This is a genomic window from Haloarcula sp. H-hyl6 (assembly GCF_056934455.1).
This window is the reverse complement of sequence record NZ_JBRIIK010000005.1, coordinates 115,343-173,013: the sequence shown is the minus strand read 5'-3', so window position 1 is coordinate 173,013 and position 57,671 is coordinate 115,343. Positions and strand designations below refer to the sequence as shown.

The window sequence follows — 57,671 nt, the reverse complement described above, 5'->3', positions numbered from 1 at the left end:
TGTAAGTTGTAACTCCTTCTAAATCTTCTTTTCACAGCCATTCTATATTATTACTATCTTCTACGAGTTATATTCATGGATAGTGACTAATAACGCGGCGAGCTCTTCGCTTATAACCGATAGTATCTGTTCCCCCTTCTCAGCGCTAGCCTTTTTTGTTACACCGATTGCACCCGATTCAGAATAAAAATCAAACGAGCGGTACACACCAATAGATCCACCATCAAGCAAATCTTGGCTAGCCCACTGATATGGATCATCGAGGGGCTCACTGTCACACTCTCCGAGTTCAGTGACAAGATCTGGCCGGAGTGCAAGCATAAGTGATGTTTCAAACTCTCCGCCGTGTGCCATACTACCAGTATCACTATCTCGAAGTGCGTCAATTTGATCCGATGCTAATTCGAAATATGTCGTCCCCAAGATCTCAGCATTGGTATCAGTACCGACTGTACTAACGACTGACGAAATCAGTGGTCCGTTACCTCCGTGTCCATTGACAAACAACACAGCATCGAATCCATTTTCGAGACCAGTACTGGCGATATCTTCTAGCATCTTTCGCAACTTCTCGAACCCGAGTGACAACGTCCCACCAAACACGAGGTGATGTGGCGAGAAACCGCTCCAAACTGGCGGTGTCACTACAGCTGGGACGTCATCAAGCCGATTAACCGCAGCATCGACGATAGCCTCAGCGAGAATCGTATCTGTGGCGACTGGCAGATGGTTTCCATGTTGTTCAACACTCCCAACAGGGATTACTAGAATCGATCCGGATTTTTTGCCAACGTTTCGAATTTCACTGGCGGTCATCCCTGCAAATTCTTTCGTATTCTGACCGATAGTTTCGTATATCATGGTGAGTTACATCCTCATTGAGAACCTCTACACATTTGTTGACAGTGTCGGAGAGGTCCACATCTCGATATTGAACTCAAACATAATATTCTCATCGAATACTCCGTGTTGTCGACTTCGATCTCGTGGTCAAGACCCGTGTATTTGCCTCTACCGTCTGCAAAGGTCGATAACCAGTTAACTAATACCATCGGAGCTTATTTATGGGTGCAATATCTCGGCTTCGCCTGATGACAGACCAACCCAATAGGAGGGGGCCCTGTCTAGTTGAGGGATTGAAATCTGAGCAGACTATAGCGAGAGGTGTTTATGACACTCGCAGAACTGCTCAAAGAAACGTTGAAAACGGACAGCCAAGACGTTTGGGAGAACGAACGCATCCCGATACCCGCCGGCGATTTGGTGTGCGTCTCCATACGGCGGGGCTATCGATCAGGGAGACGGTTTCGATCTTAGACTAGCTGGGTATCGATCGCTCTACGGTGCGGTCTGGAACTGGGTTCATACGTTGTCTGAGGCACAGAGTGACCCGCCGACGGCGTCGCCGCCGTGGGCCGCAGTCAGTAAGAAACAGACCGAGGTTGACGGCGAGAAAAAGTGGCTGTACGCGGCGGTCGATACAGAATCAAAAATTTTGATATTACTGCTTGAAATCGACGTGTTCAGCCGCGTCGGGACTGACCCCATGGTGGCGTTCCTATCTCGGCTCACCGAGAAACTCCATTCGTCTTTAGCTAAGACTCACACCTCGGTTGCATAGCGGTAGCGAGCGTCTCTTGTAGTATCGGCCGTTGCTGGTGAATCTTCTGAGCATCTTCGATCAACCGCTCCAGCAACGGCGGTGGCGAGTAGCCGAGGTACTCACCGAGTTCGTGGAGGATGAGCTGGGCGTGCGACCGGAAGGTCGCCGCTCAGCGTTCCGGCGGAAACACGATCTCATCGTCAGCCTGCTCGGTGACCAGATCCAACAGATCACGACTTACCACCAGTGACAGCAACGCCGCGTACAGCAAGATTTCCACGACAGCTGGGTTGCTTGTGTCGAACTCGTCCAGTTCGTACTGCGTCTTCAGCTCACGAAACAACGTCTCTACCTCCCATCGGCACCGATACAGCGTCCCTAGATCTGCTGGGAGAAACTCTTCTCTCGGGAGATTCGTGATATAGAGATGGTAGTCGTCGGCGTCCGCAACGAGGACGCCGACGACGCGGAATCGCTTCGTATCGAGTGAACGCGTCCCTTCGTACTGACCGCGTTTGAACTCCGCTTCGACCTCAATATCGATGTACTTCCGCGAGAGATCACCGACCACATCGTGGATCTGCTTACCCTCCAAGGGAATGGCGCGGCCGCGCCATTCCCGTAATTCCTCCGTTATCACTGGATTTGCGCACTTCTTCAACCGACTTACGAAGTAGCCGTCGTTCTCGTCGATCAACGCAAAGCGGCGGTACTTGAAATACGCTAGATCGAGCAAAACCAGCCGTCCTTGCAACCATGAACCCGTGTTAAACAACGAGCTGTCGTGCGTTTTCTCATCAGTCACGTCGATCCGTTCAATCGTCTCCTCAGTGGCATTGTGGAGCAGGTGGAGCTTCGCTCCAGCCTGCTCCTCGTGACGGGCTTGGAACTCATCAGAGAGGAACTCGTGCAACCGCAGCACCGTTCCATCAGCGATCATCACGTCTCTGAGTCGGTCGATATCAGCGTCAACAGCGTCTGGAACAGCGACCTCGTCGAGGCCGCGCTCGACGAGGTCGCGGAGGTACTCTGCGAGTGACGGTGTCAACCGGTGATAGAAACCGCCGGGAGAGATCGGTTCGTCGGCTGTGGCGTTGTAGCAGCGTCTGAACCCAGCGAGTGTTCGGCTCTCGCCTGCGGCGAAGCCGAACACGAGCGCCCACACGAGGACAGGAATCTGAAGCTTCCCCTCTCGCTCGACCACGCCGAGTTCCTCGGCGTGCTCTTCGAGGAACTCGGAGGGAAACAGTGTAGTGAGCCGACGCATAATTCTTGATGAGGAGCGAGGGTTGTGCACAGACTTCTCCACCTCATTCCTCTCGAAAAGTAGCCTCGATAAGCCGTCACTGTCACGCGGTTCTCGTCTTAGCTAAAGACAGATGACCGAGAAACTCAATATCCCCGAAACAGTGTTTCTCGTCGATACTGGTGGCTATCCGACTGCCCTCCCTCGTCACGATTTAAGCGGTCGGCTTGAGTACCGAATACAGAACCACATCGAAAAGTGGTTCTAGACTGAGACCATGCGAATCGACCGCTTCCACCAGTTTTGGCAGGGCAGTCAATCAAGCGCGAAACAGTGGCTCCGACGTTTTAGACACCACTACAACCACGAAAGACCAAACTAGGAACTTGACGGGCGAACGCCAGTTGAGGAGGTTCAGAACTAGACAGTGCCGATTTACAGTATGTTATGGGCCGCTTGGAGAGAATCCGATTTACCTTCTCTGTTTCCTCTTGATAGCTGGAATAGTACAACCAGTCAAATCAAGTGTGATTTAGTAATCTTAGAACCACATCTACCATCACTCAAGTAGTCTCCTTACTTCTTCCTCAAGTGCCCCCATATTCAATATAAGCTAAAAGATAGGCATTGTATTCGATTCTCACCCATATATTTATTTAATTTTATTATTTAGAAGGAAGATTCCTATTCTCATCCTAATGCTGCAAATAAAACCAGTATCAAGTGATCTCGGGAGAACTAGCGATGAGGGGGCACCCATAATAACACATGTACAGTAGTTATTTACAACATTTTTATTTAGTTGATCAAACTTGAGAAGCAAGCAAACCAAATCGAGATGTACCTATGTGGCTTTTATATCTGCACAAAGAGACGATAGATGTGGACAGCTAAGACATTTGGTAGAATGCGAAGACCAAACCCTCCCCCACTGATTTGAGTGCACCTCTACACACTGAGACTGGCGATCAAAGCGAAATTTAGTGTTTAGATTTGCTGAGCATAGATAACTACGGGAAAGGAAAGCAAGTGCTAGGCACGCTAAAAATTCTTGATACTGAAGATCATCTTCTGGTAGACAGGATACAGTTCTCATTCATTAACGTTCCTCTCATCCTGACAGTGGACAGCTCCACCTATAGAATGATACTAAATCCCCTTGCAGGAGACACCAGGTTTCTGGTGAAATTCACTACGATAACGAACCTACCTATGGATTATACCGTTTCATTCACCCATTAGACCCATCTCCTGAGTGATACTGAATCATCGTAGAGAGGACACCAAGTTTCCGATGAAATCCACCACAACACCAACTGTCCCTGCTGATTATACGGCTTCGCGTTCCGACAATTCGTCCCCTGAGCGATACTGAATCATCAGAGAAGACACCAAGTTTCCGGTAAAATGAATAAAAGTTGCCAAATTGACCCGAACAGTTGAAACAGGTCTACCCCTCAGATCGTCAGTTAATTGTATCTTCAAGCACGTCCTTCACGACTTCAGGATCTTCAAGCAGTTCGTGCTCGGTATAACTACCTTCTGCGCTACCGCCACTATGACGAGACTGTTCGATAACGTCTAAGAAAGCGTGTTCCTTAAGCAGGTCGCGGACCCGCCGAAGTGAAAGAGCATCGGCCCCTAGTTGTCGACATATCTTTTCGTATACCTCATAGATACTGGTCGTCCGATGTCCAACGGTTTCTTCACCAGCAACTCTCTCGTTCAGAGATAGGATCGTCAACGCTTGGAGAACATATCGAGAGTGAGGTGTTGACCCGCTAATGAGTTCCCGAAACCGATCTGTCTCAGCTCTTTCTCTAGCCTGTACAACAAAGTCTTCAGAAACCGTTTCAGTATTCGTTGATTGGGCAATCTCGCCGGCATATCTGAGGATATCGATTGCCTTCCGTGCATCACCGTGTTCCCTCGCGGCTACCGCGGCAGCCCGGGGAATGACGCCTTCTTCAAGGACGCCGTCGTGGAAGGCATCACTACGTGCACGCATAATATTATTCAATTGTGTCGCGTCATAGGGTGGGAAGACAAATTCACGTTCACAGAGACTTGATTTGACGCGCTCATCCATTCGTTCTTTGTATTTGATCTTGTTGCTGATTCCGATCACACCAATCTTACACTTCTGAATTTTCCCAGCTTCTCCCGCACGGGAGAGTTGCATGAGAATAGAGTCGTCGCCCAACTTATCGATCTCATCAAGGATTATAAGCGCAACATCGTGATATTCATCAAGAATCTCCCAGAGACGCTTGTAGTAAGTTGCCGTACTGATTCCTTTGTCTGGAATATAAATGTCCGATTTCGGGGGGTTCACAGTGTCACCGATGGTCTGAACTGTCCGGGTTTCTGTGGAGTCCTGCGCACAGTCGACATAGACAAATACAGCGTCAATCCCTCCGTCTTCGGCAGTGTTGACGAGCTGATTTGAGATATACTTGGCACAGAGAGACTTGCCTGTCCCCGTCTTCCCGTAGATGAGGACGTTGCTCGGACTCTGTCCGAAGATAGCTGGATTGACGGCGTTCGCAAGTTGGCTAATCTCTTCGTCTCGACCGACGATGCGGTCCTCACCAGGAAGATGACTAATTTCAAGGAGCTCCTTGTTGACAAAGATTGGATCTTTACGAATAAACAAGTCGTCGGATTCGGACATCCCTTACACACCGGGTTTCTGGTGAAACGTATTGATACTTTCCCCTAGCCCGGGACTGCCTCGTTGAGTGTTTGAGAAATGGACAGGTCATAGTGAGAAGTTCCTATTCAACTCGTAGACCTGCTCAAAGAGATGATAGTTGTTAGATAGCCAGGGGCTTTGGGGCAAAGAGCGCAGCCCAACGTCAATGCGACGCTTGGCGGCCCGAGTGCATTCGATGGAACTGCCGTTACGTGAAGTCGAGGTTGCCTTGGACTGGCTGGATGTTGATCGGTGCCATCAAACGAACTGGTACTGGAAAGATGCTTGCTGAGACACAGAGTTAGCCGTCAACGGCAGCGATATCACGAATCGTGGTCAATGAGAAAGAAAGCGAGATAGACGGCAAGACAATTGGTTCTACGGCACGATTGACGGTGGGTGGAATACCTTGTTCAAAGTAGACGTTTACAACTACTACTGGACAAACCTCCGCGACTGCGTTCCTCCATTGCCTCACCATACAACACGGCATCGACGACAGCGACTGTCTCCTCGGTGGTGGCTAGCTGACTTCCCTCTTGCATTACAACTTGAGTGAGCACCTCGACTACTGAGATAATCACATCGAAGGGTGTTCCAGAACGTCACCAGGCGTCTCGACCGCTTCCAACTCTTCTAATAGGGAAGTCAACCAAGTGCAAGCTGCGGTTGCGATGGCTCAGCCACGATTACAATAGACATTGACCGAATCAAGCGTTAGATGGGGTGACTCCTGCTGAGAAGGTACTGAACTAGATAGTGGCTCCGAGACACACACCGGGTTTCCGGTGAAACATGAACAAACACCGCTATAGCCCATATGAAATAGAGGTTCAGATATCTCGGGATTACGTTCTAAAGCAAAAATGTCAAAGAGTTAGTCCAAAATCAAAGTCGGCTGATGGTATCTACGTCGTGATGACAATCGAGATGTTAGAGGTGATAAGTATGTCAGATGTCAAAAGGCTAGTTTCAAATCGACTAATAGCGTATTATTGCGAACATATGTTCGCAGACTTTAGATGCGAATGCAGTACGGACTGGTTGGATCTTCCTGTACTTAAAACCTTCTGAATATGGCATGAGTATTGAAGTAAGAGTGAAATCGTCATTCGTGGCTTGAGTACCATGTGATAATTCTCAAAGCGACCTCTACATCCTCTGCCGGAGCGTCCGATAATCGTGAATTCAACGGCAGTATCCCAAAAATACGAAGGTCCTTATTTATTCTTATGAGTGTAGAGATATTGGGATTTCACCGGAAACCCGGTGTGTGTGAGGCCAGACCGAACTTCTTCTCGTTCGGCACAAACGGCTCACGTAGTACATGCTTGCTATCAACTACAACGGGATCGTTGCTGACCGCTACAATGAACTCCACACGGCAGTGATGTGATCGCTCCACGACGTGTCGACGAGTATCGCTAGGCAGTCTGGAAGCCCCGCATGATTCAGGTAGTGGTACTACGTCTGTCAGCATACATCGACGCTGTCATAACCCCAACGGGGAGCCAAGCGCGTTGAACAGCGCCACATTCCAGGGATCGCCTGTGCCTGTCCAGTAGGCTATGAGACTTGGAAGTAATACATCTAACTAAGCACTTCCCAATACAGGATTTTAATAGATAGGGCTATTCTGTTGATGTATGCCTACCTCAGACCAAGTTTCTCGTACAGCAGAATTCACTGTCGAAAACATTGGCGGTATCGACAATACCCAGGTTTCGATTCCACCGGGCGTAACGATCCTGACCGGCAAGAATGCAACTAATCGGACGTCGTTCCTGCAATCGATTATGGCTGCCTTGGGAAGCACTCAGGCGACACTCAAAGGCGATGCTGACGAGGGACGTGTCCAGCTTGACCTCGACGGTAGAACCTATGAACGGACACTCACCCAAGCGGGTGACTCGGTTGTGTTCGATGGCGACGGCTATCTCGACGACCCTGCAGTTGCTGATCTCTTCGCGTTCCTACTCGAAACCAACGAAGCACGCCAGTCTGTCGCCCGTGGTGATGACTTACGTGAGATTATCATGCGCCCTGTCGATACCGACGACATTAAAAATAGAATTCGCGAATTAGAGTCACAGAAAAACAAAATAAATAACCAGATAGACACTATTAAAGATAGAAAATCGGACTTACCCAAACTCGAACAACGGCGAAAACAGATACAGGAAGAGATTCAGGACAAACAGGATGGACTTGCAGACAAAGAAGCAGAGATAGATGAAAGTAATCGAGGGATAGAGACGAGTCGGCAAGAGCAGAAAGAGCTGGAAGCGAAACTTGACGAGCTTCGCTCGACGCGCTCAGAGCTCGAATCGACGCGTCGCCAAATCGAGACACAAAATGAGAGTATCACGTCACTCAAACAGGAGCGAAGCGAGCTCGAATCCGAGCTCGAGGAGCTGCCCGAGACGCCGATGGGCGATCACCAGCACCTCGACACCGAAATCGAACGGCTCCGCGAGAAACGCCAAACGCTGAACAGTCAGATTTCAGACCTCCAGAGCCTTATCCAGTACAACGAAGAACGACTAGAGGATGAGGACTACAAGGTCCTCGAGACGCTCGATGCGGCCGAGCAGTCTGAATCAAGCGGCTCGCCGACCGACGAACTACTTGCTGACGGCGATGACGAAATCACCTGCTGGACGTGTGGATCGCTGGTCGAGCGTGACCAGATCAAGGACACTGTCGCGCGACTCCAAGAACGTCGGCAAGACCTAATACAGAACCTGAATGACGTCAAGTCCAAGCTGGAAGACTTGAAAGCTGAGCGGCGCGAGGCCAAACAGCAACAAAATCGGCGTGAAGAGATCGAGCGCAAACTCGCGGACATCAATGACGAGCTTGAGAATCGCGATGCGCAACTCGACTCACTCAAAACCCAACGTGAAGAGTTAACCGACGACGTCGAAGCGCTCGAAACCAACGTCGACGACCTCGAATCCGAAGACTTCGAGGAAGTGCTCTCGCTCCACAAAAAAGCTAACCAACTCGAGTTCGAGATCGACAGTCTCGAGTCGGATCTCGAGGACGTCACCGAGGAAATTGATGAGATCGAGAGTATGCTTGACCGTGCCGATGACCTCCGAGAAGAACGCGAGGAGTTGGTCGAGCAACTGACTGAGGAACGGACAAAGATCGACCGGATCGAAGCCGACGCCGTCGATGAGTTCAACGAGCACATGGACGCCATGCTCGGAATTCTGGGGTACGAGAACCTCGAACGTATCTGGATTGAACGTGTCGAACAGACGGTGCGTGAGGGACGACAGAAGGTCGACCAGACAGCGTTCGAACTTCATATCGTCCGAACAACGGAGAACGGAGCGGCCTACGAAGATACGATCGAGCACCTGAGCGAGAGTGAGCGCGAAGTTACGGGATTGATCTTCGCGCTAGCGGGGTATCTCGTCCATGACCTCCACGAGACGGTGCCGTTCATGCTGGCGGACTCACTGGAAGCGATCGACTCGGACCGGATTGCCCAACTCGTGGACTACTTCGAAGAGTACGCTGAGTATCTTGTGGTCGCCTTGCTGCCGGAAGACGCACAGGCGCTGGACGACGACGTGAACCGGGTCACCACCATCTGAGCGACGCGCTCTCAGAAATCTCGGTTTCCTTCTCACGACCGCGCTGTACTACGCTGAGGCACTTCTACGTGGCGACTATCTCGTGATAGTGCTGTTCCCGTTTGCACACGTTCTCGCCGCGTTCTCTATCACCGGCCTGTTCATGGGGTTCCAGGAGCCCGGCGCTGCGGTTCCGTTCGTCTCCTATCCCGTCACGGCGACGACGTATACTGCGCTCGTGGTGACGATCGGCGCTGCCGAAGTTGTTCGACGAACCTCTCCCCAACTGTTGACTCGTATACCGTGGGAGTGTGACGACGACGAACTGGTCGTCCCGTATGAGGATATCGAGGCCAAACACGACGACGCACCAACTCCATCGACACTCAAACAGGATGTCTCGACGGCCGTCATCAGTGAAACAGGGAATGGGAAGTCCTCGGCGATGCAACTGCTCGCTTACCAGCTCCCCTACAACGCCGACACTGCCGTCAGCGCCCATGACGCCGGCGAAGGGTTCCAGCAGTTCTACGCCGACCTTGGGTTCGACGTCAAGCGAGTGGGACTTGACGGTGACGTTACCTGGAATCTGTTCAAGGACGCCGAGTCGATGCAGGACTTCCGCGAAATCGCAGCCGCCATCTTCGGAAACCCGGACAGTCACCACCCGTTCCATACGCCGGCCAAGCAGGTCTTCGAGGACATGCTCATGTACCTCCATCTGGAGGTCTAGCGGAACAACCGCCGGGACAACCTCTCGCATATGGATATCGTTTCGCTGCTCGAGGAAGGGCGGGCTGGCATCTACAAGAAACTCGCCCGCTACGACCGACTCGAAGCCGACCATCTGGACACTGATCAGGAGAAAGGCGCACAGAACGTCTACCAAACACTCATCGAGTACACTCGACCAGTCTTCGTCGACGACTTCGGAGACCATGGGTCGTTCTCGTTGCGAGAGTATATCCAGAACCCCGACGGCCGCGTGCTGATCATCGACTCCAGTCCGTCACGGATGGCGACACTCGGGCCGATGTTCCAGCTACTCATCGACTGGTCGATTCGCTTCGTAATGGAGTCACCCAACCCGACCGTCCATGTCCTCGACGAAATCGACCAGTTACCACCACTCGGCCAGATAACGAACCTCACCGCCCGTGGTCGCAAGGAGAAAGCGCGGGCGCTCGTCGGTGTCCAGACGATCGGCCAACTGGAAGATACGTATAGCGATATCTACGGTATCCTCGGTAACTGCCCGCAGGGCCTGTACTTCGGTCCGGGCGATGCCCAGTCGACCGAATTCATTCGGAACGAGATTGGCAGGTGACGGATCCTTGACCGCACTGAAACCTACGCTTTGTCGCGGAATACAGGCGCGAAAACGCAGCGTTCCCAAGCACGCGAGAGTGTTCGCGAGACAGAGAAAGCGCCCGTCACCTCCGGACAACTCCGTGATTTCGAACCCGGTGAGTGTATCACCGTCACGCGAACGTCTTGGTGGCACGGCCAGACGTACAAACTCCACCAGGTCCGCGATGACTTGCCCGGCCGTGGCGTCGGCTCGCCCCGAACACCCCGTGAGGAAGACCCCGACGGTGGGGTACTGGCGACGGATAGCTAGATAGAGATGGTCCAGCAGTATATCGCTCGCTAGGAGACTGCTAATGACGACAAGTCCGTCGACGACGTCGACCATGATGTGTGGGCGGATCCAGCCGTTGACGAGACACCGTCGATAACTTACAGCGACCGACGGTGGCAGGACAAACTTTCACGACCTGACATCGATAGCGCCCCGGTTACGCAGGGACAGAACGTCGACGCCTTCTCAGATCTGTGTGCGATGCTCGACCGGCGGGTGCTGGACTTACCCGACGGTGAGGCGACGACTGTCGAAATCCGTGAGTTACTCCTCGAGATTTACCATGCGACTGGACTCCTGCCCTCCGAAGTCCCCAACGAGGTTGAGAACCAGAGCAGTATCATCCAGATGAACGAGTCGTTTCAGGAGGAATATACTACTGCGGCGCTGGCCAGCGACTCAGCTTCTGTCTCCCCGGTTGTGGCTGACAGGGGTGATGTTCTTGAGAGCCTGTTCGAGGACGAATTGGATACACCGATTCCGTCTGAAGGGAGTGATATCAGTAGTGCAGGAGAACAGTCTGAGCCTAGGGAGAGTCCATCGGATGAGTCACCAGCAGGGGTGCCATCACTGAATGGGGATGAATCAACAGCGGCTACCGGAGATAACTTGGAGACGTCCACTCCGTCTCCCGTTGCTGACCAGTCCGACGATGCTGAGGAGACAGACTCTGTTGCGTCCCCGTCAGTCGACAAGCCAATAGATGATACTGGCTCACTGACAATGATTGTGCCTCCAAGCCCGGTGCCAAGTCACCCGACGAGGACGACGATTTCAACGCGGCCGACTTCATGTAGACACCTACGTTTTCAGTCGCTGGGCGGCCCGTTCTGACTCCCAGTCTTTCTGGAGAGTCCGTTAGTTTTCCGGCCCATTAAAATCCTGACAAGACTATTAGGTTCCTGGCCAATTATCCGAATCTCGACACTATCTCCGAGTTTGTCTATGAGATCTTCCAATCGTGATACTCTCCTCTGAGCGGACTATTTGTAACGTCTACAGTAAGGTATTTCTTCTAATGTATATTAGGTCGAAAACGCAAGACTGCGGACATCTAAGTCGCATCTTTACAAGAAAGTATTGTCACGACTTGTCCTAACCGCAGGATGAGAACCGGATAAGTCACGAATACTTAGACCATTTATCTTGCCCCACAAATTTACAGTAGTCTAGTACAAATGCATAGTATGACATGTCGAGACCGAGTAACGTTCTGTGGTGGCTGTTGGCACGCAAAGTTGAGGTCCCTAGCAAACGTTCTGAACCGGTTATCAAATCTCTTAGAATCCGCAGATGTTAGCACGCAACCGGATGAGACCCACCCACCATAGCCGGCACAGCAAGATCATTTCGAGATGCACAGTCCACCGGGTGTAACCACTCTTGGGACGGGTACTCAACTCGATTTGAGAGAGTCGTCGTAGCGACAACAGAGATGACGTCACTATCGACTTTCATTGACGTCACCACCACCGCTAGTCATCGCTCACAGTGAGCACGAGGACGTCGTCGGGCCACGTATCGACTCGAATTTGTCCGTACTCGTCGAACTGCCCAATTAGCCACCGTGGACGTGCAGGACAGTTATGGACCACCACTTATCTATGGAACGCACAAATCACGCTCATGAGCGCAGAAGCTGGCGTTAACAGACAGAATATATAATACTGTCCTGTAGAAAGCCACAGTAAGAGCGACAATGTCAAGTGAAACAGTCTGGGTCAAAAAACGGGGTCCAGTTGGGACAGGGGCCACCGTACACATTCACACAGATCCTGACTGCCAACCGCTCCAACAGGCAACAGCTGTCGAAAAAACAGAGCGACAGAAACTCCCAGATCGCTGGCCAGATTGTTCGCTCTGTGCAGGGACTGCCGCTACAGGCGGCGTTTCCGAAGGCGAAAACACGCATACCCGCCGGCAACTCCTCGAAGAGACTGATCCAGACACCCTCCCGTAGTGCTGGCGACTCGCGGCACGGCAGACCGTTCTGTGGCGATGACGTGGCGAACGCTAGTCGGTTCAGGTATGAACCAATACGGCTGCTACTCGGGACTGACAACATCCTCACAGGCCGGACATTCAGCCCAGATGCCAGTCGTGCCGTCGGTTTTCTCGTACTCGACCAACAGCCACGCGGCAGATATACTCGCGCTGCATTCTGGACACCGACCAAGCGTCGACGCATCACGGGTCATTGAAAGGGGAAGGAGCGTGTGACAGTTGCCCTTCCACGAGAGTATGATTCGGCTACGAAAATAAGCGTTTGGTGGTGTAATGTTGCTATGTCCGGCGGTTTAGAGTGAAATTCGTCTCCGGAAGGGTTACATGGTGTCTCGTGCATCACAGGCTACGATGGGTGTCCGCACAGTCCTTGAGCAGATCCTCAACGACGAGATGACTGTCGTCGTCGAATGTCGACAGTGCGGCACAACTGTCGCGCCAGAGACTGACGAGTGTGACGCGTGTGGGTCGACCGCGTTTTGCCGATATGAAATTCCAGGGTAGCCGGAAGCAGCCGTCAGATGGGTCCCGGTAGTAGAAGGAGAAGTCGACGAACTCCCCGGATCAAGGTCCAGACTAATATTTTTGTCACACCACTCACAGAGAGGAGCGTTTCCCTCGAACTGAACAGATCCCTGGATCTTCAGCACAAAGGACACACTGAACAGTATATCCAGCTTTCTCACTCTGAAAACTGAGATCAAGATACTTGAATGAGTCTATGACATATTGAGTGAGGTTGTGAGCTGTTGTTTCGTGTTAAGTCCGGTATGGAACCGCTCAGCGATCTCTGACTGATGATCCGGACACGCAAGAACAGCAACTGCACCATCTTGGACTGGGATCATGGGGTAGTGGGGATCGTATGGAGAGAGGTGACAGCTGGGACACCCCAAACCTCCGGCGGGTTGGTGACCGAGGAGATCTGCGGTGTTCTCGGTTGTATACTCACAGATCTCGGTAAATTGTGTGAGATGGGTATCACAGCCAATAAGCGGAATTGTGAGCCGATCAAGAAGTAGGAATGAAGGCATAGCGTTCGAATGGAACGCAGACTCACACGCAGTACAGGGAATCGGCGGATGACTCCGGAAGTCGTCCGATTGGGGGGAGGTATCTGCTGGAGACATACTGAGTTGCCTGACTCTGGGTCGTCTCGCCAGACGGGTAAGTCATGGGAAAATGATTGTGACCTAGCACACCTACAGAGCGGTGTATTCTGCCGTGTTGAATAGCGGCCTCTGAGCCGGGTGGAGCGACCCTGATTTTGAGATCACTCTCACCACTCGCTCACAAGCCGCCTCAAACTCCGACCGACCACGCCAGATCCGCTATTCAACACAGCAGACTCATCAATGCTGGTATCGCGACGATTCACGACGTGGAAACGCTCCGAGCCTGCGTCGCCTACGAGAATGCTAACCAGAACCGGACACATATTCTGCGACGCCTCGAGTGGAAGGCTAGGGAGCTCCGTGAGGACAAGGAGTAGATTCCAGTCTTAACCAACAATCTCGAGTTATATCACTAATTGTTGGTTGATAGAATGTAGTCCCGGTTTTTGAGCCTCTGAATGGATGCGGGGCGGCCAGCAGCGGCCTCGCAATCCCAGTCATGTCCCTTGATCTGAGTGCAACTTCCAACACGGCTAGTGAAATCGCTGCCGCCAGACAAGCCGACGTCGTGGCCTTCCTCCATCGAGCGCCGTTCACCCTGGATGCCTATAACGTCGGATTCCTACCCGGGTTCCGAGAGGACTGTGGCTACCAGCAGACCCAGTATCAGGACCTGAATATCCCCGTCGGAATGCTCGACAACGACTTCCGGAACCCCGATCTGGGTCAATTCGTTGATCGGTTCTTCGAGCACGAACCTCGGGTCGGTGTCATAGGCGATGTCTACGAACGCGACGGCGTCGATGACCACATCGCCGCCGCTCGCGAGATTCAGGCCAGCTACCCCGAGGCCGAGCTCATTATCGTCCCGAAGTCACGATCGGTGATCGACGCGGTTCCCGATGACACCGTCCTCGGCTATTCGCGTGGCTACGCCGACCGGTTGGCCCACGAGTTCTCCGAGCCGACCGATTGGCGAGGTCGTCGCGTCCACATCCTCGGCGGGATCCCACCTAAGCAGCTCGACGCCATTCGACAGCTGACCCGACCGACACTCACCGACGAGCCACCAACCGACATCGTCGGCGTCGACTGGAACGGGCTGCATCGTGGCGCACAGTTCGGAGAGTTCTGGACGGCTGACGGGTGGGATGATAGCGGTCGTGACGCCTCCCACGTCACAGTTCGGGAGACAGTCCGACACAGTCTGGCCCGCATCAAGGCCTTCTGGCAGTCTCACGGTGTCTGGCCTGACTCGACACAACATAACGACACCCCGGAAATCGAGTACGAGGGACCGTCACCGACCAATCTCGATAGTGCTGCGTGTACCGAATGCGAAGCGAACGTCTGGACGACTCGGCGTGGTCCCTTCATCGCTGAGTATGATACCGGCGTGTTCTGCGGTTACTGCAGCTACGAGTGCTACTTCTCACATCGCCATCGGAACAACCTCGAGGAGATCGCCGGCGAGCAGAGCGTGTACATTCCGCCGGCGTGACGCCACGAGTGGTTTTTCGCGCCCCGGAGAGGGCGAGGGCTCGATCCAGAAAGTCCTCCGAGAAGGTGATTTTCCGTGAGTCAACAACAGCGTCCGAACAACGTCTCAATCGACGATATTCCAGTCGACGTATCGAACACCCAATCAGGCGAGGTCGACCCCGCTGAGGTACCCGAGGAAATCCGGTCGATCACTCGTGGACTCGCAAGCGAGCAACCGCCGACGAATCCGCTCGTCGTCCTGAAGGCCGCCCGCTGGTGGTATATGCATGGCAAGGGCGGAACCGATCCCGCGTTCCAATGGGCGATCGAGTGGGCACGACATCTCGCGACGGACACACCCAGCGACGTCGAACGCTTCGATGCGTTCCTCGAGTATCTCGTCACGGTCGGCTTCGCTGACGAGAAGACAGCGCTCCGATAACCAGACCCCATTCACACTACGGGGTGTTTGACCAGGCACTATCTCGAACAGAAACGAGTCTGACCGCAACCTGTCCAGATAGGAGGACGTGTACTCAGAACCGGTAGCAGGCAACCTCTTCACCACCACAGGTCGGACACGTTTCAGCGTCCTCTGAAAGGGTTGTTCCGCAGTGTCGGCACTCATACAGGGTGGATGTCACGGACGTGCGAGTACCAACGACCCCGCGAAGCGCTTCGACGAGACCCATCCTCCCGGTGCTTGTGTCGCACTGGTTGTTAATCCCAGCCTCCGATAGTACCCCGATCAAAACCCCCCAAAGTTGCGCCGATGTTTATTGTGCGCCCCCGAGGGGGTGCGGCGCGTCCCGACTTCTCGGAGACGTCGTCGCACTCGATGTGATGCAATCCATGATGACAGCCAGTGAGTCGGAGGTCTCGTTCGAGGAGACCGACACCCGACACGACGAGATGCACAGTACCATCGAAGACTGGATCGACGAGCTCGTCGCAGACGTCGACGAGGCAAAAGCCAGCCAACAGTTCCAGGAGTGGCTCGATGTCCAGTCCCGATTCCATGACTACTCTCATCGCAACACCCTCTTGATCAAGCTTCAATGTCCCGAGGCAACCCGCGTGGCGGGCTACAATACGTGGAGATCGGAATTCGACCGGCACGTCCAAGAGGGCGAACAGGCGATCTGGATCTGGGCACCCATTATTACCAAGCAGTGCCCTGAGTGCGAGAATTCACCGAGCTACCACGAGCAAAGCGACTGTGAATACGACAAGACAGCGGCCGAGGAGTGGTCCGAAGGACTGGTTGGATTCAAACCAACGGCAGTCTTCGATGTGTCTCAAACCGAGGGCGAACCGCTCCCCGAACTGGAAACCGAGGCAGCTGGTGACGCCGACGACCTGGTGCCAGCGCTCCTTGATGCGGGAACTACTCTCGATATCGACGTCCGTGTCGTCGACGCTGCTGAGTGGGAGCATGGCGACGCGAGAGGGGTCTGTAAACACCGAAATCTCCACGAATGCCAACCCGTCGTCGAAGCGAAAGCCCGCTCGAATCAGGCCGATCTCGCCGTGACGCTGATTCACGAGTACGCCCACGCACTGCTCCATTTCGATGTCGACGACGAACCCGAGCGTGCAAAACGCGAGATCGAAGCCGAAGCCGTTGCGTACATCGTCGGGCGGTATTTCGACCTCGATACGAGCGGATCAGCGTTCTATCTTGCCGCGTGGCAGGACGACGATGCGGAGAGCATTCAGGAGCGACTCGGCCGGATCAGTTCGACCGCACAGGAGATCATCGGGACAGTCGCTGAGGGCTGAAGACGCCTTCCCCAGATGTTAACCAACGCTGGGGGTACTTGTCTATACTGTTGGTTAATTCGTTCGGCGTCCGACCCTCTGTGTTTCGATCGGTCCCAAGACAGACCCCACCGACAGTCGATGTTATAATTCAGAATCGATTCGGCGCTGCTGGTCACGAAGGAACTCGACGACGGCATCGATATCCTGTTCGGGAACCGTTTGCTGTTCGAAGACTCCTTTGAATGCGTCCGCGAAATCCTCCGACGTGAGCCGGTCGAGAACAGTCTCGATGCGACCAGCGAGCTTCTTGGACTCCCCGCGATGCAGATGGGTCGCGATCCGGTCGAAATCCGCGCCAGCAGCCAGCACCACCAGATCTCGGGAGTCTGCCTTGCGACCACTGTGAAGTTTCACTGCAAACAGCAACTCCCGTTCCGGAATCCTGGCTGTTACCGGGCGCCCGGTTCGCAGTTCCTCGGTGACAGAGTGCTGGGCCAGATAGCGATACGACCACTCAGCTTCCGTCTGGCGACAGCCCAGTGCGTCGACCATCGCGTCGAGCCGAACCGGATTCCCGCTGTCTTTCGTAAATCGAATAGTACGGCCCTCGTGAACCGCCTCGGGTTCAAGTGGTTCGAGAGACCTCGTCTCTCGTCATCACGGAAATCTTTGATTTCCGTACGACCCCGAGGCTTCCCGTGGATTAGTCGGACACGCCTCGGATACCATCGTGATGATGCCCTCTCGCAGTATCCGAGGTCACGGTCGGGGCGTCCACGGCCCCCGATGCCTGCCGTCGCACTTTCCGCACTTGGGGAAGGGTGTTGAGAGCAGGCACATTCCAGTCTTGATGCTTCTCGATACCTTTCACGGCGATATTAACGCTTGCACCACGGTCAGCGTGGTCTTGATGCCCACAGTCCCGGCACTTGAACCGCTTTTTGTTGCGGTTCGCCCGTTCCGTGTGTCCACACATCGGACACTGCTGACTCGTGTATTCAGGGTCAATCCACGCTGTTGGCACGCCCTCAAAGGCGGCCTTGTACGACGTATAGAACTGAAGGGCGCGGAAGGGAAGGTGGTGCAAGCGTCGGTTCATCCGTGTGCCGTAGTCGATACTGTCGCGCATCTCTTTGAGGTCTTCAAAGACGATGCACGGCTTCTTGAACTGCTGGCTCCACTCCACGATGTGCCGAGACACCTTGTGGAGTCGGTCGCGGACAATCCGTTCTTCCCGTCCTTCCAGCGTATCGTGCATACTCGGTTTTTCGGCGTTCTGTACCCGCTTTCGCATTGTGAAGTAGCGGTGGCGCTCGAACTTGATTTCGGGGAAGTCGATAACCAGCGTATCCTCGACGCCATCTGCTGACAGTGCCGACAGTGCCACGTTGTCTTCGTTCACGTCCACGCCAATGACCGTCCGAGAATCGTGTTTGTCACGGACGGTACGCTCGGTATTCGTGACGTTGACATGCAACTCGGGCGTTCCGTCGTGGAACAGTGCTTCCGCCGTTCCGATGTCCCACTCATCGCCAGCGAGCGCGGCCCGCAAAATGTCGAGATGAGCGTCGTCGCCTTCCAGCACGCCTTTGACGTGCTTGTACGGTTTGGCGCTGATACGGAATTCAACGGTTCCGTCGTCACGGAGCGTGAGGTTGTAGCCTTCCTCGTAGTTGGCTCGGAGCGGGTACGCGCCGTCTTTGGTGTGGCTTGGCTGGTTGAAGTCGTAGTAGTAGTAGTTCTCCATCGCGCCGAGTGCCTTAGAAACTACTCGCTGTGTGGTGTTTTTCACGAGGTCGGCGTCGTCGGCTACGTGGTCGGGGATTTCGTCCCAGTCCACGCCCTGCTTGGCGAGACGAATGGTTTCGTTGTACGCCCACCGAGATTCGAGCGTGGCGTCTTTCAACAGGCTCTCGTTGTCACTCTGGATGTTGAGTTGGAAATCCAGCGTCTTCACGAGAGTCTGGTCGGGTGTCATTCGCTCCAGTCTGGTGTAGTAGTGTGATTCTCTTGAATATCACCCATCCACGGTGAAAGTGGAACGCTCACGCGAGTTTACGGCCTTCACCCTCGAGATCAAGTCGTGATCGAGAATCTTCGATTCTCGTGATCCCGAAAACTCCGGTTTTCGGACGACCCCGAGACACTCAGCCTTCTCCGCCTGTAGAGCTCGTTTCGCTCGACATCGGCCGTTTTCTCGTAGCCGCGGGAGGTGAGGAGGTCGGTGTAGTCGTCGACCGCTTGTGCCGGAATGACGACGTCGACGTCCGTGGTGAAGCGCTGATTGAACGCCGCAATCGCCCACCCACCGACGAGCACGTACGGCAGGTCAGCGTCAATGACTGCCTCCAGGGTGTCCAGCAATTCGTCTTCGCGTTCACCGAGACTCATGCATTGAGACGCGGATCCTCGTGGGACGCGTCGATATCGCGGTCGTACTCATCGGCGATCATCTCCAACGCCGGCTCGTAGTTCACCCGGTACTCCAACATATGCTCGATTGTCTCGTCCAACAGAACGACCGGATTGCCGTCAACCCACTCGCGAGTGATCTCCCCACTCGTCGGGAACAACACGTACGAGACCGTCGCGTCGTAGTCGGTCGCATCCGGCCGCTCTTCGATCCGGCTCGGAATTCCGAACTCATCAAAGAACGCCGTCCACTGGTCGACGTCCTGGTCGGCGACCTGGATGAAGATCGGATAGTCGTCGTGGCCGCGTGCGATCTGATAGCCGCCGTGGGTCCAGACGTAGACGCCGTCGATTTTCGTGTACGCAAAGGGCATCCCGGCGAAGTGTGGAATGACGTAGCCGTCGTCGATCGAGGGGGGAACAGCGCGAGAGATGGCCGCGACGAGATCGTAGTAGCGATCCCTGACAGCGTAATTCTCGATGTAGACGCCGTCATCCCGGCGGATGAAGCCTGCATCCTCCAACCGCTCGATCCAGTCGTAGACCCACGAATAGGAGCCGTCGATCTTCTGGGCGATTCGACGGATCGAGTCGCCCGGCCGGGCCGCGGCCATGATCTTCGCCGCGGTCTCGTCGATGTACTCCATCATCGCTAGTTATCGGTATCGCATCTAATCATATTAGTTTTGTCCCCCCATATTCCCTATAGAGTTATCTCTATACAGATATACAATTCTTGACTCCGGTAGTCCGAATCGGCTCAGTATTTGAGCAGAAATCAATTAACCAACAGAGGATACGACTGATCGCTATTTGTTGGTTAAGTCTATCAGCGCCCGTCGAGGGGCGGAGGCGCAGTCCCGTCTCCACGAACCATGACTGAACCGTATTTGTCCGCTGTCCTCAATGAGGCGGAACGAGTTGCAAAACAGCATGACCAGGTCGCTCGATCGACGGACGCTCCAGCACACGAGTACCTGCGGTACGGCGTCCTTCGGCTGCTCGAAGACGAGACTGACGAGACGGTTGCGGACATGCCCGATACCGACGGCGTGACTGTCGGCTACGGGAGCCATGAGGCGATGTTCGATAGCTGGAGCTCCAGCGAAGACTGGTGGGAAACCGTCCCGCCACAGAAGGCGTGTACCCGCTTCCGGGTGTTCTTCCCCGAGACCACCAGACAGTTCCACGCGACATCGTCGACGTGATGGCTGCGCTTGGTGCCTGGCGGGTTTGGACCGGGAGCGCAGCCGCGTGCGGCTCCTATGACCATCGCGAGCGCCGCGAGGTCCAATACCTCTGGCCGGAAGGCCATCCGGTGGGGGAAGTGCTCCACGAGCGGCTCAGTGGCCCTGCGGAAGCCGTCGCTCCGGACGGTGGCCGAACGGGCGACGTTCGCGACCGGCTGGCCGTCGACGAGAACACACAGTCGCAGAACGATCTCGAGCCTCGCACGAAGCGTGCCGTCACCGAAGCGATGGACGCCTCGCTCCTCTCGAAAGGTGGCCGCTACGAGGTACAGTCCGCGTCCGGGAACCGGTACGAAGTCGACGTCATCGACAAGTCGTGTACCTGCCCTGACTGGCAACAGCGCTCACCCGAAGGAGGCTGCAAGCATCTGCGTCGGGTGGATCACGAGATTAAGCAGGGGCGCGTTCCCCGCCCAGATGGTCGACTCCCCTTTGATTTATAGTGGGATTAATTTGAAGGTCCATCATTTAACCGCGGCAGGGTCAGTATAGGTCTTCGACTGGCAGCTACTCAGAAACTCTACTAGTCTTGTGTGTCTATATTCGTTCTCAATTCGTGTAGTGCGTGTGGCGCATATGACGTGCGACTCCCCGGATGGTGTTTTTCCCAGATAACGTACCCATTGGTCACGATCGGATCTTCAGGATCAACATCTCCAATTTCCCGTACCTCCGCGTTTCCATCCTCCCCCCACCGTACTGTGAAGTACCAACCTCCATCGCCACCTCGATAGTAGGCCTGTACAAGACCATTTCCAAGCCCGGTAATTGCGGTGGCAATCACACCGTCTGACGGCAATATTGAAAAAAGGTGGTCCTGTGATTCTGCCGAGAGTTCCGTTAGATCGATCTCATTGAATTTTCGCGGATCAAAGTTTTCGACAGGAATCTCAATGCGTGTGCGGCTGGGTTCTTCTGCAGAGCTGGCGATTCCCCAGAAATCGTTGAGCACGGATAAACCTGTGAGAAGGTCCTCATTTGTAGGACGAGTTTGCTCCATATCCACTGTCTCCTGAAGTTTCGCTATGGATACGACCAGACAGGTAGCACCATTTTTCAGGGTCACCTCTGCATCATCTACGAAATCCCTATGAAGGCGATACCCCATATGAAGAATCTTCAGTAACGCAACGCCCCCTTCAGAACATTTCTCCGGATTCAACAGGAGGTACAGCCAGTCCAAAGTAGTGATATTCTTCGGCTCCGGTTTCTGATTTGGATACCGTACCCGGAACTCGGTAGCTGATGTCCGTCGCATCGGTGTCCAGCGTACCCAGACGAAAGAACGCTCCATTGAACCTACCCAATACTCGATCAAGGCTCTCAGCGGCCGCGTCACCATCTTATAGACTAAGCGAGTAGGGAACGCCACATCCACAAAAAGGGGACGGGCCACACCTCCGCCCACAGATTTCCCCAAAGTCTTGTTATCTGACTTACTCACCGCTTCATCCGCTAAGTATCGGTCGTTAACCTCGATGGCGCGGACCACTCCTGTGAAATGTTTGCGAATCTCGTCTTCATTCGCAGTATTAAGAACGAAAACCAACTCATCGTTATTCAGCTGAAAGTCTGCGACCATCTGCCGGATCTCATTAGACGTAGCGATATGTTTAATCAGTGCCCACTCCTCCAACCGCACATCGCCCTCTACCTTCGCAGTAACACTGGTTTCTCCAGTAAATCCACCAACCACTGGAAGGGGCTTTGTGATTAACCGATACAGCAGACGTTCTGATTCACGCACCTCTATCCCAGTAATCGTCAAATTAAACCGGTTCTCTTTTTCAGATTCCGTCCACCCAGAATCTATCTTAACCAGCTCCCCTCGCAATAGTTCCTGACGCTCCTGTTCCGAATCAGGAGACGAAAACCAGTGAGTGAGTATCGTAACAATGACTGCTACAGCACTTATCGCTGCCACCGCGTACTCAGACACCACAAACCGGCATTCATCCTGTTCACACATAAATACTGGATACGCCAACAAAGACGGAACCTACACTTTGGAGAATGTCAACAGTTCAAAGCTCGATTATTATGCGCGTCAGATTTTTTAGGGAACCTCAAGAAATCTATGTTAGATGTTGGAGTCGCTTACTGAAAGTCTGCTCTCCGCGTTCCGAAACGGGGTAGCAATCCTGTTGATTGGAACTATATTTACAGTGACCATCACTCGACTCTATGACACGGATGAAAACGGAGTTCGAATCCGGGATCTGTACAGGAATAAGCGTCTGGTACTTGCTCTGGCTATCTCTCTACCTCTCGCGTCCGCAGTACTATTCGGATTCACGCAGCCTGTGTTAGTTCGCTCGTTTCAAGATCCACGTTTGTTGGTGACGGGGGTTGGAATTTTGCTACCACTTCTACTCATCCGGACGAATGACGAAGCTAAGAATTGGAACGTACTTGACGGAAATCGGGATACGTTAGCGATTATTGGTCTTTCGCTGCTACTTATATTTAGCCCGTGGTTTGGGCCACCCCTATTCAACTACCTTATTCAACAGATCACCGCGCTCGTAACTGGTATCATCGATTACGTTGTGAGAAGCGTGACCACATTTATCGATCAGACTATTCAGTCAATTATTGGGTTTGTGATGTCACTTCCCCTACAAGATATTGGAATCGGCATTGTCTTACTCTTGGTCTTGATTGCAGTCTTCAGGAGATAATTCGAAGCCTAGCAGTCCCGACAGGGGTAATAAAGTTGTATCCTACTCTGTTGGACGGACTGTCTCGTCGTCCCGGACGACTCTGTTAAATTCCGTAAGATACGAAATCCGTTTTCGAATCTCAGTAACGTCCAGCTCCAGTTCGGCGGCCAGTTCGTCGACGGTCATCGGTTCATCGAGTGCCTGGAGGACTTCGAGCCCCCGGTAGTACCTATTCGTGAACTCTTGGACGCGGCCCTCGATCGGCGTGGTCACCCCGTACCGCTCCTCGAGTTCAGCTAGAGCCTCGTTCGCGAACGTGGCAAACTGATCGTCCCCCAAGCGTTCGATCTGGGCTTCGAGTTCAGCCCGGACGACGTCGTAATCGAGGCCGGCCTGCACGAGCATATTCATGTCCTCGATGTCGTCGTCGCGGCCTGCGATCGCCTTGAACAGGAAGATATCCTCGTTGCTGACTAGTCGGACCGTCAGTCGATCCAGGTTGAGGAACGGCTCGCTGCGCTCTTGCATCCCGTCGGTGAGCACGAGCTTGTTCGCGACTTGCTGGTTGAAGATGTCTAGGCGACACCCATCGTCGTTCTCGACGCAGCTCGTCGCCCCCAGCGCCCGGTAATCTGGATCCAGCGACTGGACCTCCGCATACCCGAGGTCCATCAGGACGGCCCACAGCTGGCCGTACGCGTCGCCATCTGGAACGACCAGGTCGATGTCTTTCGTCGCCCCCTTGAGGTCGCGCAGCGACATCGCGCCACCACCGATCAGGTAGACCGTGAGCGGGGCTGAGAGGCCATCCGCGATTCGCTGGAATTCGTTCTCGATGTACTCGCGTCCGAATGTTGGTCTCATTGTGGTAGATCCACCTCGTAGTCAGCCGCCAGCTCCTGGAACTCGTCCCACTCCGGGAGCCGCTCGTCATCAACCTCACCGTGGGTCTCGAGGTAGCGGAGCAAGGCGTCCATTTCGTCTTCGAGGCCATACTTCGCCGCCTGCTCTCTGAGATTCTCCTCGTCAACGTCGACGTGGCTGAGTAGAAGGAGACAGTACGAGCGGTGGCGGCTGCCGTCGTCGATTAACAGCGTGTGACAGCAGAGCTCCGCCGGCGAAACTTCGTCAAGTTCCTCGGAGTAGACGTAGTAGCGGTGGCCGGTGAGCAGGAACTGGAGGTCGAAGGCCGCGAATCGAGCGAGGCCGGTTTCGTGGAACCCCTCTGCGTCGATCTCCGTCTCGGCCTGCGCGAGGAATTCGTCGTAGTCCTCCCAGAGAATCGTGCCCTTCGGGGCAACGGCTTCGAGGCGGTGGCGATGCAGATGGTGTACGAGTTCGCACGCGAACTCGTGGAGGCGGTCGAAGTCGGCGTTGAACTCGTAGTGTCCGTCGGCCGTCCCGACGAGACCCCGGTCGCGAAACCGCTTGAGAACCCGGTTGACCGTGTTGCGGTAGTTGTCGCTCCGGTCGGCAATCTCAGAGACAGTTCGCGGCTGGTCGAGGTAGTACAGCACCTCGAGTGCCTTGCCGGTCAGTAGCTCGGGAAAGTCGATATGGGAGTGCTGGCGAACGAGGTCCTGGTAGCGTTCGACGGCGCGAGCATCCGACGGGACGACTCGTTTTCGGCGGCCGTCGCGTTCCGTGTAGACGAGCCCTTTCTCGACGAGGTCGGCGACGGCACGAGAGAGGTAGCTCTCGCTGTGGTCGAGCTTCGTCGCGAGTTCGGAGATCGTGTCGCCGCGGTCGACCGTGGCGAGGACCTCGAGTTCGATGCGCCGGAGCACGGTGTAACATAGTACGAAACTTGTATATAAAGAAGTTTCGAGTAGTGTTACAGCCAGCAATCGCGAGAACCGTCTCCATCGTCTTAACCAACAAAACTATGGATTCGTGGCCCGTGTTGGTTAACACGAGAATAGCCGATGTCCTACGAACCCCCGACCCCACCGGCGAACCTCCCGACGGAGATCGTCAACTCGCTCAACGAGTCGGACGCGGAGCAGCTTCGAGACGTTGCGACGTACGCTGAAGCGCTCGCCGAGCACAAGGAACGAGAGGCCCGTCTCGAGGAGTCAGCAGATCAAGAAGAGGTCGAAGAACGGCCAGACGATCTCCCGGATGACGTTCCTGCCAAAGCGACGATCACGATCAAGGAGATCAACGACAATCGGTACTACTACTGGCAGTGGCGGGAAGGAGATTCGGTGACGTCGAAGTACAAAGGGCCGGTGAATCCCGACGAGTAGACGAGATGGAACTGTAGCCAGATGTTCGTTTCAACGTGATTCGTGGCGTAGCAGATGACACCCCCCAGAGTGTGAATGGGATCGGTTTACCCCACACCCCTCGGTGTGAATGGGCTACCAACCGCCACTCTCTAACGAAAGTTCACGCCGAGAGAAGACAGAGCAACACGGGGATAAATTACGCCTCGTTTACCCCCACACCCCTCAGTGTGAATGGTCCACCACCCAGGGTACCGCGATTAAGAAGTCCTTAACAGCAGAAGTCCTCACGCGGTATGAGGGTTCTCGCCTCAGTGTCGAAGCTTCGGCTTCGGCACGAGGCCTCGCCTTATAGAATACACCTACTCGGAGGACTGTTTAGACTCTTGTATAATAAAGATAACTATAACTGCGGTGCGGTGCAGTAGCGGAGTCGGAGCAGCTACCGTTGCAGACCGTGTAAGTCGCTCTCTGTGCCGTAATAGGTCTTTCAGAAGAACGAGCCAGCTTCTTACAGCTCGAGTTCGGCTCTGTCCCTACAACCGCCGTAGCCTATGGGGGACCATTCACACCGAGGGGTGGGGGTGTCACCATCCCATCAACGTCTGAAGCTCCGGCGTTGAGTTGATCAATCCAGTTCGAGTACTCGCTACGTCTCCTTGGAGCGAATACGATCTGAACTTTCCCTGGTCTCCGCCTTCCTTCTTTTTCGATTCGAGAACTCCTGTCGTTACGTGCTTGTTCAGAAGCTCGAGCGCACGATTGTACCCTTTGGGCTCTACTTCGACATCCCGTGCTACTGTTTGGTATACCTCGTGAATCTCAGACGTCCGGAACCATTCTTTCTCCGGATTATTCCGGTCAAGGCGTGTGAGAGCAAACAGAAGTAGTTTTCCGGACAACGGCGTCCCTTTCACCATCTCCATAAAGAGCTCAACTTCGACGAGCTCGTCAGCTTCGAGAACGTGATTTGCGGTCACGATCTCGTCGCCTTCTTCGTCAGCGATCTCGCCCGCATTCCGGAACAATCGGACTGCGCGTCGAGCGTCACCGTGTTCTTCAGCTGCGAGTTCAGCTGTGGTTGGAATCACTTCGTCATCGAGGACACCGTCGTAAAATGCGTCTCGTCGATTTTCGAGGATTGCGATAAGCTGATCTTCTTCGTACGGTGTGAACGTTCGGTGTTCTGGCTGGAGAGTCGATTGAACCCGTGACTCGATTTCTCCTTTGAATTCGATGTCGTTCGAAATTCCGATTGTAACGACTGGGAAATCAACGTCGTCTTTTGACTGTGCTCGTGAAAGCGTGTAGAGTACTTCGTTGACTTCTCCATGCTTGTCGATCTCATCGATAATGACGACGAGGCCGCCAGAGAACTCCCTCTGAACAACGGGCCACAACTTCTGATCCCGATAATGTTCTGCTGAGAGGCCCTGATAGGGAACGTCGAGCGGATTCTCTGCTTTCGCGTTCACCTGCTCTGCGATCTTTCGGAAGGTGGAGGTATACGTGGAGATGGGATCCGGATTAATGTACGCAGTAACGATCGGAGACTCCGTTCCTGCAGTTGCTGCCTCGAGTCGCTCACAGACGTGTCTGGCAACTAGTGTCTTCCCCGTCCCGGTTTCACCCCACTCCAGGACGTTATCCGGGACGCTATTTGTCCGCATTTTCCGGAGATTCTTCGCCAAGAACGTGATGTGACCGTCCCGGCCAACGATCCGATTGGCGTCAGGAACGTTATCGATCTCGAGCAACCATGGTTTCTCAAAAATATCCGATTCGTCTTCGCCATCCCCCTCATCGACATTTAAAATCTCGTCGACGGTTGTTTGCGTGGAATCGTTGTTTGTCATGGACGGACCAATTCGCCCCATTCACATATAGGTTGCCCACCCTCGGTGTGATTGATTTCCTCCCCATTCACACTCTGGGGGGTCTTGCTGAAACGGAGCACCCCCCAGAGTGTGAATGGGATTGACCTAGTCGCCCACTTGTGTTTCTGCTCGCTGCTGGGCGAGTGTATGTGTCCTCGATGCTAGCGGGTCTCCCGTTTCGGTCCCGGGCCTCCAGGACGCTCTGCAGACTCCGCCTCGCGAGACAGCCTCCCTCATCATTATGCGAACGTTGGATAGCTCCGTCCGTTCTGCTGGACGTAGGACTCCTCAACGATGTCGTCGATCTCCGTCTTGGTGAGGACGTCCCGCATTGCGGTCTGCTGGAACAGCCGGCGAACCTGGCTGAACCGATAGTCGGTGTAGAAGCTCAGGTCGAAGATCAGGGCGCGGGCTGCGTCCTCACGCGTCTCGTACGAGCGCGACGAGGACTCCCAGTCACCTTTCACGATCGGCATGATCCGGGCGCTGTTCGCGGCCGTCTGGAGCATCGTCCAGATCTGGTCGTCACTGAGTGGTTGTTCGAACCGGGGCGTCGGCTCGTTCGTCTGTGCATCGGTCGTGTCCGGCGAGCGGACGTTACGTTTCGAGCTCATAGTCGGTGGCCGCGCCCCGTCGCAACCTCGCGACGGGCGCGCTCCACCTTCGGTGAGGCGCGCCCCCGCGCCGGCCCGCCTCGCGATGGCCCAATCACCCAGGGAAATTCAACGAAGGAGATGCATGTCTCGATTCAACGGTGGAAGTTCAGGCATCGTTCAGAAAGGGACAAGTCACAGTGAGTCGCTTGGGACCAGTTCCGATTGAAAAAAGAGGGAAGGTCAGGAAGTCTGAGGTAGGACGTATAGAACTCTATACGTAGTGTCTCAGTTTAGCAAAGGGAAATCAGCTTAGTCCAGACGTAGGAAGGGTCGATTCTGCGTTAGAGATGGGATTCGGATGGTGTGAAACCGACGCGAGGCGGGCCGTCGCGAGCTGCTTGTGATTCCGCGGAAAATCAACCGATAGCGCATTGGTGGGGGTGATAATACTTTCGCCCACTACTCGAGTTCAGGCAGCCGCACGTGGGCGGTATGCGGAGCGTCAGCTAGGCCGTTGGCACCCCACGTGTATGGCTGGTAGTCATCACGGGAAACATACCCTTCCGACCGGAGTCGCTTCAGCCAGTCCCGGGTTTGCTTCTCGCCGATTGAGACTCCCTCTCGATTTGCGATCTCGGCGGCTGTCCCCGGGCCCTCGTCCAGGAGCGCGCGAATCACACTTCGGTGCCCCTCGGAGCGCTCTTCGATCGTGACAGCCTCTGGCCCGACCGTGACCATCTCGGATAACCACTCAGGGAGTACCCCTGTGTGGATGTAGACCGTCGCAGCCGTCGTTCGGCCGAACCGGAGGACAGCTTGGGCAATCTTGTGTTCGCGATAGTGCCGGAGAAACGGCCGTTCAGGAATCCCGTAGTCGAGGTCTGTTCCCTTCCTCTCGTCACCTCTAATCGCCGTGTAGCCTTCTAGTGCAGCCGTAATCTGAAGCGGACGGTCTCCCGGGTGGGGGGAACCGAGTACGACCCCCACCTCCGTCCCTGTGAAGTCGTTGCTACTCCGGAGCGCGCCGTAGTGTTTGACGTCCGCAATTCGGTCAGTTACTCGTTCGATGTCGATAAACGGCTCACTGGGTGGCTCTTCGAAGAGACGCTCAGCTGCACTCTTGGTCGTGATGACGCCTGGTGTTGTATCGTGGCGATTTGCGACAGCCTCGATCACCCCAAAGTCGCCCCGTCGATTGACGTATTCACCACTGCTGTATGGCTTGACGTGCGAGGTCGTCTGTACGAACTCGTAGCCGATGACGTCGCGGAGATACCGGGCCCGACAGTCATCGCAAAGGACTCGCCAACTCACTATCTCGTCGACGCCGAGCCGTCCGCGCCAGAGTTCTTCGACCGGCGTTCCGTCCAGTCCAACTACTGCTCGAGCAGCATCAAGAGTCGGCGGCCGTCGAATGACGACCCGTGATTCGGCGTGATCGTAGACAACCTGTGATCCGTCTGGAAGCTCGACATAATCAAGTCCTGCTTCTTCCCGAAGTTGATCGTCCCAGTCATACTCCGTCGGTGCGGTATCGCCAATAATCGGTCCGCCGAGTTCGAGCATAGCGAGCACTGCAGTCGGGGCCTCGGCATGACCGTCATCGTCGTCGACTGCCTCCGTTGGACGGGCAATAGAGGTGTTATCTGAGAGTTCGTCACGAATCGCATCTCGTATCGCCTCCATCCCCTCATTTGTTGCAGCTCCAATCAACCCGAAGTGATTGTCTATCGGCAAGTCGTCGTTCTTGCTGAGAAAGGTTGATATCGCTGTTGAGAGTTGATTTGCGTCAAACTCCGTTCGATAGGCGGTTCCTGGGTCTTCGTCGAAGATGACGACGCGGTCGTCTACGACGCGATCAAGGGCGGCGTGGGCTGGCCCGCCGACGATGACGTCTGCCGCCTCGACCGCGTCCCAGCGTGCGAGGTATGGACAGTCACCGTCTTGCATACAGGGCAACACATCCTGCAGATAGTAGTGAAGATACGTCGGTGAGGCGCCCCGCGACCGATAGTCGTTGATTCGTTCGGCCCAACCGGATCCGTGATCTCCTCGCCGGGTTGGACACTCCCGGTCGAGTGTTGGAACTTCAACTACCGCTTTCTGATGTTCGGCAGCGAGATTGAGGTGTACGTCTCGCGTCTCGTACCGGTGCGTGAGGATTGCAGCTGGGACGTCTAGGTCGAACGCGGTCTCTGTTGCATGTCGTGTTTTCCCGATCGTGGGGAGGCCGTCGATGATTACTGGTGGTGCCTGCTCGTTGTCGAGCTGTGCCTCAATTGCCTCTTGAATCCCATCTCGGCACGCATCCCAGACGGTTGCTTGAGTGAACTCGCCCTGTTGGGAAGCTACGTGAGCACCCCGGCAGCAGTCATCAGGATCAGCACCAGCCATCTATCTGATCATAGGGTGGTGACGAGTTAATCGTCTCGATTGAGCGACTGGTTAGAAACTGATCACCCCTTTGAGGGTGGAGCATGTAGGTACGGCGTTAGAGTGTTCGATTCAGGACGTTCGCGTACGTAACCTCTCGATACAAGTGCGTGCATAGACGAGGATTCTCGCTGGGTACACCCCTAACTATCGAGTTCCTCCCCGGCAATCTCGAAAAGCTTCTGGAGTCGCTCGTTGAAGTCGTCCTCGAACTCGGTATGGAGAGATTCGTCGTACATCCGTAGAGTACGAGAAAGGCCGATGGCGGCCAGCCAGTCGCGGAACTGATTGCTATTCATGTCTGCAACTGGCATGTCCAACGCGGCGGAGCTGGAACCAGCTGCCCAGAGGCGGAGCAGATCTAACTCCTTCACCATCGCGAGACGGGCGAAATCTGCGAAGGCAGCACTCACTTCTCGCGACAATTGGGTATACGAAACCGAGTCTCTGTCCAGCTCTTGCTCTCCGTTCAGTAGGTCGTTGACGTACGAGAGTGAGCGCAACGAGAGGAAGCCCTCGCGATCGACGGCCATCGGAGGCCCGTTTTCTGACTCTGCAATATCAGAAAGCGCCTGACCACATGACCCACAGTAGTGATGAATGTCTTTGACTTGGTCTCCGCAATTCGGGCAGTAAGGCATACTGACTACTGCAACTTGCGACTACACAGACTTTGCTAAGGATCTCTTTTCAGGACGGATTATAGATAGGGGGCCGGTCTGACCTTTCCCAGCCACGACTCGATAGTATAGTGAATGACGATTCATTTTGGCTTTCAAAAGAACAGGAGAGGGTCGATTTTGAGAACCTCGTTCGATACCAGGCCATCCTCTTAACATTCGGGATTCTGTGAATCAGTGATTCACTGATCGCCGTCTTCCTTGGCGAATTCGCGAATCTTCTCCTTCGTTTCCTCCTGGTGCTCGCCGAACGCTACCTCGAAAACACCGCGGTAGAAATGCTTGTTTTTCTCCAGCGTGATGTCCTCGCGTTTGAGCTGCTTTTTCAGGCGAGTGAACGTGATCTCGATGTCCTCGCTTTGCTCCGGTTCAACGTATATCGTGGCTGAATCCCAATCTTCGCGGATGTTCAGCGGTTCGTCATCTGTCTCTCCTGCCTCATTGGTCGACGAATCAGTATCGGTCGTGGATGCGGTTCTCTGCTGATCTGATCGATCCTCGGTTGCTGCCGCAGTTTCACGACCCTGTTCTTCCGATTCCTCCGACGTCTCTGTGGTCTCCTCGTCTGCGACCGCGTCCTCCTCATCCACCTCGTCTGAGGGATCCTCGAACCGCTCGTCCATTCCCCGGGGCATTCTTACGCCTCCACCTGCGTTTTGTCAAACGCTCGTTCCATCGTCTCCGCAACCTCCAGGAAGAGGTCGCGCTCTACTTGCTGGTCGTTCGCGTCTTCCCATCCGAAAATATCTCGTCCGTTGTCCCACGCACGCTGGATTGCTACTCGCATTGGGAGTTTGAAAATCGGTGCCATCGACGCGAAGGACTCGTCGAAGGAGTTGAGGAACTTTTGCGACTGACCGTCGTCCCGGTACATGTTCGCCAGGAGTCCAACGATTGCGATCTCGATCTGCTGGTTGTCCTCGATGGACTCCAGCTGGTCCCACAGATCGTCAAGTGCATCCCGTGATGTTGCTTGGGTCTGTGCAGCCAGGAAGACGTTCTGAGCCGCGATGAAGGCCGCGTCCGTCAGGACTGAGAGGTCGGGAGGGCAATCGACTACGATAAAATCGTAGTTGTATCCGTCGTCAACCATCTCTTCGAGGGCGAGTTTCAGCGAGAGACGAGCATTCGCATCGTCCATCCAATCTCGAGCAAGGCCCATGTCCTTGTGACTGGGAATCAAGTCGAAGTTCAGATGGTCGTACTCATCGGCTTCGATCACGATTTCTGAAAGACTAGTATCGTGCGTGCGCGGATTGTCGACGAGTACGTCGAGTAGGTTCTCGTCATCGGTGACTAGTGTGTTGGGGAGTTCGTTCTTCGGGCTTGATGGATCGTTGTCGTCGCCCGGACCCAGTCCAAGCCCTTTCGTCATGTCGGCCTGTGGGTCCATATCGATTGCAAGAACATCGTGGTCGCGAGTGGCCAGCGCCGCGGCACTGTTGATCGTCGCCGTTGTCTTTCCTGTCCCGCCTTTCTGGTTGCCGAAGGCGATCGTGGGGATGCCAGTCGATGGTGTGACGCCCCATCCACGAGGTGTCTCGGTCATAGTTCGATCATTGAATCAATGACTCATAAATCCATGTCAGACACTCAGTTGTATCTCTCTCAATGCGATCCTGTCGTATATCGGCGTTTGAGGGGCTAAGAGCCATGATTACCTCTTTCCCGAGCACTGTCTTTGAATCATTGACTCACAGACTCAATGATTCACAACGTCAGGATTTCACTGATTCATTGATTCATTGATTCATTGATTCAGTGATTTCGTGATACGGGTCTGGTGTTCCTGAATACTCAACTCAATGCTTCAGGCACTCACTGATTCAGTGACTCAATGAATCTCTGAGTCGGTGAATTTATTCTCTCCATCATGGCAAATGACGCTATAGATCATGGACTCTTTGATTCTTAACTTCCAGAAGTCAATACTTCATTGACTCTGTGACTCATTGATTCAGTCATCAACCGAGGACAGACATTTGGAATAGCTCGACAGATGGGTTGATGTTACGTTCTCTCTCCGAAGGCTGCGTTAAGTTGGTCTCGCATGAATTCTCGTCGGACTCGGCGAGCACGCGAGTCAGACAGGTAATTTTGCATCACTACCCGAGGATCGCTACTACCTTGCTCTGCAGCGATTTCGTCAACACCTTCGAGAACGCCTTCGAGGACTGCTGTATAGGTGTCGTACCAGAATCGACGACAGAGCTGTGGACTCGGTCGTTCACCCTCGATCCGCTCGGGGAGATCTGCTTCCAATGCAAGATTTTGGAACCAATTCCGGATTGTATCTCGGGTCACGTACGGCGTTTCTCCCTGAGAGGAGGGGAACAGGTATCCAGTCCACGTATCGTCTTCCGCTAGCTCGTCGATTCGGGAGTCGAGAACGTCCATTCCGTACAGGAGAGACACCTCACCGGGCCCGTTCTTGCGACTCTCGAACGTAATGAAGGGGATGTCGTCTTCGGGAACGTCACGGTGGAACTGCGATACATGGAGTGCGGCGACCTCACTTGCACGAAGTCCCCAGCCAGCTAACGCCACCACGAGCAGCTGTTCTCGCGTTGTCTCCGACGCCTGCATCAGTTTCCGAATCTGATTCGCTGAAAGCGAAGGTGTGGGTGAATCTTCGACTTCCCACTTGAATTCGTCGTAGAGGCCGCTCGCAGGGTTCATCGAGGCAACCCGTCGACCGACTAGATGCTGATACCAGGCGTCGACGACGCGCCGCACACGCTGGAGAGTCTGGGCACTGTATTCGCGTTTAGTTCCCTCATTCAACCAGTCGAATGCTGCATAGCACGCGTCAACGGCTTCGTAGTCTGGATTCTCTTGATCTCGTTGAATCGGTGTAAGGAGGTCATCTGTCCCGTTTGCCTCTCGATAAGCACGGACGTAGAGATTCAGTCGCGTTCGCAGCGCGTCGACGGACGACGTCGCAAGGCTGTATCGTGATTTCCGCCGGTTGAGGAACTGTTCAAGGGCGTCGATTGTTGCATCATCCGTTGTTGCCCATGTGTAGCCCTCTTCATCATCACCGAGGTCGAGGTCCTCGTTCCAGAACTCCCCGAATGAGCGGTCGTGATGGCGACGGAGAGCCGCGAGGAATGACCGCGCATCGTGATCCCGAAACCACTGGTGGGTAGGCTTCTCGCCTCTCGGATCGATACCCTCTGCTTCGAGGCAGGGGGCAATCTCGTCCCAATACAGGTCCGTGAAGCCCTCGAGTGAACACGAGGTCCATCGGATACCATCGAATGATGGCACCCGCTCAGCGTCGATCTTGCCATCCTGCTCGGCATCCGATCGGCTCATTGTAGCGATCTCTGGGGGACTCGACCGTCCGAAATTGGATTGGCGCAGAATTCGGTTAGAAAGGCTGTGTTGAATCGCCATAAGGCAGTGGGATTCACTGTTTCACGGCACGCTTGATGTTATAGACGACACACATCAGAGCGATTTCTCTGAACTCACGGAACCAGGAACGCGCTCGCACGGCGAAGCCGAGCGAGCGCTTCACAGCCGAGTTCACAGTTTCTGTCATAGAGCGCTGATTGTAGCGTCGTTTGTCGATTCTAGCGTTGTGAGCGTGGTCGTAGGGAGCGAAGATACGGTGCTTGATGAGCGGTCTGATGCCGAGTTCACGCAGTGCTTCGCGGAGCGCTTGCTTGTCATAGCCTTTGTCGGCCGCTAGAGACCGCAGATCGCCCGCGTTCCGGCGGGCGATCTGCTCAGCGAGATCTGCGTCGCTTCCTTCCCGAGTTGTTGAACAGTGTACGTCAAGAATGGCTTGAGAGTCTGTGTCGACGAGTTTCGTGACCTTCAGCTTCTGTACGCGGTAGCTGATTCGCTGGCAGTAGTGGCGGCTCGCAGCTGAGCGTTCGTAGAATGTAGCGTCGATAGCGGCGTGTTTCGATGGGTCGTGTAGCTGCGCCGACTGGCGCAGCAACACTCGACAAACGCTCATACTGATCCGGTCGAACGCCTTACACAACGTGGATGGAGAGGGGAGATCGGCCGCTTCAAGGCCGATCTCCCCGGTTATTTGTGGCATCTCTTTGAGCAGGTCGATCGTCATTCGGTAGGACGCATCCAGGTAAATCCGCAGACAATGCAGGGAAACGAGAGCATAGTCGGCGAATCCGCCGCCACCTTCCGGGGCGGCGGATTCGTCTCCATCACCGGTAACAACTTGAGCAATCGGCACAATCTCACCAGTGAAGCGGGAGATTTGTGTCATGGACAACCGAATCGTCCCGCTTCAACTCCTTTGATTTAGCGACCTATCCCGACGCCGTCTAGTGATTCAACACAGCCGTTAGAAACCTAGTCGCGGCCCAGTATGGCGATTCTAAGAGTGGCATATTCGAGTCGTTCAGCGTTTCAATCGGATTCCTTATCAGTTTGTGGGTTGGGCAGACCAATTCAGTCTGCTAAACCCATACCAGATCTTGTGTGAATATGCCTATTGGGAATAAATGTTATAACGCTATACTTAATCAGCAACAAATTTTGTTTTCCTCGAAGCAACAGTATTATCTCTGAGTACCACTCCAGATGGATTCATAGTGTTAGATATGCCCGTCGTCTTCGAAAATCACCAGCCGTCGGATGTTTTGGGCGCCAACACGAATGAATGGAAGATTCTTCGATTCCTCGCAGAAACTTTGGCAGCGTCGGTATATCCCGTGAATGAGTTAGAGACGCACTGTAGGAGCTCGCCCAACCAAGTTGATGCCAATTGTTTGGTAAGCATTTAGCGCCGAATTGCGAAATTATATCAGCACAACATGACATAAGATATCATAACTCACCTATCACCAATGTCTGAGTCCGACCGAATTCGCGAGGCTGGAAGAATCCTCACTGGATTTGATACTGAGCGGTATGAGGTATTTGCAGAGGACGACTCGCAAAACATCGTTACGATTTGGCAACCACGCGGCAGGGTGGAAGACATCACCGTCTTTCCGAAACCAGTCGGTATGCACTTGAAGGCCGAATCGTTCCTCCAGCGGGCGTCCGAAGAGGATGCCCACCTCGCAGCAGCGCCGGAGTGGGCCTACAATATCGATTGGATTGAGGATCATGATGACTTCCTCTTCGCGGATACGGGTCCACTATTTGTCCTTGGGTGCGCCCCCGTTCAAGTAGACGAAATGGAGACCCGGCTCGCCGAATTGAATGAGGAGTACGACTGCTATTCAGCGGAAGGTGAAACTGATGGGAGCCCCGCCGTGCCAGACGAACCGGGAGAATTCGTCACACCGACAATCATCCCAATAGCTGCGAATGCGAGGCGTGGTGAGGACAAAGACGCGTTATTTGTCCAATTTAAGAACAAGCACATGAGCAGCCGTGCGAATGATGTCGAGCTAAAGAGGCTCTGTGAGGGCACAAAGATCTGGGGCTTCCGCTTTTTGAGCGGTGCTGCCGTTGTTCCGTGGACATGCTCCGATGTAATGCAGAGAGAACTCAAAAATGAGGTTCTTACATTCTGCCAAGACGGTCCCTCGTATTCTGTCCATGTCCAATGCAACCCCGATCCATTCAACAAAACGTGGGTCAACTATCGAAAGGAACTTTTTGAGACCGAAGCCCAGGTGTCGTGTATCGTCGCAAACTGGGGGAGTGTGCCACCGATCGGCCCCTTTGGCTATTCCGGGATCTACACTACAACAGATGATTCAACTACGCTGGAGTCAGAGTACAACGACTCATACGAGCGAGGAGGGTTGGTAGCGACCCAACCGGACATTGGATGTGAGTATCTCTGCCTCATCCCGGATGACATCGTAAGTACAGTCATATTCCGACGAAAAACAAACCACGGAACGCCCAGTGGGTCGGCGATGATGGCAGATCTCAAAGTCTCAACGACAGCTGTATTCGATACAACTGCAGATGAGTACCAACACAAAAATCCGGTCTATCCGGCGCCTGAACCAGATCCCTGCAAAGAGTGGCGAGAGCAGCTTAACACGACCCCACTCAACCGAGAGCTGTTGACCGCACTCCTTCGCGCAGAAATTGAAGCGGACAGTCTTCCAGAACAATTTCCCACCAACCAGAAAGTTTCTTGGGAATGTGTTGAATCCCTCAACGGCGAGATGTCTGAAGAATTAGGGCATCTCTTGGAGGATCACCCACGTCGACGTGGTGCCGGTGAGATCACGCCGAGTACGAGGGATGCGCCTGAAACAATTGCCGAACGGCTAATGGAAGCACTCTCATTTGCAGAGGATGAAGCCGATATTGTCCTCAAGAACGCCTTTGACCGAACCGACGTTCCGGTCAACGCAGAATATCGGGTTGAACAGGTTCCCATCTGTTTGACGACGCTTCCCAACTCAACACCTAACAGTGAGATCGACCGAGCTCGCTGGTTCGTAGAGTGGTTGCGAGTAGACGGAGTCAATTTCAAACCAGTTGCGCTGACTTCAAATTTCAGCTCCAGTAAAGTGAAGACACTGGCCGGATATGAGGACGTCTCTAATATGGTTCGTAATCCAGAGCGAGTCGATGCAACCGATGGATTGGAGGAGATCACGCTATGAACGGATACAATCGCCTTGTACGGCTATACGATGAAGAACACGTAGAACAGGTAGAGGGTTCGGACGAACTCTATAAAATCACACATCCTCGAAGAGGGTACGATGACGAGACGATCCTTGTTCGGTTTATACAACCAGATGATGACTTGGACGAGCTCGAAACGGAAGACAACCGCCAGCTCGAGGTTCTGTTCTATGATGATGAAATCCCGAACCAGTGGAACATTCAGCTTTTCTGGGCATATCCCGACGAGATGGACATAGACGAATCAAGGCGTACAACGTTCGAGTCTAATACGCGATTTGCGATACGACGGTTTGTCGCCATCGACTCGTTGGATGCGTTTCTGCAACCGCTCCAAACAGTTATTCGAGATCTCGAATCGATGGAAGTCGAGTTCAACCGGGGAGAACTTATCCAGGAGATTCTCGAAGCAGATCTGGGGCTTCTCTTTGAGACCGACTCAACCAACCGGGATGAGCGGCTTGAAAAACTACGCAAAGGAAGTGATTTGGAGGCTGGACCCACGAAACCGAATTTGCCGAAGGGACCTGAGGGAATCATTGACTCAGTAGAATTGGGGCCAGACTTCCGCCGACCGGCTAGCAAGAGAACGCTGGATGCAAAGCCGTTCACACTTCTCTACGGACGGAATGGGAGTGGCAAGACTAGTCTTCTTGATGCGGCCACGCTTGGAATGGTTGGGCAAGTCCGAGGTGAGACTACTCAGCGGAGCTGGAAATATCGTGACTTGAATGTGACCCTCACAGGCAACGGAGACGGACCGGTCCGGCTTTCGAATGACACGTCCGACGTGGCTGATCGAATCAGCGCTTGGTACGGCTTTCGACCAGAGGGTAAGGCAACACGTCACACCGAGTTCTATCATGTGAATTATCACGAGGCAGGGTCGACTACGCGACTCGCAGAACTCGATACGGACCTGGATATTGAACAAACAATCCGGCGTTCGTTGTACGGGGAGCAGTTGTCGAAGGCCCGTAGTGAAAAAAGAGAGTTGGTAAAAGAAGCCGATAGCCGGATTGAACAGGAAGAAAAGCGGATTGCGGAGTTGACTGCCGAAATCAGAGAACTGGAGAATAAGGCTGATCGAGCAGAGAACTTGTTTTCTACTGCACGGACAGCTCGGGAAGAACTATCGCCAGGGATGAGAGAGCTCATTCCGAATCCTCCGTCGCACCGCCATGACGACGAAGGAAGTGGGGATTCCAACGAAGAGTGGGTCGATACCTGGACAACCTGGGGTGAACGAGTTGCTAGGCTTGACGAGAGTCTTAAGAGTGCGGGCCTGAGCAGCGATGAGCCAAAGACGCCTGAAACGTTAGCATCCGAGCTAGCTACCGAGAGAAACCGAACAGAAACAGCGATTGACAAGCTTGAGGATATTGAAGAGCGCCAAAATAAGCAGAAGCAGTTAAGAGAGCTTCAGGAAGAACTCAATAGCACACGCTGGGGAGAGGCACCGCCAACTGTCGCTTTTGTTGCAATCATCCTCTCAACTGAAGAATTCGAGATTTCAGATCTCCACGCCATAGAGAAGGCACTCTCTGATGAAGGTCCTGAATCAGAGGAGTCGCTCGAAAAATGGCGAACACGGGTAACGGCTGTTCTCAAAGAGGAACTCGAAAGACTCTCTGAGAAGCGAGAGACGATTCGAGAGATTTCTGACCTACAGGCGAGGCGTGAGGAGCTCTTAGACGAGATTCGCTCACAGACCGAGGAGTATCTTGATATCACTGACGAGGTTGCACACTGTCCAGCCTGTTATCTCGAGCAAACAGAAGCGTCGATTCGAAACCGAGAGCCACCAGAGGGTCTTCTTTCCTCGGAATCGGGAGTCCCAGATCAGCTACAAGCGGATATCGAACGCATTGAAAATGCACTCGAAGTTCTGGACCGACCCACTTGGGCAACGGTAACGGACAAATTCGAGACCCAGTATGGTGATGTTTGCCGTGCTGAAGACTTCTGGGGAGTGTTTGAGCGAACGAGTTTTGAGTCTTTGCCAAGCGTGTCCGACGCTCACGTCACCAGATTTGGTGAGGCGATCCGACAAAACACGCTCTGGGATCTTAGCAGTGGAGAAGCTATTGAATTAGTGAGAAATACTCACCAGGAAACCACAGAGACGTTGGAGTCACTGGAGAAATCCGTCGAAGACTTCGCTAGACCGATTGATGACGTTCAGAAAGCCATTCAGCGACTAAACGATCGGCGTATAGAGCTTGACGCTGGCATTCAAATCCTCGAGGATCACGCAATTGGAGAACACCAACAGAACGAGTTTCGTGTGGCAGCTGATCGAACAGTGCTGCACACCGCCAAGTCGGAGTTCCAAAGCGATGCAGTCGTCGTTGAGTCGGTCGCGCAGATCAACGAGCAAATCGACAAAAAGCAAACTGATCTGGATCACCACCAACACAGGAAGGAAGGTTATGAAGACGGCATTGAGCGATTACAAACCGTCTTCGACAAAGCGGGAGGTGACGAGAATCTCACAGCATATGTCCGGGAACATATGTCGGCAATAACGACGCTGTTTCAGGCGTTCCAACGCCCGTATCAATTCAATGAGGTGCAACTCAATGACGACGACGAAGTTCGTGTAATTCGCCGGGGGCAGGATGACCCGAAGCCAGAGCCAATCACTGATATGAGTTCAGGCCAACGGGCTGCCTTAGCACTCGCAATCTTCGTGACGAACAATCTCACCCATGCACATGCGCCGCCAGTGATGCTGCTGGATGAGCCGTTCGCACATCTGGACGATATTAACACGATTTCATTCTTCAACTTGCTCATTGAGCTGGCAACACGCCGAGATGGTGAGCAAGACCGGCAAGTGATCTTCGCGACTGCAAATGAGGACATTGCAGACCTGTTGGAGCGGAAGATTGGTGACTCGCCCAAATTTGACCGAACCCCCATTGAGGGATAGGCTTCGGTATCGATTATCCTTGTCACCCTCTGGACACTGAGCCTGCGCACGTGTTTTGTACTTCCACCACCTCACCAGGGCCGATTATGTGCATTTCTCAGAGGCTATGGTGTTTCTGTGCGGATTCTAGTTCGAGTTGGCTGTCCCGACGACACATTTTTGAAACTCACCTGAGTCCGATAGTCCGTGTCAATTACACGAGCGAAGTCTCTCGATTCTCTCTACGAGGAATGCAAGGATTTCGACCTTGTGCTCGTGCCGGACGCGCCGATGGCAAGCGCCCTGAACCGGCGTCTCGACCAACCCCACTTCGGGCCGTTCGCGATTACCCCACGGCGCCTGGCGGCTCGACGGCGAGAACAGGCTGAGGATCGACTCGCGTTTCTCGAAATCATTGAGACGACGGATCTCGACTGGAAGGAGACGTCCTATGCGGTCGGTAACATTCTCCAGTGCTGGGAGTATCAGGGGACGGCCGACGCGGTGCTCGACTACGAACAGTTCGCGACGACGGCAACGCACACTGCTGTCGACTGTATCGCAGAGATGGACACGACGTCTAACCGTCTCACTGAGTACAGTATCGAAGCCGACACGTCGGTCGCTGTCGTCGGCTTCAAGCAGCTTACCGAACTCGAACGCTCGATCCTTCCCCCAGACTACGAGACGATCGACCCGTTCACCGGAGAGCCATTCGATCATCCATCCTTCCGCATTCTCGACTCACCGGCCGCAATCGTCGACGCAGTCCTCGATACGGTCTCACCGGAGAATGCCGACGACGTGGCTGTCGTCCTCGATGCAGCCAGTCAGTATTCCTCGCTCATTGAATCGGCGTTGGAAGCTGCAGAGATTCCATACTACGGTGGTCCCGGGTTCAATGACGATGCCCGTCACCGCGCATTCCTACAGCTCCTTCGAAGTGCCCACGCCGGCCGGGATACACGAGTAGGCGACGTTCGACCACTCCTCACCCAGCTCGGGATGCCCGTCGACATCGAGCACGACGAGAAGCGTCTCTACGACCTTGATCGCCCGGAAGTAGATTGGATTCTTGAGTTCCGTGATGAGATTCGTTCCCGCACATTCGAGGAGGCCATCGACGAATACGAAGCAGTCACGGACGCCTCTATCGACGCCTTCAGAGAGGAAATCGTGACGCTCGGCCTCCTTGACGACGCCGTCACCGAACCGGTAGTCGACCGGCTCGAATTCTATCTTCAGTCGTATGAGGTTCCCGTTGACCGGGAAAACGAAGGTGTCCTGCTGGCCGATGCGAAATCGGCTGCTCACGTCGGCCGCCCCCTCGTGTTCTATCTTGGACTTGACGAAGGGTGGACACATTCGTCGCCTCGCCGCCCATGGGTCGACAGCGACCAGGAATTCGAGCGGAACATCCGTCAGTTCCAACTCCTCCTGCAGAACGGTGTCGACCAGTACTACCTCGTCCAGGACACCGCCGGTGGGACGCCAGTCACCCCGTGCCTATACTTTGAGGAACTGTTCGATGAGGAGTTCGACCGATTCAGTGACTTGGACTCACTGCAGCATTCACGGGCGTCTCGAACGACACAGGACGGATTCGAAAAAGAACCACTCGGTGTCTCCCACGAGGACGTCACCGCACTCAGCCAGTCAAGCCTGAACTCCTACGTCAACTCCCCCCGCGATTACTTCTTCAGCCGACTCGTCGACAACCCGGACAAGGACCACTTTAGGGAAGGGAACCTGTTCCACGACTTCGCGGAATTCTATGTCTCGCATCCGGACGCCATCACGTCTGATACACTCGACGATGTAGCCGCAGCCATTCTCGATGAAGTCGACCCGTTCCTCCGGGGCGTCGACCGGGAAGTCCGACTCACCAAGTACCGTGTCGGCCTCCAGACCATCGTTGAATTCCTGAATGCAAACTCGCCTCACGGTGACACCCTGGTGACGTCTGACGGTGGTCGGGGAGAGAACTTCTTCGCCGAGTATTACGACCGCTCCATCGATGCGTCACACACTGAACGCTGGTTCGAGAACACCGACCTCGGGTTGAAGGGGAAGATCGACCTCGTTCACAGCCCTTCCCGACTCCTCGACTACAAGAGTGGCGCAAAGAAGTCCGCATACTCGATTGTCAAACATTCGGCGCTGGATCCACCAAGCGACAAACCGAACTTCCAGGCGTTGCTGTATCTCGCTCACCAGCGGACCGAGCGCCCGGATGAGGAACTCCGATTCACGTTCTTCCACTTTCTCGAAACACTCGACGATGTAGTGACTGGGGATGGGTCTCTCGATGATTGTTTGACCACAGTGACGTATTATCCTGTTACGTACGAGGGATACATCGCGAGGCGAGACACGTTCACCGAACTACAGGAAGACGCCGCAAACGACTGTAACAAGACCTTCTCCAAGGTGGCGTATGAAGTGTACCTGGATTTCTTGGATGTACACGAGTTCCCGGAGACGAGAGACAAGGACGAACTCTTAGAATCCACGTTTGCCTGCCTCTTGACGGAACAGATGAAGGAGAGTGTTGGAGACTACAAGTACGTAAAGAAGGGCTGTAAGCAGGCACTGAGACACCTCCTTCGGATTCGCAACGAGAACTATTTCACCGGCGACGTGGACGCATTCGAGCAGTTCGTCCGAGAGCGCCTTTCGGAACTGAACACTCGCCGTGCGGGTGACGAGCGCTTCCCAGTTCAGGGACTCGGTGGCGATCCCAACTATCGGTACGTAGACAACCGAGATTGCATCCTGGAGAGTGAGTCGCGATGACCGCACCAAACGACCAACAGCAAGACCTGATCGACAGCAAACAGGGCATCCACGTCGTCGACGCCGGCGCAGGGACTGGGAAGACGTTCACCGTCACCCGTCGCTACGCCGAAATCGTCGACCAGGACGATGTCGAACCCGAGGACGTCCTCCTCGTGACGTTCACCAACAACGCGGCGACGGAGATGAAGGACCGAATCGTCGCCAACTGTGACTACGGGATGCGTGAACTCTCTGATGCCCCGATTCAGACGTTCCACAGCCTTTGTCACGACATCCTCATGGAACACGGCTTCGAGGCCCCGACGCTTCTCGGCATCGACGACCGGATTACGGGGTCCACACGTGTCCTCGAAGACGAAAACGTCGAGAAGGCGCAGTTCCGCGAGTTCATCCGTCGATTCAGCGACGACCACCCCGAGTATGACGACTTCTTCCGCGCCGTCGAGGAACCAGTCGAACTCCTCGGTTTGATTAATCAGCTCGCGGCGAAAGGTGTCTTCCCGACGGCTGATGGCTGGTACCGGAACGGCGAGCGGCATCTGGACGGCGACTTCGACGCATTTCGAGAGATCTTCGACGAGCTGAATCATCCCCGGAACGACGGGAACAAGCAGTCGAAGCTTCGCTCGAAACTCGGGGGCTACGGGAACGACAAGTGCTACCTCCCAGACGCGCCCGAGGAGGACGAGATCCGTGGCGGATGGGGTGAGAAGCAAGTTCCCGATGCCGTCGCGCGACTGGCGTTTGACGAACAGCGAGAGGGCCTCAAGAACTTCGTCCACGATGTCTATCACGAGTACCTGCAGTTCGCGCTCAGTCGGAACTACCTCAACTTCAGCTTCCTCCAACTATTTGCGTTCGTTCTGCTCTGTGACGACCACCGACTCCGCGACGACGTCGCGTTCGAGTACGTGATGATCGACGAGTTCCAGGACTCCAGTGAGATCCAGTTCAAACTCGCACTCCTGCTCGCGGATACGAACAACGTCTGTGTCGTCGGTGACTGGAAACAGAGCATCTACTCCTTCCAATACGCTGCCGTCGAGAACATCACCGAGTTCGAGTCTCGACTGGACCGGTTCGTCGACGAACTCAACGAGGATCACGAGCGAGTGTCGTGGGCGACACGCCCGATCATCGATATCGAACTCGTCGAGAACTACCGATCGACGCAGGCCATCCTCGACTTCTCCGAGCACAGTTTGGTCACGCCCGCTGCGAGCACGGACAACGTCGACGAGGGGACCGTCCGAGACCGTATCGTGTCGCTCTCCTCGAACGCCACGCACGAGAACTCTCAGATAGTGGCGATTCAACACGAAGACGAACATGAGGCCGTTCTGACCAAGATCCAGGAGGTCGTCGGGAACGACGCGTATCAGGTCGAAGAGGACGACGACCTCCGTCTCCCGGAGTACGGTGACATCGCCGTCCTCACCCGGACTCGTGACTTCGGCCGGGAACTCCTCTCTGTCGCCGAGGAGTACGGGTTGCCGATGGCGTACGAGGGCGGCATCGAGTTATTCCGGTCTGACCCGGCGAAGCTTCTGCTGGCGTGGCTGCGGATTCTCGAATCAGACGCCGAGCGAGGATGGGCGGTCGTCCTCGAGGAAGCTGGCTACACGCTCGATGAGGTCAAACACGTCCTCGATACCCAAGAGTATCCCACCAACATGCAGGCATTCAAGTCGGAGCTTGGGTCACTGGAGACGGTCGGTGGAGTCGCCCAGCGCGTGTTCTCCCAGTACGACTACGACGGGGCGTATGCTGACGTGCTGCTGACGACGATTCAGTCCGTCCACAGCGCCACGACGTTGACACGAGGTGACCTCATCCGATTCATCGAGCGGGGCATCGAGGACGGAAGCACTCACGAGGTCCACGCGAGTGCCGGGATGAACTCGGTGACGGTCCAGACCATCCACGCGGCAAAGGGACTCGAACACCCCATCGTCGTACTCGCGAACATGAACTCACACCGATTCCCACCATCCGGCGGGAACAGTAACGCGATCACGTTCGACGATCCGATCGGGCTACGCCAGCGGAAGGTCTACGCCGACGACCACGGGTATCCCCATATTCACGACAACTGGCGGAGTGACGTCCTCCGGAAGTGCCTGCCGCGTGGGTACGATGAGGAGAGGCGCTTGCTCTACGTCGCAATGACGCGGGCTGAGAGCCACCTTGTGTTCGCTGCAGGCGAGAGCCCGAACACATTCCTCGAAGAACTCCCGGTCGACCTCGAGGACTTGGAGCCAGACGTTCAGGAGGACGACATCAGCGAGACGACGCAGGCGCACTTGCAGATTGCTGTGCCGACGCCGGATGGTCCGGTCGGACACTCGCCGCACACGCTCATGCGCGACGACGTGTTCGAGGACGTCGACGACGGGAGAGGGACAGTGTTCGGAACGCAGACCCACGAGTTCGCTGAGCGGTACGTGCTGGAGGGGGACGTCGAACCCTCGAACGACGACGAACGTCACATCAAGTCGTTCATAGACTCGCTCGATGGTGAGCTGCGAGTCGAGGAGGATGCGTATCTGCCGCTTACTGTCGACGGCGAGCAGGTCACTATCTCTGGAATCGTCGACCTCGTTCACATTCGTCCCGATACCGTCGAAATCATCGACTTCAAGACTGATCTCGGACGGCACGCAGAGGATGAGTATCGGAAGCAACTCAGCGTGTACTATCACGTGCTGAATGACTGGTTCTCTAGTCGAGAGGTGACCGCAGGGATCTTCTATACTGCACAAGAGGTCCGTGTTGATATTGATCCGCTCTCGAAAGCGGACCTAGTCACGCTGATTGGTCAGGAACAGCGTTCGGAAGCCAGCGTTATCGAGTAGTCTTACCGCAAATCCAGATATCCCCTAAACAACGTCTTCGAACATGGTTGGACTTTGTTCGGGGACAAATTGTTCGATGGCAACGGATTCTTGAGAGCAGGGAAGAACATCTGCGCATTCAGCACTGATCGAGGTGAACTGAGCCTGTTTGATACTCGTCTGGAGCCATGCAAGCGTTTATACGGTAGAAGAGACAAGATTAGGTTGACCAATGAGTCTTGATGAGGCGGTTGACGAAGCGCTCGCGACGTACAATATGTCGCGCAGCCAAGAGGCCGAAGAAACGGGCCGAACAGTCGCCACACTCCAAGACTAACGGCACTCCTTAGTCGAGGTTCCGAATCTTTTCAGCGAACTCTGCTTTCGATAGCCCTGGCGTTTCCTTCAGGTCTGGATACCCTGCGCGTTCGACGGCCTCCTCGACGAACTCGATCCAGAGGTCTTCATGCTGCTCCGCATAGACGATCTTCGCCTCACTCGGGTACATATCCAGCTCGTATGCGGTCAAGTCGATTTCGACCGCGTGTTTCCGTTCAAGTGTTCTCGCGCCGAAGCGGTACAGGTGCTTGAAGAGGACGTTCTTCCGTCGAACGGTCAACAGCCGCTTCGATTCGTTGATGTACTCATTAACCCACTCCCGCCAGTCGTACGTCTCTGGATCGACTTCTATAGACGTTTCCGGCATGGAGAAGTTCGGATTCAGACGCCGGAGGTAGAACTGGATCAGTGCAACAGCCGTCCGGTGGTTGGCGTTCGGAAGTGCGTGTTTCAGAATCAGGTTCGAGGCGAGTCGACCTGCAACGGCTGTTGCTGAGCCCTCCCACGACGTCCGATCAAGCACGTCCGGCAGCGCGTCGACGTCGATCTTCTTGTATGCCTCGACAGGAACGCCTTCTTCTTCCTCGTTCTGAGCGATGAGGGCGCGGTAGATCTCAAGCAGCCGAACGACGATGGTGCTGTTGTCCTCGCTCATCTTCGCGAGTGACTCACTTAGATTAAAATCGATTTCACGAACAGGCTCACCGCCGACGCGGGACGTATATACGACGTAGAATTCTTCGTCGATATCGTATGCTTGGACCTTCACTGCGACGTCGTCATCGTAACCGACTATCTGCGAGACGATTTCAGCAGGATCCGGATGTACGAAGTCAAGAGAGAATTGCTTGTCACCGGGATGGTGATAGTAGACGTGGCCCATCTGCGTACACAGTACTCATCTGCGCTTATTAATCAAGTTCACGAGCGAATTGTCTCGCCGTGTGCTATTCTTTCTCGACTCGGAGGAAGTTCAGCATGCATTCCTGCGGAAGGATCCCACCGTGGTAATAGCGGGCGTCGGTAAGCCCACTTTTGCTGTTGTACTGTCGAGGTTTGGCGAGCAACCGAACTGACGTTTTCAGATATTCTGCCCCGGGTGTCTGACCCGTGACTCGGACGCCTGTTCCGGCGTCCTCGATGTCGTCTCCAGCGATTCGCCGATATTTGACCTCTCCATCTCCGTCGTAGCTAGAAATCGATTCCATCGTAGTCCCCTTCGGGAGCAGGACGAATCCGTGATCCGTCACGACGTAGATTCGATCCCAGTTTTCGTTCTCTAGCTTCTCTGTGATCAGATCGTAGAGTTCGTCGATGTAACTGGTGAAGTGACTCTCTGGATTGTCGAGTTCATTCTCACCGATGTCGTCGATGTCCTTGTCGTAGTAGGCGATTTGGTGGTGTTGCCACCCGGAATCGCGATCGTCCGGTACGTCCCATCCCTCTCGTTCAAGGGCTTTCACTCGGTTTCCTTTGTTGTCGAGACGCTGGCCACCTCGTTCGACAGAGAGCTTCCCGTTCCGGAGTTTGACACGGAACCTGTGGGCTCGCCCCGGTGTGAGTGCAGCCATCCCGAACTTGGTCTCCGATGGAAGTGTGCTAACTCTGGTCTCTTCGGCGATCGAATAGTCTTCTCGAAGGCGGTTGGCCAGCTCCCGAGCGAGGTCTAATCGCAGCGCATCAATCAGAAACAGGGCGACTGTTTCCCCTGTTGCGAGATCCTGCTCGTTGTCAGTCCACCACTCGTAGGCAGCGTCTTTCCCCGCCAGAGGCGATCCAGTACTGAACGAACTGACTACTGCCTCGCTCATCTCCTCAAGATAGTTCATATACCGCGTCTCCAAGAGCTCGGCGCGAATCTCAGGGAGCGATTCCGTCGCTGGGTGAGAGTTGAGAAGCCTATCTTGCTCGGGTTCACCTGTTATCTCGAGCTCCAACACTCCATAGTCGATCTTCCAGGTTCCGTCTTCCTGATCGGCATACTGGTCGAAGGGGTCGAACGACTGGGACCGCTCTTCCCAGGCTGCGAACCGCAATTCCAACTCGGCTACTTGTTCGGCTTGTTCCCAGAGCGTCGTCCAGGGAATATCGTCCGGATACACCCCGAGGGCTTGTTGTCGTTCGTTCGCTCTTTCGATACATTCCGTGTACCTTCCCTCTTCTAATGATTCGAGCCAAGCATCCCACAGAGCTGCATCAAGCGCTCCATCAACCGGACAGGCAGCGAGCTCCCACGCATCGTCGGATGATTCGATTACGTCCCCCCAGTAGCTCTCGCTCAGATAGCGCTCTGCCAACCGCTTGCTATGTCGGGAATCGACTATTCGTTTGAGTGGATTGATGTCGCCAAGGGTGCTACCCACGTTTCCATATCCCTCGGGGAAGGCGTCGACATCCATTCCCTCGGCGACGAGCCAGCGGGCAACGGCCCACTTCCAGACGACGTCCTCGATCTCCTCTGGTGTTTCAGCATTGTCTGCAGGAGCGACGTGCCTGTCTTTTAGCGACTTTTGTACTCGGGCAATCGTTTCATCATCCTTGTCGATTTCTGGCCATCCTCCTTCAAGGAGGTGTTCTAAAATCTGGCCCTCTCCTTTTGTGATTATCTCACCGATCAGGTCCCCGTAGCGTGGAATTCCACCGCTTGCGAACTGAGTTTTGATTACATTCGCCGCAGTTTCGCGGTCAGACTCCGTCCCTCGCTCAACATCATAGATATCCCAGGGATTGACCTCATACAGCTCGGCAGTCAGCTGTTCGATCGTGAGTTCGATTTCACCGCCAGTTTCACGGATGTCTCTGAACCAGTCACGATTCTCCTTCGCTTGGGGGATGTACCAGACGTGGGGAGTCTCCGGTTCGTTGATTGCGTTTCTTCTCAGTTCGAGAGGAAACCGTTCTGCCTCCGAGAATCCCACGCCGATCCGGTCTGCAGCAGCATGGACGACCTCTCGGAGATGTCCTCCGTCGTCCCACCAGACGACTCGAACTGCTGTTGCGTAGTCGTCAGGAAATTCATCTTCTAGATGAGCTTTCGCTTGGTCTTCGAGCGTCGTCGTCGGTTGCGATTTCATCGGTCTCCCTCCTCTGTATCGATAACCACAATAGTGCCGTCACCTGGTTCAGTCACATCTGCCCAGAGCTCGTCGACAGATGGTCCGTCGTCATCTTGGTCATTATCGTCTTCATCGTCGTCATCATCGTCCGTTGACTGGAGCTTTGCATCGGCCTGTTTCACCAACGCTTCTGCTCGCGACGGTGTGACGAGGTCTGGCCCGCTTAGTGCACGCTTCACCTGCTTCGTAATGAACGCATCCGAGTGCTCCGAGTCAAGTTCCTCATACCGAGATTCGAGCTGGGCGTAGAGTGACCCGTCCGGTTGGTCCTCAAGTAGCCCTCGTGCTTTCTCAAGCTGGCCAGCTTCGCTGACTGCGTTCCCTGATGCGATATCTGATTCGGAGATGTCTTCCGCGGATGCCGCAATCTCATCGAGTTCTCTGAGTGACTTGAAATTCACTCCAGGAATCGTCTCGGTGGCGGAATCAATATCAACGATTATGTCTTGATCCAGTAACGCTTGCTCGACCGCTGAACAGAGATCCGAGATCGAATCCGCTTCAGGTGCGGTTCCCGTGAGAAGGTGGTAGAGTTCACTAATTTGTGAGGTACGGAAGTCCTGAGCCTCTGTCTGGAGCTTAGTCAGGCTCTCCTTGGAAGGGATACGTGACCCATCGACGGCATCCTCCATCTTGTAGGTAATCGCAGCATCTTGGTACAGTGATCGCATCGTCTCGAGTGTACTGTTGAACTCATCCCAGAGCGGCTCCTCATCCTCGAATAATGGTTCAGCTTTGTGGAACCACTCTGCCTGGGTTGGTACTGGCGATTCAGTCAGTACTGTATCGTCGAGTTCACCACCAGCCATCCCTGGTTCTAACGCGTCACGGAGCGCATCCAGCGTAATTTCTTCGTCAAACTCGAGATCCACACGAGCACAGACATTCCGAATCTCCGAACTATTATTTTCTGCCCATGATGCGAGATTGGAAAGCCAAGCGGTCGGATCGTTCCCTTGTGGGGCGAACCCTCGGAGAGACTGATAGACCGCTTTTAGATTACTACTTCCCTCAATATCCACCGGATCGAATCCAATATCGATGTCACGGATATCGGAAAGACGTCGCATCACGCGACCGATTTCGCCCGGGTCTTCGATACGGACCCCATCACGTCTGATCTCGATTTTGTTTGCTGCGGCGAGCGTGATCAGAAGCGCCGCCAGTGCCTCGCGTGGCGTCCCGAGATATTTCCCCCGCCGACCAGCGATTTCTTCGAGGACAGTCTCTCCACTCACTAATTCCTCTCCAGCGTAATCGTTGAGGAACTCTTCAGCCCACCCGTCACTAATCTCTCTCGGAACTGTCTTGACCCCGAGCATTTCTGCGTCGTCGCTTGAGAACGGCCACGTACCATTCCCGTTGAAGAACTCGAAGAGGGTACGAGCGTCGTCAACCTCCTGCAGCCGTGTATCGAGTGTTTTCCTGTTCTCGAATTTCTCCCTGACAGCATCAGCGAGCACACTATCGATGTTGCTTAGATACGTCCCTCGCGTCGTGTTATGGTCCGGCGTATAGAGCTTCGCTCCATAGAGAAGTTCCTCGATCTCGTCTTCGACGGTCTCCTCCTCCTGTTGTTGCTCGATACGGAGTTCTGCGCTAGCCCCCGGCTCCAATAACTTATCCAGCGCAATCAGATGCCGAATACTCTCTCGAAGGCCCTCTGAAAGCTCAATAACGATAAGGACGTCTTCAACGCCTTGCTCACCAGCGTTCGCCTCCTGCCATCTCGTTCGTGACTCTTCTATTGTATCCGGGTCAGCCGCTAGTACCCTGGCAACTACACCATCGAAACGAGGTTCCGGTGATGAGTCGACTTGGTCTAATACAGTGTAGCGGAACGTGTACGGGGCGTCGGAGATTCCATCGATATTCCGCGTGCGGAGTGAATCATCCGCGGTCAACCGACCACGATCTGCCTCCCGGAGAAGGTCCTCAATATTATACCGGACTTGATGTTGAGGAAGCTCTGCTGCCTCCCGGTGAATCTGATCCCAGAACTCGACAATCTCCTTCGACAGGATTCTGTATGTCTGCGGTTGGACACTCTCGTCGGTTCGAACAAAGTTGTCCTCCATCAGCGCTTTGAGGGCTTCCTCAACATCGCTTTCGAGCTGATCGATGTCAGTATCTACTGAGCTAACCAGAAGCCGTGTGATGTTCTCCTTCGTTGTTTGGACGGCGTCGACCTGGCCAAGGAGATAGAGAACTTTTGCGACACTCACCCCCATCTCGTCAGTCGTGTTCTCGACTTTCTGGATCTGGTCCTTTGCCCACCCCGGAATGTCCGTTGTTTCGCGCTCAATCAAATCATAGATTTCATCCCACGCAACGACCGCTCCAGGCTCTTTCTGGGACCAATCAAAGCTGGTGAAGAGAGAACGAACGAGAATCAGCAGCGCTCGTCCCTGAACATACTCTCTGTCCACTTCCAAGTCTTCTTTCTTGAGACTCTGCATGACCTCGCGGAGCAACCAGAGGTCGTGTTCACGGAAGGGATACGCCTCTATGGGCTCTCCGACGTCGGTGTATTCTGAAGCGTCGGCAAGTTCTAACTCGAAGTCAGGAGCCTGTTCGAGCAGGTTGTGTACCGTGTTCCCCCCGGAATCTGACTTTCGGAGCCATCGCTTTCTGACTATGATCTCAGTGTCAGCACCACGGAGCGGAATTTCGTTCGTGTACCACGCCTCAGGATCGACCTCTCCCATGAAATCCTGCTGCATGTCCCGCAGCGACCACTGTCCTGTTCCCAAAATTGGGGGATTAATGTCGGCGATGAGTGTGTCGACCGTCTCCAGGAACTCTCGATAGCGGTGTTGCTGGTCACCAACGTAAATGGCGACTTCGTCGAGCCCGATGAGGAACTCGTACGTCTCGCCTGATTCCTGTAAGTAGCGCTTCGTTCGGTCCAGCCGTTCTACGAGTTCATCGGGTGTGAACGCCTCAGTACTGATCCGTTCCGTGGCTTGCTCGATTGATTCCCTGACGCCATCTTTTGTTGCATAGGGCGTGCCGTCAGTCTCGTCCATCTCGGGAAGTGCTTCATAGAGCCATGGACGGAGCGCAGCCTTGTCTTGTGCTGCCTCCTGTAACGACATTCCATCGTGTTCTACAGAGCCTACGGCTTTCCAGAGCCCATGCTCGATCTCCAGGGTCCACGCCCACTCGAGTAACCAGAGTGGGTCAGTCGGGTAGTTGAGCTGATTCCCTAGCTCCTCGTAGATCAGGAGCGAGAGCGTCGAGTCACGAACCTTGTCCCGGTCGAGGAGGTTCATGAACAGGGGGACCAGGTGGTCAATGTGGGACGAATTGAGTCGGTCTCTGAATTCCTTGAATCCAGAGAATTGACTCGACAGCTTCGGAGCGACCGTTTCGAGCCCCTCGATCTCGCCAGTCGCGATTCCGATCAGCTTCAGAAGGTGCGTTTTCCCAGATCCGAAGGTGGCATGGACATACCGGAAGCGTGGCTGTGATCCTGTACTGTTGACGACTTCACCGAGTTCTGTGAGTACCTTTCGAGCGCTATCAGTCTCGTAGAACTCGTCGATGTCCCGTTCGGCTTGGCCGACTTCGTTGACTTTCTGTACTTCTTCGAGTTCTCGCGTCGGCGAGCGAGCAAACAGAGATTCAAGTGTCGTATCAGTCATCGAGATACACCTCAGTGATTTTCTCGTCAATTCGGTGGGCTGGGTAGTAGTGGCGCGCGTCTTCGTTGAAGAAGCTCAATTTCCCTCCTCTAATCGAACCAGGGAATGGGATTCCGATTGTAGTGTTCACGTTTCGGCGGTCCATCTCATCGAGCAGCTCTGAGGCGCGGGTGAACGGATAGAGGCTTCCGAGGTTCACCAGCAGAAGGATATGCTGCTGCGCGTTCTCGCCTTTGAGTTGTCCTTCGACGAGTTTCCCGATGAGTTCGTCAGCCAGACTCGTTTCGAGTGTCTCCGTTACTGCGTTCGTGGTGGTCCGCTCAAGAGGCCCGAGATCGAGTGTGGTTTCGAAAACACGCGTCTCGGGCATCAGGTGATCGAGCCGAACACACTCGACTGTGAGTTCGTTGCCGGCCTGGTTCTCGATGCCAGCCCAGTTCGTCAGTGTATCTGGTGTCTCGGGGTCAGCCCATTGAACCAACCGTTCCGTCACTCGGTGTTCAACAGATGGTTCGACTGGCACCATGACGAAGGGATTTCGAATTCCCCGCCGTTCGCCACTTGCGAAGTCGACCAATTCCTCGGTGAATCTCTTGAGCGGGTTTCGCGTCGACGTCATTTGATAATCACACCTCCATCGATCTGTTCAATCGTCGGCTTCCTCGACTTCACGAGGCGCTCAAATTGGCCCTTGAGTGCAGATTCATCGCCGAATAGCACACCTACGCCTTCGATTTCCTCGGGTCGAGTCCCACCGACCAACTGCTCTACAGTCTCGTACTTTTCTCGATACGTGTCGACTCGGTCCTCGGTGAGGCTGTCCCAATCCGTCGTTGAGGACACCGTCCCGAGCGCTCGTTTCAGTGTGCGTTCGTCATGAGTTCCTGGTTCCCGATTCGTTAACGCACTAATACAGGCTTGGATGCTTTCGTGGGTATCTCTGAAGTGCCGAAGTGGGCGGAGATATCCGGACTGAAATCCATCGTGAACGCTGTGCTCAGGGAGCTGTAGGGGCGGGATCAGCCATTGATGTCCCTCGAGTTCCGTCACTAGTGATTTCGCGTTGGTCTCTGCCACTTGAGCCGACCAATCCTCTTCAAGCGCTGAGATTGCAGTTAACCGAGCATCCAGTGACTGATCGAAGGACTGCCAGCCTTCCTGCGTCCACCACTCCCGACTAGACTCGTTTTCGAGCTGTTGGCTCAGCTGGTCCAGTGCGTCGTAGAACGATTGGCTAAGCCAGTCAATCTCCAGCTCTCTGAACCGCAGCAGCCCGTCGAGTTGTAATAGGTAGGATTCCCTGGAATCCCATCTATCCTCAACCGCAGTCATCCACTCTTCGTCACTCGCCACCTGGTCGATTATCTCTTCCCAGTCCGTGTCGTCAGCAGCGATTGCGTCGGCGCGAGATTCAGCGCTATCCGCCAGTTCCGAGAGCGCATTACTGAAGGCTGCAACCAGCGAAACGAGCGCCTCGCTCTCTAATTCAGTCTCTGTACTGACTTCTGTCGTCTCTGCAAGCGTTCGCGCTCGCCGCTTAACCGACTCGTTCAGTTCTTCGAGGGCGACGATCCCCTCGTCGACCGTTTGAATCGGGTCGATGATTCCAGCATCGATGAACTGTTCCTTGAGCGACGTCGAAGACGGCGCCGTACGCAGCTTGATCTCCATCTGCTGAGATAGCGTCAGCAGTTCATCCGCGGCGAGAGCCTCTCCGTCCTCTGCAACAGGACGGAACTCCCCCGCGCGACACAGCCCCCAGAGGACCGCCGTTACTGCCGGTTTCACCTCTCCATAGAACGGCGTCTCCTCGGTGATCTTTTCGAAGAGCGCTGGCAGACCCATCTCGTTGTCATGGTCGACCAACGTTCGACCGACTGCGCCTCGAATCTCTTTCGCAATCGTCCCCATCGTGGACACCTCCGCATCTGGTGTTGGGACATCGATTTTCTGTGCCCACTCCGGGTACTCCTCGTCGTCGAGTCGTTTTAGCTCCGAGAGGTAGCTCTGGTCCACCTCGAGCATGACGGGATGGAAGAACGAGGGATAGGCACGGTTGATGCACTCTTTGACCGCAGACTCGAGACCACGCGGTTCCTGAGATTCAACCTTGTACGAGCCATCTTTGAGCGCGCTCGCGAGCTTACTTTTCACCCTGTCCGCTGCATCTTCGACGTCTCGGGCTATCGTATCGGGTGTTTCCGTCTCGGCCGTCGCTTCGTGGAACGACCACCACTCGATGAGCTGGCTTCGGAGATCATCTAACCCATCCTCCTTGACCGACCAGTAAATCGTTCCCTCGTTGACTTTCTTAGAGTCGACATCAGGTCGCACGCCCCGGATAACCACTGTGGCTTCGAGCGCACTCTCGTGTTCGTCCGCCCCATCTAGTGGTTGTCCATCGATGGAGAAGTTGTACGAGATTGGGTAGTTGTCGCCGTCCCCACCGTAGGGAACCGAGGTTGGGAGATTCAGACGAGGGCTGATGTCCGCCCAGAGTTCATTGTCGAAAGCGGCGATAATCTCGTCCCAATCTGGGTTCTTGCGGTTCTTGCGTGCCTCTTCGATTATCTCTCGCTCCTCCCGATCCGTAATCCGAAGGAGAGGACCGTCCTCGGCCGTGTTTGGCCTGATGTACTTGTCGAGGTTCTCCAGTGAATTTTGGACCTGGTTTCGGACGGTCGTTCGCGGCTGCCCGTTAAGATCGTCCATCACCGCAACCGCGATGTTGGCGTCGTTCTGCGGGACTGAGTCGGGCACGTACGAGAGGAGTAAAACTACTTTTGCGACCTTGAGATCGAAGTCAGTCGTGTCTTCGTCGGCTTCGATCTCCTCCAGGACTTCGATCTCGTTGGGGATGATGTCCTCGAGCTCGTACCGAATCAGGTCATAGAAGTCAACGAGGCTGATGAGGGACAGCTCGTCTTTGCTTTCGTCGCGCATCCATCGGTCTCGGAGTCCGGCGACGATGGCGAGAATCGCTCTCGCTGTCCCTGAGAAGATCGACTTCGTCGAGTCGGCCAACTCGTTCCGAAGGTTCGAGAGTATCTCTAGGAAGAGCGCTGGCTGGTATGGCAGGAGCGGATAGAACTGCACGAACTCCTTTTCTTTGACTCGATTGAGAGGTGGCTCCGTGTTCTGCCCGACCTCTGAATAGACGAACGTAGATGTCGGATGTACCCGCGCCGTCAGTGCTTCTGACTCAACCCAGTCTGATCCTTCTTCGGTCTTCTCGAGGAGGCGACGTTGAACGATTTCCCCGACGTGATGACTTGGCAAGTGGTACTGGTGGGGGAACCGGTCTTTGAGAATCCCGAAGTCGAGTTGCTTCGCAGCGAGTCCCGGTCGAACGTCCTCGATCTCGGACTGCGCCGTCGCCACCATCTGGATGTTCCCCTCGCCAATCGTATCGATACTCTCTGCGAGTGCGTTGAGTTCCGAGAGACGCTGGTAGTCCCCACCGATGAAGAGCGTCACTTCGTCGACGAGGAGGACGATCTTTACCGGCTTCTCAGACTCCGCCTCAAGGTCTTGACGATACGACTCAATGGCTTCGACAGCCATCCGCTGCCCAATATCCTGGCGTTGGATGTCCGCCAACCCATCTGCAGTTCCTGTCTCTCGTTCGACGAGCTCCTCCAGAACGAGATCAGAGAGGGTTCGGTACTGTTGGACGTCGTCCCACGAGTACCGATCCGTGTTTGGAACGTCTTCATCTTTGAGGACCTCTTTCGTGAGTTCGTCACGCTGATCCCACGTTCCCTGATTCTGGTACCACTCCTCGAAGAATGCGACGTCGAGTCGGTTCGAGAGGCCTCGAGCCTGATAGACTGCTTGGAGGATGATCTCACTGAAGCTCTGTTCCCGAACACTCTGGTACTTCAGGAGGTTGATCGGGAGAGGGACGAGACGGTACTCGTCGAGCATCGAGGACCAGGTATCGAAGAGGTCGCTGTAGGCGCTATCTGAATCCAGCCGATTCCAGACTTCCTCTCTGTCTTCCTCTGCGAGGTCTGCAGATGCGGTAAGGAGGTTGAGGACGGTCAGCAGATGGCTCTTCCCGCTGCCGTAGTACCCGTAGAGCCAGTGATTGGCTCCCTTCCGCATCTCCTCGTCGTGGCCGTGAATTCGAGTGAAGAAGTCCCGGAGGAAGTTCTCTG

At 54.6% G+C, this 57,671-nt stretch carries 35 protein-coding genes and 6 pseudogenes (1 of these 41 cut by a window edge); 15 read left to right on the top strand and 26 right to left on the bottom strand.

The features are described 5' to 3' along the window. Window positions 1-60: 60 nt before the first annotated feature. On the bottom strand, window positions 61-861 hold the full coding sequence (locus Hhyl6_RS23145) for a creatininase family protein (protein ID WP_483741572.1): 801 nt from the start codon (window positions 859-861) through the stop codon (window positions 61-63). Between the two features lie 309 nt (window positions 862-1,170). Here Hhyl6_RS23145 and Hhyl6_RS23140 point away from each other — a divergent pair. Beyond that, window positions 1,171-1,579 (top strand): annotated as a pseudogene (locus tag Hhyl6_RS23140) (transposase domain-containing protein); the annotation flags it as partial. 16 nt (window positions 1,580-1,595) lie between these two features. Here the strand turns inward: Hhyl6_RS23140 and Hhyl6_RS23135 are convergent. Then, window positions 1,596-2,870, bottom strand: a pseudogene (locus tag Hhyl6_RS23135) (IS4 family transposase). Window positions 2,871-3,009: 139 nt separating this feature from the next. On the opposite strand from Hhyl6_RS23135, the pseudogene Hhyl6_RS23130 reads away from it, so the two are divergent. Beyond that, a pseudogene (locus tag Hhyl6_RS23130) lies at window positions 3,010-3,231 on the top strand (IS6 family transposase); the annotation flags it as partial. A gap of 1,083 nt (window positions 3,232-4,314) precedes the next feature. Here the strand turns inward: Hhyl6_RS23130 and Hhyl6_RS23125 are convergent. Beyond that, on the bottom strand, window positions 4,315-5,523 hold the full coding sequence (locus tag Hhyl6_RS23125) for a Cdc6/Cdc18 family protein (RefSeq protein ID WP_483741571.1): 1,209 nt from the start codon (window positions 5,521-5,523) through the stop codon (window positions 4,315-4,317). A gap of 1,667 nt (window positions 5,524-7,190) precedes the next feature. Between Hhyl6_RS23125 and Hhyl6_RS23120 the strand changes: the two genes are divergently transcribed. The 3 genes and pseudogenes from Hhyl6_RS23120 (at window position 7,191) to Hhyl6_RS23110 (ending at window position 11,607) form a co-directional block, all read left to right on the top strand. Next, entirely contained in the window at window positions 7,191-9,152 is a 1,962-nt protein-coding gene (locus tag Hhyl6_RS23120) for an archaea-specific SMC-related protein (RefSeq protein ID WP_483741570.1), read from the top strand. Window positions 9,153-9,294: 142 nt separating this feature from the next. Further along, a pseudogene (locus Hhyl6_RS23115) lies at window positions 9,295-10,458 on the top strand (type IV secretion system DNA-binding domain-containing protein). A gap of 372 nt (window positions 10,459-10,830) precedes the next feature. Further along, window positions 10,831-11,607: a hypothetical protein gene (locus Hhyl6_RS23110; RefSeq protein WP_483741569.1), complete on the top strand. Its 777-nt coding sequence runs from the start codon at window positions 10,831-10,833 to the stop codon at window positions 11,605-11,607. A gap of 1,211 nt (window positions 11,608-12,818) precedes the next feature. Here the strand turns inward: Hhyl6_RS23110 and Hhyl6_RS23105 are convergent. Further along, window positions 12,819-12,971, bottom strand: a complete 153-nt coding sequence (locus Hhyl6_RS23105) for a DUF7837 family putative zinc-binding protein (RefSeq protein ID WP_483741568.1) — start codon at window positions 12,969-12,971, stop codon at window positions 12,819-12,821. A 1,037-nt stretch (window positions 12,972-14,008) separates the two neighbouring features. On the opposite strand from Hhyl6_RS23105, the gene Hhyl6_RS23100 reads away from it, so the two are divergent. The 3 genes from Hhyl6_RS23100 to Hhyl6_RS23090 all read left to right on the top strand — a co-directional run bounded on the left by Hhyl6_RS23100 (window position 14,009) and on the right by Hhyl6_RS23090 (window position 15,816). Continuing rightward, window positions 14,009-14,269: a DUF8129 domain-containing protein gene (locus Hhyl6_RS23100; protein WP_483741662.1), complete on the top strand. Its 261-nt coding sequence runs from the start codon at window positions 14,009-14,011 to the stop codon at window positions 14,267-14,269. 122 nt (window positions 14,270-14,391) lie between these two features. Continuing rightward, entirely contained in the window at window positions 14,392-15,393 is a 1,002-nt protein-coding gene (locus Hhyl6_RS23095; RefSeq protein WP_483741567.1) for a DUF6610 family protein, read from the top strand. A gap of 75 nt (window positions 15,394-15,468) precedes the next feature. Next, window positions 15,469-15,816, top strand: a complete 348-nt coding sequence (locus Hhyl6_RS23090) for a DUF8013 domain-containing protein (protein ID WP_483741566.1) — start codon at window positions 15,469-15,471, stop codon at window positions 15,814-15,816. 94 nt (window positions 15,817-15,910) lie between these two features. Here Hhyl6_RS23090 and Hhyl6_RS23085 read toward each other — a convergent pair whose 3' ends face one another. Further along, the gene (locus Hhyl6_RS23085) at window positions 15,911-16,066 is read right to left on the bottom strand and encodes a zinc-ribbon domain-containing protein (protein WP_483741565.1); all 156 of its coding nucleotides are present in this window, start codon (window positions 16,064-16,066) and stop codon (window positions 15,911-15,913) included. A 160-nt stretch (window positions 16,067-16,226) separates the two neighbouring features. Between Hhyl6_RS23085 and Hhyl6_RS23080 the strand changes: the two genes are divergently transcribed. Beyond that, a complete protein-coding gene (locus Hhyl6_RS23080) occupies window positions 16,227-17,156 on the top strand; it encodes an ArdC-like ssDNA-binding domain-containing protein (protein ID WP_483741564.1) in 930 nt (309 codons plus the stop codon). Window positions 17,157-17,279: 123 nt separating this feature from the next. Here Hhyl6_RS23080 and Hhyl6_RS23075 read toward each other — a convergent pair whose 3' ends face one another. From Hhyl6_RS23075 to Hhyl6_RS23060, 4 genes are all read right to left on the bottom strand, one after another. Next, window positions 17,280-17,690 (bottom strand): hypothetical protein, encoded by a 411-nt coding sequence (locus Hhyl6_RS23075; RefSeq protein ID WP_483741563.1) that lies wholly within the window; start codon window positions 17,688-17,690, stop codon window positions 17,280-17,282. Between the two features lie 151 nt (window positions 17,691-17,841). Continuing rightward, window positions 17,842-19,116: an RNA-guided endonuclease InsQ/TnpB family protein gene (locus Hhyl6_RS23070; protein WP_483741562.1), complete on the bottom strand. Its 1,275-nt coding sequence runs from the start codon at window positions 19,114-19,116 to the stop codon at window positions 17,842-17,844. A gap of 98 nt (window positions 19,117-19,214) precedes the next feature. Next, window positions 19,215-19,529, bottom strand: coding sequence for a nucleotidyltransferase domain-containing protein (locus Hhyl6_RS23065; RefSeq protein ID WP_483741561.1), 315 nt, complete (start codon window positions 19,527-19,529; stop codon window positions 19,215-19,217). Beyond that, window positions 19,526-20,197, bottom strand: coding sequence for a helix-turn-helix domain-containing protein (locus Hhyl6_RS23060; protein WP_483741560.1), 672 nt, complete (start codon window positions 20,195-20,197; stop codon window positions 19,526-19,528). The genes Hhyl6_RS23065 and Hhyl6_RS23060 overlap by 4 nt, the downstream gene beginning before the upstream one ends. 228 nt (window positions 20,198-20,425) lie before the next feature. Between Hhyl6_RS23060 and Hhyl6_RS23055 the strand changes: the two are divergent. Continuing rightward, window positions 20,426-21,243, top strand: a pseudogene (locus Hhyl6_RS23055) (hypothetical protein). 80 nt (window positions 21,244-21,323) lie between these two features. On the opposite strand, the gene Hhyl6_RS23050 reads toward Hhyl6_RS23055, so the two are convergent. The 3 genes from Hhyl6_RS23050 to Hhyl6_RS23040 all read right to left on the bottom strand — a co-directional run bounded on the left by Hhyl6_RS23050 (window position 21,324) and on the right by Hhyl6_RS23040 (window position 25,250). Beyond that, window positions 21,324-22,739 carry a hypothetical protein gene (locus Hhyl6_RS23050; protein WP_483741559.1) on the bottom strand — a complete coding sequence of 472 codons (1,416 nt, stop codon included), beginning with the start codon at window positions 22,737-22,739 and terminating at the stop codon, window positions 21,324-21,326. A gap of 784 nt (window positions 22,740-23,523) precedes the next feature. Continuing rightward, window positions 23,524-24,327, bottom strand: coding sequence for a DUF6036 family nucleotidyltransferase (locus Hhyl6_RS23045; protein ID WP_483741558.1), 804 nt, complete (start codon window positions 24,325-24,327; stop codon window positions 23,524-23,526). Then, window positions 24,324-25,250, bottom strand: coding sequence for a helix-turn-helix transcriptional regulator (locus tag Hhyl6_RS23040; RefSeq protein ID WP_483741557.1), 927 nt, complete (start codon window positions 25,248-25,250; stop codon window positions 24,324-24,326). The genes Hhyl6_RS23045 and Hhyl6_RS23040 overlap by 4 nt, the downstream gene beginning before the upstream one ends. Before the next feature lie 138 nt (window positions 25,251-25,388). Here Hhyl6_RS23040 and Hhyl6_RS23035 point away from each other — a divergent pair, with 138 nt between their 5' ends. Beyond that, window positions 25,389-25,712, top strand: coding sequence for a DUF6788 family protein (locus Hhyl6_RS23035; RefSeq protein WP_483741556.1), 324 nt, complete (start codon window positions 25,389-25,391; stop codon window positions 25,710-25,712). A 566-nt stretch (window positions 25,713-26,278) separates the two neighbouring features. Here the strand turns inward: Hhyl6_RS23035 and Hhyl6_RS23030 are convergent. From Hhyl6_RS23030 to Hhyl6_RS22990, 9 genes and pseudogenes are all read right to left on the bottom strand, one after another. Then, a complete protein-coding gene (locus Hhyl6_RS23030) occupies window positions 26,279-27,547 on the bottom strand; it encodes an orc1/cdc6 family replication initiation protein (protein WP_483741555.1) in 1,269 nt (422 codons plus the stop codon). A gap of 260 nt (window positions 27,548-27,807) precedes the next feature. Further along, window positions 27,808-28,182, bottom strand: coding sequence for a hypothetical protein (locus Hhyl6_RS23025; RefSeq protein WP_483741554.1), 375 nt, complete (start codon window positions 28,180-28,182; stop codon window positions 27,808-27,810). Between the two features lie 441 nt (window positions 28,183-28,623). After that, the gene (locus tag Hhyl6_RS23020; protein WP_483741553.1) at window positions 28,624-30,558 is read right to left on the bottom strand and encodes a hypothetical protein; all 1,935 of its coding nucleotides are present in this window, start codon (window positions 30,556-30,558) and stop codon (window positions 28,624-28,626) included. Between the two features lie 182 nt (window positions 30,559-30,740). Beyond that, the gene (locus Hhyl6_RS23015; protein ID WP_483741661.1) at window positions 30,741-31,130 is read right to left on the bottom strand and encodes a hypothetical protein; all 390 of its coding nucleotides are present in this window, start codon (window positions 31,128-31,130) and stop codon (window positions 30,741-30,743) included. Window positions 31,131-31,169: 39 nt separating this feature from the next. Continuing rightward, window positions 31,170-31,238 (bottom strand): annotated as a pseudogene (locus Hhyl6_RS23010) (zinc-ribbon domain-containing protein); the annotation flags it as partial. 221 nt (window positions 31,239-31,459) lie between these two features. Then, window positions 31,460-31,900, bottom strand: coding sequence for a DUF8160 family protein (locus tag Hhyl6_RS23005; protein ID WP_483741552.1), 441 nt, complete (start codon window positions 31,898-31,900; stop codon window positions 31,460-31,462). A gap of 14 nt (window positions 31,901-31,914) precedes the next feature. After that, on the bottom strand, window positions 31,915-32,826 hold the full coding sequence (locus Hhyl6_RS23000) for a ParA family protein (protein WP_092818020.1): 912 nt from the start codon (window positions 32,824-32,826) through the stop codon (window positions 31,915-31,917). A gap of 461 nt (window positions 32,827-33,287) precedes the next feature. Next, on the bottom strand, window positions 33,288-34,595 hold the full coding sequence (locus Hhyl6_RS22995) for a tyrosine-type recombinase/integrase (protein WP_483741551.1): 1,308 nt from the start codon (window positions 34,593-34,595) through the stop codon (window positions 33,288-33,290). Window positions 34,596-34,689: 94 nt separating this feature from the next. Then, window positions 34,690-35,520, bottom strand: a complete 831-nt coding sequence (locus tag Hhyl6_RS22990; RefSeq protein WP_483739087.1) for an IS5 family transposase — start codon at window positions 35,518-35,520, stop codon at window positions 34,690-34,692. A gap of 583 nt (window positions 35,521-36,103) precedes the next feature. On the opposite strand from Hhyl6_RS22990, the gene Hhyl6_RS22985 reads away from it, so the two are divergent. From Hhyl6_RS22985 to Hhyl6_RS22970, 4 genes are all read left to right on the top strand, one after another. Beyond that, window positions 36,104-37,837: a hypothetical protein gene (locus Hhyl6_RS22985; RefSeq protein ID WP_483741550.1), complete on the top strand. Its 1,734-nt coding sequence runs from the start codon at window positions 36,104-36,106 to the stop codon at window positions 37,835-37,837. Then, window positions 37,834-40,797, top strand: a complete 2,964-nt coding sequence (locus Hhyl6_RS22980; protein WP_483741549.1) for an AAA family ATPase — start codon at window positions 37,834-37,836, stop codon at window positions 40,795-40,797. The genes Hhyl6_RS22985 and Hhyl6_RS22980 overlap by 4 nt, the downstream gene beginning before the upstream one ends. Window positions 40,798-40,983: 186 nt before the next feature. Beyond that, window positions 40,984-43,572: a PD-(D/E)XK nuclease family protein gene (locus Hhyl6_RS22975; protein WP_483741548.1), complete on the top strand. Its 2,589-nt coding sequence runs from the start codon at window positions 40,984-40,986 to the stop codon at window positions 43,570-43,572. After that, window positions 43,569-46,430, top strand: coding sequence for a UvrD-helicase domain-containing protein (locus tag Hhyl6_RS22970; protein ID WP_483741547.1), 2,862 nt, complete (start codon window positions 43,569-43,571; stop codon window positions 46,428-46,430). The genes Hhyl6_RS22975 and Hhyl6_RS22970 overlap by 4 nt, the downstream gene beginning before the upstream one ends. A 325-nt stretch (window positions 46,431-46,755) precedes the next feature. Here the strand turns inward: Hhyl6_RS22970 and Hhyl6_RS22965 are convergent, their stop codons facing one another. The 5 genes from Hhyl6_RS22965 to Hhyl6_RS22945 form a co-directional block, all read right to left on the bottom strand. After that, a complete protein-coding gene (locus tag Hhyl6_RS22965; protein ID WP_483741546.1) occupies window positions 46,756-47,631 on the bottom strand; it encodes a DUF8172 family protein in 876 nt (291 codons plus the stop codon). Window positions 47,632-47,695: 64 nt separating this feature from the next. Next, entirely contained in the window at window positions 47,696-49,822 is a 2,127-nt protein-coding gene (gene pglZ / locus Hhyl6_RS22960; protein ID WP_483741545.1) for a BREX-5 system phosphatase PglZ, read from the bottom strand. After that, window positions 49,819-53,511: a hypothetical protein gene (locus Hhyl6_RS22955; protein WP_483741544.1), complete on the bottom strand. Its 3,693-nt coding sequence runs from the start codon at window positions 53,509-53,511 to the stop codon at window positions 49,819-49,821. Before Hhyl6_RS22955 ends, pglZ begins: the two co-directional genes overlap by 4 nt. After that, complete coding sequence (locus Hhyl6_RS22950) at window positions 53,504-54,130, bottom strand: BREX protein BrxB domain-containing protein (RefSeq protein ID WP_006093017.1); 627 nt, start codon at window positions 54,128-54,130, stop codon at window positions 53,504-53,506. Before Hhyl6_RS22950 ends, Hhyl6_RS22955 begins: the two co-directional genes overlap by 8 nt. Beyond that, a protein-coding gene (locus tag Hhyl6_RS22945; protein WP_483741543.1) for a hypothetical protein crosses the window boundary here: on the bottom strand, window positions 54,127-57,671 show its 3' portion. It continues 154 nt past the right edge of the window; only the last 3,545 of its 3,699 coding nucleotides appear in the window; its start codon lies beyond the right edge, outside the window — the gene reads right to left on this strand; its stop codon occupies window positions 54,127-54,129. Before Hhyl6_RS22945 ends, Hhyl6_RS22950 begins: the two co-directional genes overlap by 4 nt.

Bases quoted from the DNA above. Each gene is read 5' to 3' on its own strand.
- Hhyl6_RS23145 (WP_483741572.1), bottom strand. From the start codon at position 861: ATGATATACGAAACTATCGGTCAGAATACGAAAGAATTTGCAGGGATG.
- Hhyl6_RS23125 (WP_483741571.1), bottom strand. From the start codon at position 5,523: ATGTCCGAATCCGACGACTTGTTTATTCGTAAAGATCCAATCTTTGTC.
- Hhyl6_RS23120 (WP_483741570.1), top strand. From the start codon at position 7,191: ATGCCTACCTCAGACCAAGTTTCTCGTACAGCAGAATTCACTGTCGAA.
- Hhyl6_RS23105 (WP_483741568.1), bottom strand. From the start codon at position 12,971: ATGACCCGTGATGCGTCGACGCTTGGTCGGTGTCCAGAATGCAGCGCG.
- Hhyl6_RS23095 (WP_483741567.1), top strand. From the start codon at position 14,392: ATGTCCCTTGATCTGAGTGCAACTTCCAACACGGCTAGTGAAATCGCT.
- Hhyl6_RS23085 (WP_483741565.1), bottom strand. From the start codon at position 16,066: ATGGGTCTCGTCGAAGCGCTTCGCGGGGTCGTTGGTACTCGCACGTCC.
- Hhyl6_RS23080 (WP_483741564.1), top strand. From the start codon at position 16,227: ATGATGACAGCCAGTGAGTCGGAGGTCTCGTTCGAGGAGACCGACACC.
- Hhyl6_RS23075 (WP_483741563.1), bottom strand. From the start codon at position 17,690: ATGGTCGACGCACTGGGCTGTCGCCAGACGGAAGCTGAGTGGTCGTAT.
- Hhyl6_RS23070 (WP_483741562.1), bottom strand. From the start codon at position 19,116: ATGACACCCGACCAGACTCTCGTGAAGACGCTGGATTTCCAACTCAAC.
- Hhyl6_RS23065 (WP_483741561.1), bottom strand. From the start codon at position 19,529: ATGAGTCTCGGTGAACGCGAAGACGAATTGCTGGACACCCTGGAGGCA.
- Hhyl6_RS23060 (WP_483741560.1), bottom strand. From the start codon at position 20,197: ATGGAGTACATCGACGAGACCGCGGCGAAGATCATGGCCGCGGCCCGG.
- Hhyl6_RS23045 (WP_483741558.1), bottom strand. From the start codon at position 24,327: ATGAGACCAACATTCGGACGCGAGTACATCGAGAACGAATTCCAGCGA.
- Hhyl6_RS23035 (WP_483741556.1), top strand. From the start codon at position 25,389: ATGTCCTACGAACCCCCGACCCCACCGGCGAACCTCCCGACGGAGATC.
- Hhyl6_RS23030 (WP_483741555.1), bottom strand. From the start codon at position 27,547: ATGACAAACAACGATTCCACGCAAACAACCGTCGACGAGATTTTAAAT.
- Hhyl6_RS23025 (WP_483741554.1), bottom strand. From the start codon at position 28,182: ATGAGCTCGAAACGTAACGTCCGCTCGCCGGACACGACCGATGCACAG.
- Hhyl6_RS23020 (WP_483741553.1), bottom strand. From the start codon at position 30,558: ATGGCTGGTGCTGATCCTGATGACTGCTGCCGGGGTGCTCACGTAGCT.
- Hhyl6_RS23015 (WP_483741661.1), bottom strand. From the start codon at position 31,130: ATGGCCGTCGATCGCGAGGGCTTCCTCTCGTTGCGCTCACTCTCGTAC.
- Hhyl6_RS23005 (WP_483741552.1), bottom strand. From the start codon at position 31,900: ATGGACGAGCGGTTCGAGGATCCCTCAGACGAGGTGGATGAGGAGGAC.
- Hhyl6_RS23000 (WP_092818020.1), bottom strand. From the start codon at position 32,826: ATGACCGAGACACCTCGTGGATGGGGCGTCACACCATCGACTGGCATC.
- Hhyl6_RS22995 (WP_483741551.1), bottom strand. From the start codon at position 34,595: ATGAGCCGATCGGATGCCGAGCAGGATGGCAAGATCGACGCTGAGCGG.
- Hhyl6_RS22990 (WP_483739087.1), bottom strand. From the start codon at position 35,520: ATGACACAAATCTCCCGCTTCACTGGTGAGATTGTGCCGATTGCTCAA.
- Hhyl6_RS22985 (WP_483741550.1), top strand. From the start codon at position 36,104: ATGTCTGAGTCCGACCGAATTCGCGAGGCTGGAAGAATCCTCACTGGA.
- Hhyl6_RS22980 (WP_483741549.1), top strand. From the start codon at position 37,834: ATGAACGGATACAATCGCCTTGTACGGCTATACGATGAAGAACACGTA.
- Hhyl6_RS22970 (WP_483741547.1), top strand. From the start codon at position 43,569: ATGACCGCACCAAACGACCAACAGCAAGACCTGATCGACAGCAAACAG.
- Hhyl6_RS22965 (WP_483741546.1), bottom strand. From the start codon at position 47,631: ATGGGCCACGTCTACTATCACCATCCCGGTGACAAGCAATTCTCTCTT.
- pglZ (WP_483741545.1), bottom strand. From the start codon at position 49,822: ATGAAATCGCAACCGACGACGACGCTCGAAGACCAAGCGAAAGCTCAT.
- Hhyl6_RS22955 (WP_483741544.1), bottom strand. From the start codon at position 53,511: ATGACTGATACGACACTTGAATCTCTGTTTGCTCGCTCGCCGACGCGA.
- Hhyl6_RS22950 (WP_006093017.1), bottom strand. From the start codon at position 54,130: ATGACGTCGACGCGAAACCCGCTCAAGAGATTCACCGAGGAATTGGTC.